The 47,546-nt window shown below is 51.2% G+C and carries 35 protein-coding genes (1 of these 35 only partly in view); 11 read left to right on the forward strand and 24 right to left on the reverse strand.

The window, feature by feature from the left end:
* From JJQ72_RS08925 to JJQ72_RS08975, 11 genes are all read right to left on the reverse strand, one after another.
* On the reverse strand, positions 1–2,578 hold the 5' portion of the coding sequence (locus JJQ72_RS08925; protein ID WP_208203425.1) for a GH36-type glycosyl hydrolase domain-containing protein. 818 nt of this gene lie to the left of the window's left edge; 2,578 of the gene's 3,396 nt are visible here — the first part of the coding sequence; it begins with the start codon at positions 2,576–2,578; the stop codon falls past the left edge of the window.
* A 53-nt stretch (positions 2,579–2,631) separates the two neighbouring features.
* The gene (locus JJQ72_RS08930) at positions 2,632–4,818 is read right to left on the reverse strand and encodes a glycoside hydrolase family 3 N-terminal domain-containing protein (RefSeq protein WP_208203452.1); all 2,187 of its coding nucleotides are present in this window, start codon (positions 4,816–4,818) and stop codon (positions 2,632–2,634) included.
* 62 nt (positions 4,819–4,880) lie between these two features.
* Positions 4,881–6,287 carry a sulfatase family protein gene (locus tag JJQ72_RS08935; protein WP_208203426.1) on the reverse strand — a complete coding sequence of 469 codons (1,407 nt, stop codon included), beginning with the start codon at positions 6,285–6,287 and terminating at the stop codon, positions 4,881–4,883.
* 29 nt (positions 6,288–6,316) lie between these two features.
* Complete coding sequence (locus JJQ72_RS08940; protein ID WP_138224867.1) at positions 6,317–7,177, reverse strand: carbohydrate ABC transporter permease; 861 nt, start codon at positions 7,175–7,177, stop codon at positions 6,317–6,319.
* A gap of 18 nt (positions 7,178–7,195) precedes the next feature.
* Positions 7,196–8,086 carry a carbohydrate ABC transporter permease gene (locus JJQ72_RS08945; protein WP_138224866.1) on the reverse strand — a complete coding sequence of 297 codons (891 nt, stop codon included), beginning with the start codon at positions 8,084–8,086 and terminating at the stop codon, positions 7,196–7,198.
* A 160-nt stretch (positions 8,087–8,246) separates the two neighbouring features.
* Positions 8,247–9,497, reverse strand: a complete 1,251-nt coding sequence (locus tag JJQ72_RS08950) for a sugar ABC transporter substrate-binding protein (RefSeq protein WP_208203427.1) — start codon at positions 9,495–9,497, stop codon at positions 8,247–8,249.
* Between the two features lie 1,480 nt (positions 9,498–10,977).
* Positions 10,978–11,760, reverse strand: a complete 783-nt coding sequence (locus tag JJQ72_RS08955; RefSeq protein WP_208203428.1) for a class I SAM-dependent methyltransferase — start codon at positions 11,758–11,760, stop codon at positions 10,978–10,980.
* Between the two features lie 33 nt (positions 11,761–11,793).
* Entirely contained in the window at positions 11,794–14,469 is a 2,676-nt protein-coding gene (locus JJQ72_RS08960; protein WP_208203429.1) for an Ig-like domain-containing protein, read from the reverse strand.
* A gap of 424 nt (positions 14,470–14,893) precedes the next feature.
* Positions 14,894–15,061 carry an N-acetyltransferase gene (locus JJQ72_RS20470; RefSeq protein WP_243895968.1) on the reverse strand — a complete coding sequence of 56 codons (168 nt, stop codon included), beginning with the start codon at positions 15,059–15,061 and terminating at the stop codon, positions 14,894–14,896.
* Between the two features lie 563 nt (positions 15,062–15,624).
* Positions 15,625–16,029, reverse strand: coding sequence for a PIN domain-containing protein (locus JJQ72_RS08970; RefSeq protein ID WP_208203430.1), 405 nt, complete (start codon positions 16,027–16,029; stop codon positions 15,625–15,627).
* Positions 16,026–16,259, reverse strand: coding sequence for a hypothetical protein (locus tag JJQ72_RS08975; protein ID WP_208203431.1), 234 nt, complete (start codon positions 16,257–16,259; stop codon positions 16,026–16,028). Before JJQ72_RS08975 ends, JJQ72_RS08970 begins: the two co-directional genes overlap by 4 nt.
* Before the next feature lie 714 nt (positions 16,260–16,973).
* Here JJQ72_RS08975 and JJQ72_RS08980 point away from each other — a divergent pair.
* The 3 genes from JJQ72_RS08980 (at position 16,974) to JJQ72_RS08990 (ending at position 18,953) form a co-directional block, all read left to right on the forward strand.
* Positions 16,974–17,717 carry a GNAT family N-acetyltransferase gene (locus JJQ72_RS08980; RefSeq protein ID WP_208203432.1) on the forward strand — a complete coding sequence of 248 codons (744 nt, stop codon included), beginning with the start codon at positions 16,974–16,976 and terminating at the stop codon, positions 17,715–17,717.
* 262 nt (positions 17,718–17,979) lie between these two features.
* Entirely contained in the window at positions 17,980–18,537 is a 558-nt protein-coding gene (locus JJQ72_RS08985; RefSeq protein WP_208203433.1) for a GrpB family protein, read from the forward strand.
* Complete coding sequence (locus JJQ72_RS08990) at positions 18,522–18,953, forward strand: NUDIX domain-containing protein (protein WP_208203434.1); 432 nt, start codon at positions 18,522–18,524, stop codon at positions 18,951–18,953. Before JJQ72_RS08985 ends, JJQ72_RS08990 begins: the two co-directional genes overlap by 16 nt.
* A gap of 461 nt (positions 18,954–19,414) precedes the next feature.
* On the opposite strand, the gene JJQ72_RS08995 is transcribed toward JJQ72_RS08990, so the two are convergent.
* On the reverse strand, positions 19,415–19,972 hold the full coding sequence (locus JJQ72_RS08995; protein WP_208203453.1) for a histidine phosphatase family protein: 558 nt from the start codon (positions 19,970–19,972) through the stop codon (positions 19,415–19,417).
* A 297-nt stretch (positions 19,973–20,269) separates the two neighbouring features.
* Here JJQ72_RS08995 and JJQ72_RS20480 point away from each other — a divergent pair, with 297 nt between their 5' ends.
* Together JJQ72_RS20480 and JJQ72_RS20485 are read left to right on the forward strand one after the other, a co-directional pair.
* Complete coding sequence (locus JJQ72_RS20480) at positions 20,270–20,938, forward strand: recombinase family protein (RefSeq protein ID WP_481856828.1); 669 nt, start codon at positions 20,270–20,272, stop codon at positions 20,936–20,938.
* Positions 20,923–21,813, forward strand: a complete 891-nt coding sequence (locus JJQ72_RS20485; protein WP_481856829.1) for a recombinase zinc beta ribbon domain-containing protein — start codon at positions 20,923–20,925, stop codon at positions 21,811–21,813. Before JJQ72_RS20480 ends, JJQ72_RS20485 begins: the two co-directional genes overlap by 16 nt.
* Positions 21,814–21,815: 2 nt before the next feature.
* Here the strand turns inward: JJQ72_RS20485 and rlmD are convergent, their stop codons facing one another.
* The gene (gene rlmD, locus JJQ72_RS09005) at positions 21,816–23,249 is read right to left on the reverse strand and encodes a 23S rRNA (uracil(1939)-C(5))-methyltransferase RlmD (RefSeq protein WP_208203454.1); all 1,434 of its coding nucleotides are present in this window, start codon (positions 23,247–23,249) and stop codon (positions 21,816–21,818) included.
* 643 nt (positions 23,250–23,892) lie between these two features.
* On the opposite strand from rlmD, the gene JJQ72_RS09010 reads away from it, so the two are divergent.
* The gene (locus JJQ72_RS09010; protein WP_208203435.1) at positions 23,893–26,994 is read left to right on the forward strand and encodes a copper amine oxidase N-terminal domain-containing protein; all 3,102 of its coding nucleotides are present in this window, start codon (positions 23,893–23,895) and stop codon (positions 26,992–26,994) included.
* A gap of 206 nt (positions 26,995–27,200) precedes the next feature.
* Here the strand turns inward: JJQ72_RS09010 and JJQ72_RS09015 are convergent, their stop codons facing one another.
* Positions 27,201–33,329, reverse strand: a complete 6,129-nt coding sequence (locus JJQ72_RS09015) for a phosphodiester glycosidase family protein (protein ID WP_208203436.1) — start codon at positions 33,327–33,329, stop codon at positions 27,201–27,203.
* 250 nt (positions 33,330–33,579) lie between these two features.
* Here JJQ72_RS09015 and JJQ72_RS09020 point away from each other — a divergent pair, with 250 nt between their 5' ends.
* The 5 genes from JJQ72_RS09020 (at position 33,580) to chrA (ending at position 37,802) form a co-directional block, all read left to right on the forward strand.
* Positions 33,580–34,488 (forward strand): TIGR01777 family oxidoreductase, encoded by a 909-nt coding sequence (locus tag JJQ72_RS09020; protein WP_208203437.1) that lies wholly within the window; start codon positions 33,580–33,582, stop codon positions 34,486–34,488.
* 178 nt (positions 34,489–34,666) lie between these two features.
* Complete coding sequence (locus tag JJQ72_RS09025; RefSeq protein ID WP_208203438.1) at positions 34,667–35,152, forward strand: PH domain-containing protein; 486 nt, start codon at positions 34,667–34,669, stop codon at positions 35,150–35,152.
* Positions 35,145–36,686 (forward strand): PH domain-containing protein, encoded by a 1,542-nt coding sequence (locus tag JJQ72_RS09030; RefSeq protein WP_208203439.1) that lies wholly within the window; start codon positions 35,145–35,147, stop codon positions 36,684–36,686. The genes JJQ72_RS09025 and JJQ72_RS09030 overlap by 8 nt, the downstream gene beginning before the upstream one ends.
* Entirely contained in the window at positions 36,670–37,260 is a 591-nt protein-coding gene (chrB, locus tag JJQ72_RS09035) for a chromate efflux transporter ChrB (protein WP_347880732.1), read from the forward strand. Before JJQ72_RS09030 ends, chrB begins: the two co-directional genes overlap by 17 nt.
* Positions 37,257–37,802, forward strand: coding sequence for a chromate efflux transporter ChrA (gene chrA, locus JJQ72_RS09040; protein WP_481856831.1), 546 nt, complete (start codon positions 37,257–37,259; stop codon positions 37,800–37,802). The genes chrB and chrA overlap by 4 nt, the downstream gene beginning before the upstream one ends.
* A gap of 99 nt (positions 37,803–37,901) precedes the next feature.
* Here the strand turns inward: chrA and JJQ72_RS09045 are convergent, their stop codons facing one another.
* From JJQ72_RS09045 to JJQ72_RS09090, 10 genes are all read right to left on the reverse strand, one after another.
* Positions 37,902–38,501, reverse strand: coding sequence for a response regulator transcription factor (locus JJQ72_RS09045; RefSeq protein WP_138224851.1), 600 nt, complete (start codon positions 38,499–38,501; stop codon positions 37,902–37,904).
* Complete coding sequence (locus tag JJQ72_RS09050) at positions 38,498–39,634, reverse strand: sensor histidine kinase (protein ID WP_208203440.1); 1,137 nt, start codon at positions 39,632–39,634, stop codon at positions 38,498–38,500. Before JJQ72_RS09050 ends, JJQ72_RS09045 begins: the two co-directional genes overlap by 4 nt.
* An 86-nt stretch (positions 39,635–39,720) precedes the next feature.
* Positions 39,721–40,776, reverse strand: coding sequence for a Delta(5) desaturase DesA (gene desA / locus JJQ72_RS09055; protein ID WP_138224849.1), 1,056 nt, complete (start codon positions 40,774–40,776; stop codon positions 39,721–39,723).
* A 248-nt stretch (positions 40,777–41,024) separates the two neighbouring features.
* Positions 41,025–42,023: a Gfo/Idh/MocA family protein gene (locus tag JJQ72_RS09060; RefSeq protein WP_208203456.1), complete on the reverse strand. Its 999-nt coding sequence runs from the start codon at positions 42,021–42,023 to the stop codon at positions 41,025–41,027.
* Between the two features lie 51 nt (positions 42,024–42,074).
* A complete protein-coding gene (locus JJQ72_RS09065; protein WP_138224848.1) occupies positions 42,075–42,536 on the reverse strand; it encodes an acyl-CoA thioesterase in 462 nt (153 codons plus the stop codon).
* Between the two features lie 161 nt (positions 42,537–42,697).
* Positions 42,698–43,690 carry an ABC transporter permease gene (locus tag JJQ72_RS09070; RefSeq protein WP_138224847.1) on the reverse strand — a complete coding sequence of 331 codons (993 nt, stop codon included), beginning with the start codon at positions 43,688–43,690 and terminating at the stop codon, positions 42,698–42,700.
* Positions 43,687–45,243 carry a sugar ABC transporter ATP-binding protein gene (locus JJQ72_RS09075; RefSeq protein ID WP_233281153.1) on the reverse strand — a complete coding sequence of 519 codons (1,557 nt, stop codon included), beginning with the start codon at positions 45,241–45,243 and terminating at the stop codon, positions 43,687–43,689. Before JJQ72_RS09075 ends, JJQ72_RS09070 begins: the two co-directional genes overlap by 4 nt.
* A 70-nt stretch (positions 45,244–45,313) precedes the next feature.
* The gene (locus JJQ72_RS09080; RefSeq protein ID WP_208203441.1) at positions 45,314–46,426 is read right to left on the reverse strand and encodes a sugar ABC transporter substrate-binding protein; all 1,113 of its coding nucleotides are present in this window, start codon (positions 46,424–46,426) and stop codon (positions 45,314–45,316) included.
* Between the two features lie 147 nt (positions 46,427–46,573).
* Complete coding sequence (locus JJQ72_RS09085; protein WP_208203442.1) at positions 46,574–47,236, reverse strand: SGNH/GDSL hydrolase family protein; 663 nt, start codon at positions 47,234–47,236, stop codon at positions 46,574–46,576.
* Between the two features lie 27 nt (positions 47,237–47,263).
* Positions 47,264–47,546, reverse strand: a 283-nt coding sequence (locus JJQ72_RS09090) for a hypothetical protein (RefSeq protein WP_208203443.1), incomplete at its 5' end; no start/stop codon positions are given.

The raw sequence follows: 47,546 nt of genomic DNA on the forward strand, positions 1-47,546 counted from the left end.
TCAGTTGAACCTCGCCCGGCTCCTCCATATAAGCAAAGCCAGAGGTCACACCATCCTTCACGAGATAACGGTTAAAATCTTCCTTCATGCCTTCCGCAAGTTCACTAAGCTCACTCGCCAAGGCTTCCAGTTCACCGCCCTTATCCGCCAGCACTCCGGAGAGCTGAGTAAATGTCTGGAATGTTAGCGACACAGTCCAGCTGCTAATTGTAAATTGCTTCAGCTTCGCATTCGCCGGCTGGAGCGTGTCATCCCAATCCCCATCGCCGTAGGATGACAACCTGGTTCCATGGAGAAAATGGTCCTTTATATACTGAATTTCTTTGCGCGCATGATCAAGTAACGTATAGGTGACCTGCGTAAGCTCTCCCCCGTGCGTGGTGTAAGGGATTTTTTCGTTCAGCAATGCGTAATCGCCTGTAATCCGCAAGTAATCGCCAAGCACCTTAAGCGGCCATACGATGACATCGCCGTGGCTCTCTTCCTGCTGGATCCGGTAATATCGGTCAAACATGAACCATTGCGGCCAGTTTCCTTCTTCTATATATTGATGACTATACACGGTTTTCAGAATTTCTTTCACTTGACCGAACTTGCCGGTCGCAAGAAAATATTCCGTCGGTCCCTGGCAGACGTCTCGCGTGCCCCAGGCAGCACCGCTGTATTGCTCCAGGCCATGCGGTACGGAGTAGTGCACAAGCATATTGTGTGTGTACCACCAAGCGAGTGTGTTATATTTATCCAGCTCTTCCTGCTGCTCCGCCGAATCGTGAGATAAGTCGAAGCCGTTCATGACGTCACCGAGAAATTGACGATAGGCCGAAATATCAGCCTCGACGGGACGCTCCATCAAGCGGTTATGCTCCGGTACCGCTGAGACGGCTTTTTCCAGACGCCCTTGAATGCTCAGCCGCCACATGGCAGTCGGCTCAAGCTCTAGCACAACCAGGGAGGCGGAGCCTTCCGGTGCTCCCGCAACCAACGCGCGCTCGTCCAACACCTGCATAGCAGTGCCGCTAAGGCGCATACGAAAATGGAGATGCGGGTAAACGCCAGCGCTTAACGATTCCCGATGAGCTCGGAAGATCAGCTCACCGCCATCGCGTTCCATCAGGAACGGAACCTCGTATTCCTTGTCGTTCATCGTGATCTGGTTAGTCACGAGGAAGCGATAGGCCTCACCTTGACGAGAGACGGCCTCGAGAAACAGCTCCGGGACGTCCGGGGACGACCATGCGGTAATCGTAAGAACATCTTTCTCTATTTTGTAATGCCAGCGTGCGTAGTTAAAGCCGAGTTCGTACAGAGATGGGAGAGTCAGCAACCGAAATTGTCCGTCAATCTCCACATAAATCCGCTGTCCCGACGTCTTTAACACATTTAATGCGTTACGTGCATTACTCATCAGCTTGTTGAACGACGTATTGCCTAACGTAATTTGCGAGTGGAAAAGCCCGTACATATAGTTTGTCGATGACGCTACATTGTCGTTCACCCGGGCGTTGTCGCCACTCATCAGAATATGACCATGAGGCCGCTCCATGCGCCGCTCTTTTTGTTTTAGCACGACATGCTCGTACGTATCTGTGAAAAAGGAGAGCAGCTCATCGTTCACACGCTCTTCCTGCTGCCTTGACGGGAACAGCGCCTGAATCTCGCCTTCCGTCATGTCGTCTGCTTGCAGCGGAGATCCGACGCTCACGTTCCAGGCAAGGGGTTCACCGATGGGGGAAAGCTCTTCACCTTTCAGTGATTGTGCTCCTTGCCAAGCTTGCTTGATCTCTTCCACATATTCCAGCTCGCATATTGCCGCTTCATGATTCGGGTTCAGGAGGCCGTAGAAGACCACCGTTTTCTCTTCAATTCCGACTTCCAGCAGCTCCGACTGCAGTGCCGTGTAGGCAAATTCGTACTGATAAACCTTATTCGCCAGTTGCTTGTGACGAAGCGCTTCCGGAACGTCCGTCTCCTTGTAGGAGAGACCGAAGAATTGGAAGCCATCGGTCGAAAAGCCCGCCGCACCAGTCAACGATCCTTGCTGCAGATAAGGAAAGCCGGTGGTCATCGGTTGATTCTGCCGCGAGCATACCGTATAGCCTCTCTCGTCGGTCTCAAAAACCGTATGGCCAATATATTGCGACATATATGCTTCGTTAGTGCGCACGGCTCCTTGATCGGCAAGCCCCAGATCCTGACCATAGACAACGTCCACCACAACGCCAGGTGTTCCCGCTGCGGACAGGCTGACCTCCCAGAACCAGATTAGCCCGGGCATTAACGTAAAGGTTACGCGATAGGCAACGCCCAGTGCTTCTCCTGTCCACAAAATACGCCGATCAGAAGCGCTGACGATGCTTCCTGAAGAAACGCCAAGGAGCGGTGCGTATTCAAGCCGGCCCTCTTTGTGCAAGCGTAAAAAAAGATTGTTCATCGATCCGTCAAGCGGATTCGACATCACCTGATTGATCATCAGATCCTTGTAGCGAATTTCGCGAAGGTCTCCGCTCTTCATAAACGTGAAGGCCAGTCCGTCTGTTTGCACGGAAAACTCGCTATTTGCTAATTGCCCAGTATTCATTGCCTTGCTCCTTTCCCCTACCTCTAACTGCTGTCTTGTCTGTATTCTCTGTTTTATGTTGTAGTTGTTGTCGTGCCGTAAACACCCGAGATCAGCTGGAATGGCAGCTCTTGCACCTCCCGGCTGTTTGGACCCACCATCGCTATGAAGGCTCCTGAATCGCTGTGGTAAGACAAATCACTATGGTGATATCGAAGCATGTCTTCCGTCAACAAGAACTCGATTTCCTTGGTCTCGCCCGCATTAAGCGTAATCTTGCGGAACGCCTTCAGCTCGCGCAGCGGCCGCACAGTCTCACCCGATATGTCTCGCACATATAGTTGAACGGTCTCCTCACCGGCGCGCGATCCGGCGTTCGTCACACTGACACTTACGCTCAGGCTATCGCCAGCGTGAAGCTCATCGGAAGATAATACGGCTTGCCCGTACTCAAACTCGGTATAGCCAAGACCGTAACCAAACGGTAGAAGCGGTTCATTAGGGATGTCCAGATATTGTGATTCATAACGAACCGGAGCGCTTGGATCGCTTTGCGGACGCCCGGTATTGAAGGCGTTATAGTAGACAGGCACCTGTCCAACGGAATACGGGAAGCTCATTGTCAAACGTCCTGAGGGATTAGCTTCGCCATAGAGCAGCTCTGCTACCGCCTCAGCACCTTTCGTGCCAGGGTACCATGCCTCCAGTACGGAATCAGCTTCATCCAGTACACCGTGAAGATCCAGCGGTCGGCCGTTAAACAAAACTGCAACCGTCGGCTTTCCCAGCTCGCGCACCCTTTGGACCAGCTCCAGCTGACAGCCCGGCAGGCGTATGTCCGCGCGGCAGCCCGCCTCGCCGCTCATCTCCGAAGCTTCGCCAAGCGCCAGTACGACCACATCAGCCGAACGCGCCGCAGTCAGCATATCTGTGAGCTCCTTTTCCGTGATCGATTCGACACCGCAGCCAACGGCGGTTAAGGCGGATGAAGCCGCAAGCAGGCTCATGCTTTCGGCCAGTGTAGCTGTTTCTTCCCGCTTGCCCATGCATGACCATGGCCCCAGCAAATCATCGCTGACCGCGAACGGACCGATGAGCGCTGTCTTCATGTCCTTGTTCAAGGGAAGAGTATTCTGTTCGTTCTTTAACAGTACGCAGGACCTAAGCGCGGCTTCATGCGCTGCATCCAAATGCTCTGCACAGAGCAGTATGTCCTGCTCCGCCGCCGGGTCCGCGTATCGATGCGGTTTTTGAAATAACCCGAGCTTACGCTTCAGCCTTAGAATGCGCATCACTGCCTCGTCCACGAGCTTGACGTCCACTTCGCCGCTCTCCACCAGCTCTTGCAGATGATGCGGATAGCAAGGTGACATCATCTCGATATCGACCCCGGCTTCAATGGCTTTGCGCGCACACTCCCTCTCATTTTCAGCGACACCATGCGGAATCATTTCCTTCACGGCGCCCCAGTCCGAAATGAGCACACCGTTAAAGCCCCATTCCTCTCGCAGCAGGTCACGCATGAGCTTGCGATTGCCCGTAGCAGGAATACCATCCACTGTATTGAATGCCGTCATCACCATTTCGCAGCCCTCATCAAGAGCCGCGCGATAGGAAGGCATATAATACTCGCGGCGCATCCATTCTGACATATCCACGGTGTTGTAATCCCGCCCGCCTTCAGCTGCTCCATATGCGGCAAAGTGCTTGATGCACGCCGCAATCTTATAAGGCTCTTTGGCCACATCCTTGCCCTGATAGCCGCGCACAAACGCTCGCGCATACTCGCCGTTCAGCCATGGATCCTCCCCTGTCGATTCCATGACCCGACCCCACCGGGGATCTCGCGTCAAATCCGCCATGGGTGAGAAGGTAACATGGATGCCCGCTGCCGCTGCTTCCTTGGCCGCGATCGCTGCCGTTCGGCCAGCCAACTCCATGTCCCACGAGTTGCCGATTGCGAGCGGCACTGGAAAGATGGTGCGGTAGCCGTGGATGACGTCGGCCATGATCAGAAGCGGAATATTAAGCCGGTTATGGCGCAAGTGCGCGTCTTGGATGGCAATGGCCTCCTCGGCACCGCCGAGTCCGAGCGCTGATCCCGCACGGCGTACCGTTGCCTCGGTGATCCCAAGCCCTTCAAGCGGACCGGTAATCTGGCCGGCACTGTTCGCCCCTTCAAAAAAAGCCGGAGCCAGCTGCAAGAGCTGATCCACCTTCTCCTCCAGCGTCATCATGCTCAATAATCGTTGCAATTCCATGTCGTTCACCGCGTCATTCCTCCAAGCTTTCATGAATAGCTCCCTTAAAGAGCTCTATAGATTTAATGGATATATTCATCCTCTATCTCGTCCATCAACTGCTCCAATTGCTTCGTCAATGTAATCCTCCGAGCGGCATAAGCCGGATCAGCGTATACATTGTTCAGCTCATACGGATCTGCCTCCAGATCAAAAAGCTCCCACTCCGGCGGGCGGTCCTCATCACGGGAATCCGTCGTACCTAACGCCTGGGCGTAATAATAAATGAGTTTATACCTCTCCGTGCGGAGCCCGTAGTGGGAATACACTTCATGGCAGCCGTCCAGGTGCATCCAGTACCGATACACCATTGCTTTCCGCCAGTCTTGGGGCAGAACACCATTCATCAAAGGACGAATGCTGACGCCCTGCATCCTTTCATGAACCGGCAAGCCTGCGTAATCCAGAAAGGTTGGAGCAAAATCCGTGTTCAAAATCATGTCCTTCGCCACACTGCCCGGCTTGACTTCCTTCGGATAACGGAGAAGGAACGGCATGCGAAGCGACTCCTCATACATAAACCGTTTATCAAACCACCCATGATCTCCGAGGAAAAAGCCTTGATCAGACGTATAAATCACAATAGTATCCTCGGTCAGTCCCTGCTCATCCAGATAATCCAGCATGCGGCCTACATTGTCATCAATTGAAGCAATGCAGCGCAAGTAATCCTTGATATAACGCTGATACTTCCACTTGCGGGTCTCTTCCGGCGTTAGTCCTTCCGGTGGCGGGTTCTTCGTATCAAGCTCGTTCAGATCATCGATGCGCATCTTCGCCTGGACAGCAGCTTGCGAACGGGTCGCGTAATCGTCATTGAAGGTAGCCGGCTCGGGAATGTCCATATTTTCGTATAAGTGCATATGCTTCTCGTCCGGTTCCCAATGACGATGCGGAGCCTTATGATGGCACATGAGCAGGAACGGACGCTTGGGATCGCGCTTGTCGATCCATTGAAGCGACTTGTCCGTAATAATGTCGGTCACATACCCTTTGAACTTCTTTTTGGTGCCCATTTCCAAAAAATCCGGGTCGTGATAATCCCCTTGATCTGGCAGCACACTCCAATAATCAAAGCCTGTCGGGTCATGGTGACCACCGTGTCCGAGATGCCACTTCCCGATCATGGCAGTCTGGTATCCCCCTGCCTGCAATAGCTTCGGGAACGTGACCTGCCGTCCATCCAGATCATCACCTAATGTCTTCACTCCATTGATATGATTGTACGTGCCCGTCAGAATGGCCGCCCGGCTCGGTGCGCAAATCGAATTCGTACAGAAGCAGTTGTCAAAGGTCATGCCTTCATTCGCGATCCGATCGAGATTCGGCGTCTCATTAATCCGGCTCCCATAAGCGCTGATGGCGTGGGAAGCATGATCATCCGACATGATGAACAAAATGTTGGGCCGTTTAGGCTTACTAGCTGACATCTTTTTCACCCTCCTTCCGAGCTTGCTTGTTATTTCATACCGGAGATGCTGAAGTTCTCAATGATGTGCTTCTGAAAATAGGTAAACAACAGGATCACCGGCGCGACCATGAAGGTAGCCCCCGCCATCTGGAGGCCGAAGTTTGCCGCATATTGCCCCTTAAGCAGCGACAAGCCGACCGATAGAGTGTAGAGCCCTTCATCATTCGCAATAATGAGCGGCCAGAGAAAGCTATTCCAGCCGGCGATGAACGTCAAAATGGCTTGCACAGCGAGAATCGGCTTTGAAATGGGAAGCACGATTTGCAGAAAAATACGATACTCACTTGCACCGTCGAGACGTGTGGCTTCCAGCAGCTCCGTCGGAACCGTAGACATGAACTGGCGGAATAGGAAGATCCCGAAGGCCCCCACCAGACCCGGCAGCACAATGCCTGTCATCGTATTCGTAAGTCCAAGTGTATTCAGGATCAAATAAACCGGAATCATCGTCACCTGACTTGGGATCATCATCGTTGCCAGCACGAGCACGAACAGTGCGTTCCGGCCTTTAAAATCGTATTTGGCGAAGCCAAAACCTGCAGCGGCGTTTAGCAGTAATCCTACGAACGAGAACGCCACGATAATCAGCGTATTTCGAAGATAGATACCGAAGTTCATGTTCTCGAACAGATACTGAAAATTGTACAGCGTGAAGGTTTCCGGCCATAGCGTCGGCGGAATTTGGACAATTTCGTTCTCCGGCTTGAAGGAGGACATCATCATCCAGAAGAACGGCAACAGGAAAAACAGGCCGCCAATCGTCAGGATGATGCCGGAAATCCACTGAAACGTACGGCCGCTTTTTCCTTCCTGCGAGCCCTTCCTTTTGCCAGCGGTTATTGAACTCATAATGATCTCTCCCTTGCCTTAAGTCATATCTGTCTCGTTCTTCTGCAGCCTGAGCTGAACGAGCGTGACGGCGATAATGCAAATGAACAGGACGAACGACCCTGCCGCTGCGTATCCGAAGTTGTTGAATTGGAAGCCGTTCTGGTAAATGAACAGGGATACGGACAACGTTCCATCTAACGGACCGCCATCTGTCATTACAAATGGCTCCTCGAAGAACTGCAGCCAGCCGATCATCGTTGTAATAGAAACGAAGAAGATCGCAAAGCGAAGCATCGGAACCGTAATCAGCGTCACTTGCTGCCACGTGTTTGCCCCGTCAAGCTGGGCGGCCTCGTAATAGGATCTCGGGATGCCTTGCAGTGCCGCAATGAAAATAATCATGTTCAGTCCAATCGCCTTCCACAGCGCAAGTAAAATCAAGGATAGCTTGGCGACCGTCGGTTCCGTGAGCCAGGGCACGTCCGGGAGACCGACCGAATTCAGCATATAGTTGAACAGACCGAGCGCCGGATTATACAGATAGCTCCAGACCACCGCAACAGCGACGATATTGGTCACGGAAGGGAGATAGTACACGACCCGGAACACTTTAAAGATGCGGGACGTGCCCAGATTAATGAGCAGAGCGATCCCGAGAGAAAACAGAATGACGAGCGGAACGCCGATCACGACGTAGAATAACGTATTGTATATCGCCTTATGGAAGACGGGATCCTGAATGACCTCCGCATAATTGTCGAAGCCGATGAATCCAACCCGGTCCATATTGGCGAGACCTCCAAGATCCATGTCGGTGAAGCTGATCACGAGCGCGACCGCAATCGGGACAATAGAGAACAAAATCAGCAGGAGCAGGGTTGGCGCAATGAAAATATAAGGCGCTCTTTTATTCAGAAAGCTTTTCATCAGGAATAGTCACTTCCTTCTTTCATGCCGTAGCATATATGGGAGCGGGCCGGCCTCATAGCCGGCCCGCTTGTTTTGCTGAAGTCACCCTCGTCGCTTATAGCGTCTGCTAGGTGCCTTCATGGTGCGAAGGGGTTGATTCAATATTCAATATTCAAAGTTATTTCATGAATTTCACAGCTTCAGCATTGAGCGCTTCAAGCTCTTTTTTCACGTCTACGTTGTTGCGATAGATAACTTCAAAGTGCTTCACATAGCTCTGGCTGATCTGTGACCAAGCCGTAATAACCGGCATTGGAACCGCAGCATTTAGCTGTTCCCCTATGACTTTGTAGAACTCATTGTTCTTCAGGGACTCATCTTCCCATGCCGCTGTCGCAGCTGGCAGAGAGCTCGTAAATTCCATCCATTTCAGCTGTGTCTCCGCTTTGCTCATGTACGCCACGAATTTCGCAGCAGCGTCCTTGTTCTTCGAATATTCAAAGATCGACAGGTTAGAACCGCCGAGCAGGGAGGTGTTGTTCTCTTTCTTAGGAAGAACAGCCATAGACCATTTGCCGTCGATGTCGGCCGCCTGATCCTGAATCAGCTTGATCATCCAAGGGCCGCTGATGAACATGGGCAGGATGCCTTCCTTAAAGGCCGGAATAATGTCGAGTCCAAGGTCCTTCGGTGCAGAGCCATTTTGGTAAAAGCTATTGATATACTCCACCGCTTCTACGAATTTATCGTTTGCAAAGTCAGGCTGACCGTCAGGCGTAAACCACTCCGCGCCATTTTGGCGTGCGAACATAAAGCCTAGGGACTGTTCCTTCGGATCAATACTCATGCCGTACTTGCCATCGCCGCGTGCCGCAAGCTTCTGCGCTGCGTCAGACAGCTCTTCCCAATTCTGCGGTGCCTGATCGTAGCCGGCTTCCTTCAGCAGATCCGTGCGGTAATAGAGAACACGAGTCTCTACGTACCACGGCACGCTGACGTATTTGTCTTCATATGTTCCTGCTTCCACAGCTCCATCATAAAAGTGCTTTTGCTTCAGCTCCGGATACTGCTCGACGTAAGGAGCAAGATCGGCAAGTGCGCCGGCATCCGCGAATTCAGGAATCCAGGAGGTGCCCATCTGGACAACATCGGGACCTTTTTTGGAGGCAATTGCGGTCAGCAGCTTCTCATGTCCTTGATCCCACGGCAGCGCCTGAACCTTAATCTCAATGTTCGGATTCTCGGCTGTGAATTGCTCCGCGATTTTCGGCAGTGTCTTCGCTTCTTCACCCATTCCCCACACGCTGAGCGTTACTTTCTCGTTTGACGCATCGCCGCTGCTGCCTTCTGTGTTGTCATTGGTTCCGCAGCCCGCAAGCAAACTTGCACTCAGAGCGAGTGTTGTAATCATTGCCAGAACTTTTTTCATATCTAATACCCCTCTCATTAATTTGTTCATGTTCAAAATTTCAGACCCTATTTATTGCATTCTGTTGCATTAAACCATCCGAGAAAACAGCCGACCTAATGCCCCGCTTATAAAGTGTGCTCTTCTACCTCCACTTCATTCAAAATTGTTCAGACCCACATCTGCAAGACATTGTTGAAGACATTGTTGAAGATCTGCAACGATGGCGGTGAAACGTTTCGATTGTGCATAAAAAAATAAAATAAAGGTGGTTTTGCTACATGAATTATTAAGAGAAACGTTTCGATTACGATTGTATCTCATTTTGTAATCGTATTCAAGTGGTAATTTAAAATTTATCGAAACGTTTATATTGAATTTGTAAGCGCACACATTATGGGATAGGGATAACGTACTGTCAGCAAGATCCTCGTCTCGCACATTCCGACTCTCTGCCCCTCCGCATCCCTATCGGACAGCAACATTTAAACGGGCACGCTTAGCACAACATATCCTCTCAAGGTTGCCATAGGCGCTAATCAGTAACATCATAGGCAGGCTGCTAATGGCGATTCGTTGCCCACATCGACCGGTTAGCTGCTCTAGCGGTTGCCACAGGCGCTTGGTAGCCCGCTTCCGCCGGCTAGTAACTCTAACGGTTGCCACAGGTGCTATTTAGCCTAGATTCGCACTTTGGTAACTCTAACGGTTACCAGCGTGGCTATTTGAACCCTAGTTAGTTAAAAGCTCGCTTTTTGGCACTAATAAGCGCTGTGGCAACCGTTAGACTGGGAATTCGCTAGTGTGAAGCTCTAACCTTTAGCCCGAGCGTCCGCTTGCGAGGATCTATTGCGAGGTTCCAGCGGTCGCCACAGGCGGTTGGTGACCCACTTCCGCCGGCTCATTACTCTAACGGTTGCCACAGGCGCTATTTAGCCTAAATTGACACTTTGGTAACCCTAACGGTTGTCAGCGTGGCTATTTGGACCCTAGTTAGTTAAAAGCTCGCATTTTCACACATTTAGCCATCGTAGCAACCGTTAGGCTGGGGAGTGTGACTGTTTGGCACTAATAAGCGCTGTGGCAACCGTTTGCCTGGGAATTCGCTAGTGTGAAGCTCTAACCTTTAGCCCGAGTGTCCGCTTGCGAGGAACTATTGCCAAGCTCCAGCGGTTGCCACAGGCGCTTGGTAGCCCGCTTCCGCCGGCTAGTAACTCTAACGGTTGCCACAGGTGCTATTTAGCCTAGATTCGCACTTTGGTAACTCTAACGGTTACCAGCGTGGCTATTTGAACCCTAGTTAGTTAAAAGCTCGCAGGCTGGGGAATGTGACTTTTTAGCACTAATAAGCGCTGTGGCAACCGTTAGCCTAGAGCCCCGCGCCCAGCAAGCACGATCGACTCCCCCACCATGAAGAAGGCACCTGCCTCAATCAGGCAGGTGCCTTCTTCATCTTGTGCTGCTCCAAGCTAAGCTAAACTAATCGAAACTTGCTTAGGCTTTAGATACCTGTCGATTTACGGCAGACAAAGATAAACTCACGGCCGTCCTGTACCGAAGTGCCGTCATACCAGCCGTATTCCTCATCAATGGTAAACCCGGAGGAGGTAATCAGACGCCGAATGTCATCTCCGTAAAAATACCGGAGCCGGATGCTGTCGTGAAACTCCTGCACAAGCTCGCCATCCTGATCTAAGCGATATATGAAATCCGTGAACAGTAATCGTCGCTCTGTATCAACACGTTTTCGTATCGAATGTCGGGTGACATGTTCGCCGCTCTCCAGAACAGATTCATAATCCAGGTTTTCCGCCGGATCCACCCACCATGCCCCGAGCTTTTTTATCGGTTTGAACACGTTAATGATAAACTGTCCATCCTCCTCCAAATGATTATGGACTGCGGATAAACATTGCAGCGCCTGTTCGTCCGTTTCTAAGCTTTGAAAGCTGCGGAAGGGGATGAAGATCAGCTTAAATTTTTCCGAAAGCGAAAAATCAGTCATGTCTCCATATACCGTATGCAGATGCTGCCTGGATTCGGTGGACAGCTTTTGAAGCTTTTTTTCCAGCACCTCCAGCATACTCTTGGAGTAATCTAATCCCCAGATCTCAACCCCTTCCCTGGCAAGAGGAATGGTGATCCTGCCCGTTCCACAGGCTAACTCCAGAACGCGTCCCCCCAAACGCTTCGCCCGGTCCAGATAAAACGGAATATCTGCCGAAAACACCTCGCGAGGGTCAGCATCGTACAGCTGCGCTGTATGGATGTACAAATTCTCCATGGCTGTAAGCTCCTTTCATGGGTCCTCCCCCAATCACTTGATTGAGAGTTGATTCAGCACGTTGATCAGCACCGTTACTGCCTCCGCTCTCGTGGCTTCACGAGTCGGGCTGAATGTATTGCCGCTTGTCCCTTTGAGGACAGCTAGGTTTTTCAATGCCGTTACAGCAGGGACAGCCCACGCAGGAATGGAATCATGATCTGCAAAAAGAGCTGCAGCATTCTCAGCACCAGACAGATCCAAGCCCCTGGCTACCATCACCGCCATCTCAGCCCGGGTGATATTGGCATTGGGACGGAAGGAGCCATCTGCGTAACCGGTAACGATGCCTGCATGCAGCGCATCAGCTACTGCTTGTTTAGCCCACTCACCAATCTCTGCCGTATCTGAAAAGCTACGGTCCATGACTGCGGCTTTCACATTCACAATGTTCATCAGCATGAGCAGAAATTCTGCACGCGTTACCGAAGCATTAGGCTTGAAGTTTCCGTCTGGATAGCCCGAAACTATTCCTGTACGGATTGCCTGCCTCACGTTTTCTTCCGCCCAATGGTTAGAAATATCATGAAGGATGAGCTCTTTTGAAGGGTCCTCTATAATGTCACCTGGGCTTTTGTCCAACGCGAGTACGGCGTACTTCCCAAATTGATCGATGCTGACACTGATTTTGTTACCTTGAATGGTCCCGCCTTCAACTTCGCTCCAGGCTTTGTTTACTTCGTCGTAGTAAAATACAGCAGGAGTCTGATCTTCCTTCAAGCTGCCGCGATCAAACGTCAGGGTCAGACTTACCGGCTTGCTTGGTTTCTTGGAAACGCTGTTCACGATAGCAAAGATCGGACTTGCTAATACCTGTTTGCTTGAGAGCATGTTTGGTGTTTCCGGAATTTTTTGAATCGATAATCTGATGTCCTCTGTAAAAGCTCCTGCCGGAACCGAAATGAAGATTTCCCCATCCAAGCCTACAACGCCGGACATGCCGGTTGGAATGCTCAGAATTCCGTTGGTTGAGGTAACTGAGATTTGAACCGGTGTAGAGGGAGTCCATGAAGATTCTGCAGAGCTGTTGTCAGGCAAGGGAACCGTCGAAATAGAATATGTATTCGAAAGAGTTACGCCTTCTCCCGGGTTACCCGCAATATCAGCTATGCCATCATTGTGAAGCGTAATCGAATGGTCCTGAACATTCACATTGGCCTGAGGTGTCAGCGTGGCCGTCCACGTTATTCCTCCATCTGAGGAAGCCAGTCCACTCAATGTACCGTTCGGGACCGTCAGATCGGCTTCTGTAAAGCCTATTACCGCTTCGGAAAAAGTAATGGTGACCAAAGTGGTTTCTCCAATGGTTAGCGCAGTGTCCTCGATCACGATCACGGCGGATGGCCTTACGGTATCGATCACATAGTTATCTGAATCCGTTGAGCCACTGCCCGCATTGCCCGCAAAATCAGCAACACCAGTGTTATAAAGGGTGATAACATTGGTCGTGTCCTCGACATTTGCGCTTGGTGTCAGCGTGGCCGTCCACATTATTCCTCCATCTGAGGAAGCCAGTCCACTCAATGTACCGTTCGGAACCGTTAGATCAGCTTCTGTAAAGCCTATTAGCGCTTCGGAAAATGTAATGGTGACCAAAGTGGTTTCTCCAATGGTTAGCGCAGTGTCCTCGATCGCGATCTCGGCGGATGGCCTTACGGTATCGATCACATAGTTATCTGAATCCGTTGAGCCACTGCCCGCATTGCCCGCAAAATCAGCAACACCAGTGTTATCAAGGGTGATAACATTGGTCGTGTCCTTAATATTTGCGCTTGGCGTCAGCGTGGCCGTCCACGTTATTCCTCCATCTGAGGAAGACAGTCCGCTTAATGTACCGTTCGGGACCGTCAGATCGGCTTCTGTAAAGCCTATTACCGCTTCGGAAAAAGTAATGGTGACCAAAGTGGTTTCTCCAATGGTTAGCGCAGTGTCCTCGATCACGATCTCGGCGGATGGCCTCAAGGTATCGATTGCATAGTTATTAGAATCCGTTGAGCCACTGCCCGAATTGCCCGCCTCATCAACAACACCAGTGTTATAAAGGGTGATAATATTGGTCATGTCCTCAATATTTGCGTTTGGTGTCAGCGTGGCCGTCCACGTTATTCCTCCATCTGAGGAAGTCAGTCCGCTCAATGTACCGTTCGGGACCGTTAGATCTGCACTAGTTAGGCCTGTTACCGCCTCGGAAAATGTAATGGTGACCAAAGAGGTTTTTCCAACGGTTAGCGCAGTGTCCTCGATCACGATCACGGCGGATGGCCTTAAGGTATCCATTGCATAGTTATTAGAATCCGTTGAACCAGTGCCTGTATTGCCCGCCGCGTCAGCAATACCAGTGTTATCAAGGGTAATAACATTGGTCGCGTCCTCGATACCTGCGCTTGGTGTCAGCGTGGCCGTCCACATTATTCCTCCATCTGAGGAAGCCAGTCCGCTCAATGTACCGTTCGGGACCGTTAGATCAGCTTCTGTAAAGCCTATTACCTTTTCCGAGAACGTGATCGTTACGGTTGTTGTTTCTCCGATACTTAAGGTAGTATCTGTAATGACTATCGTTGATGACAGAGATGAATCTGCATAGGCTCGATGAACTGTCTTTGAACCCATCAGACCCGAAAGCACGGAGATACATAATAATAGCTTGGCGACCTTTTTTACAATAACCAAATCATAACCCCCTCTAATAATCACATGAGATCACTACTTCAAACCCGCAAATCCTATGAACAAAAAAAGTCTGCAAGACACCATCCATGATTCGATTTATTGTACCATATGTTGGTAGCAAATCGGCGTAAATCTCGAATCGCTCTACGTCTATGCCTGACGGTCATTCACATACAACTCGTATGAGGAGGTATACACGGTAATATGTGAGCAGGGGCATAGGTTTTTTAGCCGATTTCAATAGAACGAAGTCGTTCACTTACCCGGAATTTTCCAATTTGAGATATTCAACGTCACAGAATCAGAAAAAGGAGCGCAGCCTATATAGGCTCGCCCCTAAAGAATTGCTTCCTGATATTTTTTCCAATTTTTCCCGTGGAACAGCCAGGGATCCAATCTTTCTTCATCAGGATTGCAGTTCATGCTAAGGAAGCTGAAGTAAACGTACAATTTCACCGTCTATGACTTCTTCACTTACCTTTTTAAATGAAAATGATTCATATAACTCTCCAGCAATCCGGTTATCTGGTCTGTGTCCAAGCATGATTCCCTTACAGTTCATGAAGCTCATAATCTCAATAAGCTTATTCAAGGCTGACCTTCCTTAGCCTTTGCCTTGATGCTTTGCATCGATCATGAATGCCGGTATCCAATAGTTCCCATCCTCATCGGGGTTTTTACAGTATACAATAAAACCCACTACATCAGCTTCCATATATACTGCACGTAGTTCGAAATCATCTACAAATTTGGACTCAGCCATCCAATAGACAATTGGTGCTGGAAAAACCTTTTGTTGTTCCGGTTTAACTTTTAGTTTCGTTCACTCATACCAATTTTCAACAGACACTGGCTTAAGATGAATTCCCATTGAACATTCCTCCTGAAGTTGGCTTCACAGAGGAATCATTCCCTCTGTGTTTAATAACGAGCTTCCTTTAAAACAAATGTAAAAGCATGAATTTTTCTCATACCGCACCACTCCTCATTCGTTCTTGTTCATTTGCACGATACCCTGAATAATTGTTGCTCTAGGTCGTTACTCATACTTTCTCCTGAAATTATAGGTTTTGGGCTTGTCCCTATTCTATCAAAAGGGACTAAATAGATATGAAAAAACCGACTCTCCAACTTATAGTAGAAGAGACGGTTAAGCTAATTCGCATCAATATTTAATAGTGGAATATCCAATTCGTTCTGGACGAAGTTTATATCAGAATCTCTAGAAATTAATGTAAGTTCATAAACTGACGCTGTCGCAATAATGAGGGCATCCGGAGTCTTTAACTTACGTCCTTTACCTTTAAGATCTCTACGAAGCGTTCCAGCCAATTTTGCAATTTCTGACGTAACGTCTATACATCTTTTTAATGTAAACAGCTTTTCTGCACGAAGTTGTTCCTCGTGTTTTAACCCTGCAAACACTTCAGAAACCGTAATTGCAGAAAAATAAAGCGGCATTTTATCACGAGAAGCCTGTTGAACAAAATCGATAACATGACTCTCGTTAGTAAGAATCGCAATCGCAATATTTGTGTCCAGAAGACACCCTTTACTCATGTATTCCATTCCTCACGCGATTTTCCCACTTCTTCCAGAAGTTCTTTTCCTCGTTCAGCCGTTAGAGTACCAGCCGCTTCCAAAAGATCATCAACGGAATAGTCGTCTTCTTGAGCTTCCACAGTTTGCTTTTCAAGGTCAATCAATACACGAGGATTATTTATATTAAGATTTTGAAGGATTGATTTTATCGCATTCGCGGCTTGTTGATCCATTTTTTTGTGGAGCATAGTTATCCCTCCATTGTCAAACTTGATAACTTATTGTAACACAGATGAAGCCCATTCAATAAAATTCCCACATTAGCGTGGAAATTCAATTCCGGGTATGTATTAAGTCGAATCACTAGCTATCAGAAGCAAGCATGAACCTTTGAATTAGAAGTCAGATCTACACGGATATTACCCTGAGAAAAGTTGGTAACAATAAATCTGATAGGCATCGATTCAGTTAGACAAGAGCTCCATACGTTTTCTTTCTGAGTTCATAACTTATTTGCCATGGCTTTCGGTTCGTTTCCAATACAAACGAGTATACTGGTCTTCGATGCTTGCTCAAGAGTGTGACCAATGGAAAACGTGATCGGAGAAACCTAAAGCGGAAAGATAAACAGGTAATTACAGCGGCGATCAAGGAAAGAACTGTTGACATGCTAGACTTGTTCCTAGAGTATATCGAGGGGATATAGATGGCTGGCTGAACCGCTTCAAGCTGTGTAATGTGAGACTAATATAATACCTGCCCTATGACGTTCGTATTTCTCCTCTGAGCAATCGAGTTGTAAGAGGTACCCAGTAGCTAGCAATTTTGGACGAGTGGTCTTAGGGACAGTTTATGGTCATCTGACGCGCCAGAAATTTTTTTTGAATATCGGTTAACCGCAATTGATTGTATTTTTATTCATATTATAATATTATTATTCATTAATAATATGGAGGATAAGTATGGATAATAAGTTTATTGAGGAGTTATCTTTGAATCACTGGCAACCCTTATCAACTCTGCTATACGATGGATGGGTATTGCGATTCGCGGATGGATATACGAAACGAGCAAATTCCATCAACCCTATTCATTATTCAACCTGTGATTTGAATAATAAAATCAAAGAATGCGAGAAAATTTATTCAGCTAATCGCCTTCCAACAATATACAAAATTACTCCTTTTGTTCAACCCATACATCTAGATAAGACTTTAGAGGAATTGGGCTATACATTGATTGATACTACAAGTGTTCAAACCCTGAACTTAGATAACACAAGCGAACCCAAACTAACGTCAGTAATAATAAATGAAGATATCACTTCTTTATGGTTGGAAGATTTTTGTAGGCTTAATAACGTTAAAGACAAAGATAAGAGCGTTATGGAACGGATGCTATCCAATATCAAAACTAAAAAAGCATTTATATCGTTTTATTACCAAGAACGAGTTGTTGCTTGCGGACTTGGAGTTATTGAAAGAGAATACATAGGGTTATACAATATCGTGACAGAAAAAAATTATAGAAACCGAGGTTTTGGAGAACAGATGATATTAAATCTGCTAAAGTGGGGTAAAGAAAATGGGGCAAGGTACAGTTATTTAGCCGTGGTATCGAACAATGAACCTGCATTAAAACTTTATTCAAAAATCGGTTACTCGGAAATTTATAAGTACTGGTATAGAGCTAAAGACAGCATTTAACAACATAATGCAGTTTAAAAAAGAGGGGTCAGCGCTCCTCTCCCCTCTCTACCTGTATCCGCCAATACATCCCAACTGTTAGTCTTTCCTGACCAACAGTGAGCAACACTCCACATGTGTGGGTTGCGCAAAATAGTCAAATCTGATGTGGCAGTATTCGCTAAACATATTACATGCTTAATTCAATTAAAGAGGAATTGGAGAGGTCACATAGAATAATACTACGCCATCTTCCAATTACTGGTCAAAATGGGGTGTTCATTTGAGAAGAACTGAAATTGCTCCTTGGACGGAAAACTGGTTTGATGTATACCATATAGAAGAAGTCTTATTACAATCCATTTTCTCGAACGAGTTACTTGAAATCCATCATATTGGAAGCACTTCCGTTCCTCAGATTGGGTTTGCAAAGCCAATTATTGATATTCTAATTGTCGTCAAGGATATTATCAAGGTAGATGAGTATAACGAACAAATGATTCATAAGGGCTATAAACCACGTGGGGAACAAGGAATCGTTGGTCGTCGATATTTTCCAAAGGGTGGAGATCATAGAACTCATCACGTACATATTTACGAGGTCGGAAATATCAACATCGAGTATCATCTGAACTTCAAAGAATACCTAATGAATCATCCTGATGAAGCTAAAACATACGGGGAATTGAAATTACACTTAGCCAAACAATCACCGGATGATGTTCGTGTATATCAAGATGGAAAAGAAGCCTTTTGCACTGAAATTGTAAAGAAGGCAATGAAATGGGCGTCTGAAAGAAGGAACAATAAGGAGGAGAACCGAGAATGGAGGTTAGCGTAGGTGTACAAGCTGTAATTATTGAAAACAATAAAATTCTTACTATCAAGAAACGGGATGATGATTCAGGTGATGCGACTTACATCCTCCCCGGTGGGAAACAAGAGTTTGGTGAAACATTAGAGCAAGCGGTTTGCCGCGAAGTATTCGAAGAAGTTGGTATAGCCGTAAACGTAGACGACTTTTTATTCCTTAGAGAATTTATTGGAGCCAACCACGAAAATGCCGAAGCGAATAAAAATCTTCACATAGTCAGTCCTATTTTTTTATGTAGTATAAAGTCCAGTAATGACATACCTTTAACTCCCCCGAATCCAGACCCTGACCAAATCGGGGTAGAATGGATTCCATTAAATGAGTTAGTCAAGCTTCGTTTTTATCCGAAGGAATTAATTCCCCAATTAATTAGGGCTTGCTGAACGCTCATAAAATCGCTAAAAACCTCATAACAACAAGGGCTTTTGGTGCTTTGTGTCGAATTCATATGCAAAGGAATGCATCGAAAGTACAGCAAAAACTTTGCAGATGGAGTGATGGAAGTGTTCAAACCGACCGCGTATCTCGAAAATCAATTGATCATGCCAGGAGATTTCTTTCTCCCTTTCGGAGGGAAACTGAACGAAGAAAATCGCTGGGTTCAGTTGGCGCGGTTGGTGCCGGTCTGCAAGAACAACCTGAGTTATGGAACGAGTTGGGACGCAAAGTCAAAGAGCGGTTACGAGACTTGCAACATCAGGCTTCTAAAAGTTTAGACCCACATCCTGCCGATGTATTTGAACTATACAAGGAAGAAATGCGGACACAGTTACAGGAACTGTTTATGCCCGCATATCGGAACTCTATATTATTCAAAGCCCTATGAACAGGGCTTTTTACATAATTAACTCCTGTTCCATATACGTTTTACTTCAAAAAGTCTCCGATTGTCGAAACTTAACTTATAAATGTCAGGCATATCCAACTGTTTCCAAAATGTAAAATCGAACCTTTTATCTAAGTAATTCATAATTAATACCATGATATTACCATGTGTCCCGATTGCAATATTTTTACCTTCATATCGTTCTAATACTTTTTCGAGCGCTCGAACTCCCCTATTCTGGGCAACAACATTGGATTCACCCCCCTCCCAAGAAAAAGAATAGTCCTCCCATACTTTAGCTATTGCACTGTCAAAGTCATTTAGCGGCTTTTCAGATAATAACCTTTCTTTAAAGTCCTCTTCTATGACTATATCAATACCATAGATTCCAGTTAGCCCTTCAATAGTTTGTATCGCTCTTTTATATGGACTTGAAATGAGGACATTTATACTTTCGTTTTTCAGTATTTCAGTAACTTTCCTAGCATCCTCTTTTCCACGTTCTGATAAGGGTCTATTTAATTCATCGGGAGAATAAGTAGAATGAGCATGTCGAACAAAATAAAGATTTGTAATCAACTAAGTCACCGACCAATCAATTTAGTATATATCCATATTTTAACATGTCAATAAAGGTCTTGTCTGTATATCTGGAGTTACTGTCGCACCTTTCCCTCTACATGGAGCGACCACTGATAGTAAGGGAGATGATGACGATGAACATCCAAAGAAATTTACAGGTACATCAGAACTTGAAAACGTCCTGCTATCAATAATGAGTGGTCAAATTAACAAAATACTCGCGTTTCCATACGATAAGACTAGAGCAGATGCTATTCCTTCTGAAACGGAAACAGAAGGGATGATAATTTAATGAGAGTTGCAATATATGCCCGTGTTAGTACAAAAAAGGATGCGCAGAAGAACAGCCTTGAGAACCAAGTTTCATACGCTACAAGCCTAGCCACCCAAAATGGCTGGACTATCTCAAATCAATATATTGATGATGGTGTCAGTGGGGCGACTAGAGATAACCGAGAAGCGATTCAGCGATTGCTAGAAGACTCAAAAAAGAAAAAATTTGACATTTTGATTGCAAAATCAGTATCTAGGATAGGCAGGAACACTGTAGAAAATTTACAGACCGCCCATGCAATTGAGTCTATGGAAATACGCTTGATTTTGCCTGAGGATAATTACGATACTGAAACAAGCACGAGCAAACTCTTGTTCAACTTGAAAGCTGTGCTAGCTGAAGAGGAGAGCGCAAAGTTATCAGAACGTATAAAGTTTGGATTGAGGGCGAGTGCTAAGGAAAGAGTCTATAAGGCTTCTTTGCCTGCATTTGGTTACAAGCGTGACGGAAAAAAGTTGGTACTTGATGAGGACAATGCCCCTATCGTTCGAGAAATTTTCGACCTTTATCTGTATCAAGATTGGGGCATGTACAGAATCAGCAATTACTTCATTAGCAGAGGAATTGCAACTCCTAGAACTGTCTCAGGTGGCGGGAATTCAGGAACATTATGGAATCAAAGTTAAGTGTCATTCTCAAGAACATTGTCTACACAGGCACTCTTGTTCATCATCGTGAAGAGACAAGAGACTTCATCTCAAAGAAGCGTAGACGTGTAGACCCTAGCGAGCAAATAGTCCATGAAAATGCACATCCTGCCATTATCGCAATGGATGAGCACTTAGCGGTATTGGAGAAGATGAAGAAAAAGGGCAGGAACAATAGTAACGGGAGTGAAAGTTTATTTGCTCACATTGCCGTATGCGCTGATTGCGGTAAGGGTATGACCTTCCGTAAAGACAGAAGAAAAAAAAGCGACGGGGCTTATGTGTGTGTTGGCTATGTGAAGCACTCAACGTCTTACTGTTCCTCTCATATCATTGGATACGACAATTTATTGCAAGCTGTCAAAGATGACCTAAAGGAACTGATAACTGACAACATCAAGCTAGAAAGGCTCTACGGGGCGGCAAACACAAAAGCTAATGAACAGCATACCAAATACTTAAAAGAACTAACTAACGTCACAAAACGCCTGAAAAAGCTTAACAGTGAGTTTCAGAGCCTGTTGCAATTGTATACAGAAAAGATTATCGACATCGTACAGTTCAAAGTACAGAATGAGCATATCCAAGTAGAACAAGGTAGGCTTTCCCGGAAGAAGGCAGAGATTGAATGCCTACTGGAAACAGAAAAAAACACAGAAGAACAACTCCGTGCCTTTAGAAAGCAAATTTCCCGCTTCACCAAACTTGATATTGACGATGAGCAAGTCTTGAAGCAGGTAATTCAAAGACTTATACACAAAATCGAAGTTAGTGAAGACGGTTCAATCAAAGCCATAAATTACAATATTTCCCGCCCTCAATCCGTAAGGACGCTGGAACAACAAGGGGCGTAGGACTAATCCTGCCCCTTCCATTTTAGTAACACTGTACACTCCACATGACTCGTCTGCGGAAACATATCCACCGGCTGCACCCACTCTAAAGAGTAGCCTCCGTCTAGCAGGACCTTGCAGTCTTTGGCCAGGGTTGCGGGATTGCAGGATACGTAGATGAATTTCTTCGGCCTTGTACGCAGTACGGTGTCCAGGAAGCGTGGGTCAAGTCCTGTGCGCGGGGGATCCGCTACGATGACGTCCGGGGACAGGCCGACCTTGACCCAGCGTGGCAGCAGCACTTCGGCTTCGCCGGTGTGGAAGGAGACGTTGTCGCGCTGGTTGCGCGCCGCGTTCTGCTTCGCATCCTCAATCGCCTCCGGAATGACCTCGATGCCGCGGACCTCCTTGGCATATGGCGCCAGCCACAGCCCGATCGTCCCAGTCCCGCAATAGGCATCAATAACGGTTTCTTTCCCTGTCAATCCAGCCGCGGCCCGCACCGATTCATACAGCTTCACCGTCTGCTGTGGATTCAGCTGAAAAAAAGCCCGCGGCGACAAAGAAAACTCCAGATCTCCCAGAGACTCCTGCAGCGTGTCTGCCCCCCACAGCTTGATTGTCCGGTCTCCAAAAATCAGCGAGGTCTTCTTCGGGTTTATGTTCATCGCAACTCCGCTAATTCCGGGGATCGACAGGCGAAGCATGCTGACCAGCTCCTCCTGACGCGGCAGCCTGCTGCCTGCGGTGACCAGCGTCACCTGAACCTCTCCGGACTGAAAGCCATGCCGCACCACAATGGTGCGCACCCCGTCCTTACTGCCATTGTCCTTATAAAAAGGAATGTTCAGCTCTTGCAGTACAGCTTTCACCTTCTCGACGGCTTCATTAACCTTGCTGTTCTGGATGGGGCAGCCGGTTATATCGACGATCTCATGGCTTTCCGCCTGATATAAGCCTGCAATGACCTCGTTTCCGCGCCGCTTCACCTGAAGCTGTGCCTTGTTGCGATAATCCCAAGGATGCTCCATGCCGAGGATCGGCTTCAGCTTCACATCCTGCAGTCCGGCATAGCGGTGGAAAGCCTCACGCACAATATCTGTTTTGGCCTGAAGCTGGCCTTCATAGGACATATGCTGTATCTGACAGCCGCCGCAAATGCCAAATACGGGGCACGGAGGCTCGATCCGGTAAGGTGAACGCTTCTCGACCTCCAGCAGCTGTGCCTTGATGAATTTAGGCTGCTGTCCGGTTACTTCTGCTTTGACCACTTCATCCGTCAAGGCGCCGTCTATAAATACAGCCTTCCGGCGGTAATAGCCCACGCCTTCGCCGTTAATTCCCAGCCGCTTGATCGTAACCACGATCACGTCACCGGGGACAAGCTCCTCGGCACTTTCACTGACAGAAGGGCGCAGAGTGTGAGCCGCAGGACGTTTCTTGACCGATTGCGGCAAAGAGGCCGCCTTGGCGGCCTTGCCACCGCGCTGCCCTGCATTACGCCCGCTGCCGGCGCTCGCTGGCCTGCCCCCTCCTGCCTTCCCGCGGAGCCCGGCCTGCTCCTGACGTTTGCTCCCAGGCTGCTGGCCCGCCTGATGCGGCTCGCCTCGCACTTCATCCTGCTGCTTGCCTCCTGCCTGCTTGCCCGCCTGGCGCGAATCGCCTCCGGCCGGCCGCTTGCCGTCCGCTTTACGCTGCTGAAGCTTGCGCTCCTGCGCCAGAGCATCCAGGCTGCTGGCTTGAGGGCGCTGCGAATCTCCGGATTTACTGCGGCGGTTATCCTGCGGTTTTTGTACATGGTTTGGCTGTATATGGGATTGCTTCATATTTTCACGATTCGACTTCTTCGAAGAGCGCATTGAATCCTTCACGTTTAGGCAGCTCCATCCTCTTTGGTTTCGTGTCCACTATACCATGTCCATAGCCGTAAAACCACGCCTCTCCCGGCTTTGAAAACTCTGAGCCTCTCATAAATAACCCTGCCCTCCAAAATATTTTTACGGGACCGCTTGTCGAATTGCAACTTTACTCCTATTCAATGTGTCATATAATAGAGGTAATCTTACCCAACTGATTTATTATTTTAAGGAGGTCACGCACGTGAAGAAGCTTTGGGCTGCCTTTCTGGCGGTCGTCTGCATCCTCCCCCTGCTCTTTCAAGGTCAGGTACAGGCTGCAACTCACATCAATGTCATCGTGGACGGGATGAGAATCAATCCTTCCCAGCCACCGATTATGGTACAGAATCGGGTTATGCTCCCGATGCGCGTCATTTTCCAGCTCCTTGGCGCCAAGGTTACCTGGGACCAGAAGACCCAAACGGTCACCGCGGTTAGAGACAATTCTACCATTATTCTCAAAATCAACGCCAAAACAGCAACCATCGACGGTAAATCGACAACGCTCGATGTTCCCGCCAAGAATTTGAGCGGTACTACTATGGTACCGGTTCGCTTTGTCAGTGAAGCGCTGGGCGAGAAGATCGGCTGGAATTCAACAACCAAAACCGTGACCGTCACCACCTCCAACAACAGTGCCGGTGAAGGCAGCCTCGGTCCGGTCAACTACATTACACTCAGAGACATCGGTAATATCGGAGACGGACGCGACCTCCAGGTCAGCTTCTCCAAATCTGCCAACGAGCAGCATGCTTCTTATTACCGGGTTTTTCTGGTGAAGGCGTCGAAGGCTTCTTATTTCAATGAAAGTGCAGCTGCAAATGTACCTTCCGCCAACTATTCTGTCATTTTCCCGACGGGTAGTGATCCTTCCCTGACCTTCTCGAGCAATACACGGGACAGCGATGGAGAGCTGATTCGAGAGAACCAGGCCTACACCGCCTTTGTCCTCGCCGTAGGCAAGTACAGCGGCAGCTCGCAAATGTCGAAGGCCTCTCCCGCCGTCACTCTGATCAACAACAGAGCCGTAGATGCGCCAACAGGCGTTACGGTTTCGGATGTAAACAATTACGGCGATGGCCGGGATCTGTCGGTTTCTTTTGTCCGGGCGGCATCGGAGAGTCAAATTTCCGGTTACCGGTTGTTTGTGGTCAAAACTCAAAGCCTGTCCAGCTTTAATCTTACTGCGGCTCAAGCCGTTCCGGGAACCTCGTATACGAGCGTAGCCAAGCCAAGCTCCAGCACTTCACAGATGACGCTCAGCCTCGGCTCCTCCTCCAGAGATACCTCCGGAGAATTGATCCGCAGCGGAGTATCCTACTCTGTCGTCGTTATGGCGCTCAGCAGCAATGAATCCACGGCCCTGAGCAGACTGTCTACACCCTCGTCATCGGTCACACTGAACCAAAGTGCTTCTGTACCGATGATTACCCAGGTGTCGGATGTGAGCGATTACGGGGATGGAAGAGATTTGCGGGTCGCTTTTAACAAAGTATCGGATGAATCGAATATCGGTTCTTATCGCATCTATGTTGTCAAATCCGGCACGGCCGGCCTGTTTGATGTTAATCGGGCCAATAATCTGACAAGCTACTATTATACAACCGTGAGCAAGAACGGATATAATCTCGTTCACACGTTACCTGCTACGGCGCGGGATACCGATGGACAGCTGATCCGCAGCGGCGTTTACTACCGGGTCTTTGTATCGGCCGTGGGAACAGGCAGCCAGAACGGAGTTCAGCTGCTCTCGACGGCATCCAATGAGATTATTCTGAGCACCGGCAACCAGGTTGAAGCCGTAACAGGCGTAGCAGCCACAGACAGCAGCGACTATAACGATGGCCGGGACCTGCGAATAACTTTCAACCGGGCGAATAACGAGAGCAACATCCTGAATTACCGTGTCTTTGTCGTAAAATACAACAAGTCCTCCAGCTTCAGCGTGGACAGTGCCAATGCATTAAGCATTTATAATTACACCCAGGTCAATAAGACAGGATACAACCTCAGTCAGAGCCTGTCTTCGAGCACACGCGATACCGACGGAGATCTTCTTCGCAACGGCAACAGCTATGCGATCTTCGTTATGTCCGTCAGCAGCAATGCATACACAGGTAATGTCCTTTCCGCTTCATCCCCGTATGTGTACATGTCCGCGAACCAGGTAGTCGCGGCAGTAACCGGTTTAGCGGTCAGTGACGTTAGCGATAACAATGACGGACGCGATCTGCGCGTGGCCTTCAACCGTGTTTCCAATGAGGGCACGATCGGTCACTACAAAATTTATGTCGTCAAAAATGAAAATGCTGCTTCCTTCGACCTGAATTGGGCGAACAGCCTGGACAGCAGCCGGTATACGTATGTCAGCAAGACCAACAACAATCAGATCGTAAACCTCGCCGCAGGGGCACGGGATATCAATGGTGATGTCATCCGTAACGGCGTTGCGTACCGGATTTTCGTACTGACTGCCGGCAGCGGCAGCTACGCGGGCTATAGCGCCATGTCTTCTCCTTCGTCCGTAATCACGCTAAGCGGCAATACATCTGTGCCTGCGGCAAGCAATGTAGCAGCCACAGACGGAGGCAACAACAATGACGGACGGGACCTGTTCGTATCCTTCAGCCCTGCTGCCGAAGAATCCAGAATCAGCGGGTACCGGATTTATGTTGTGCCATCGCAAAAGGCAGACGCCTTCAACCTGGCCGCAGCCAATAATGTCAACACAGCGAATTACACGCCCGTGAACAAAACAGGCAGCACCCTCAGTGTCAGCCTGTCGGCAACGTCAACAGATACTGATGGCCTGCCGATTCGCAATATGACCGCATACCGGGTATTCGTAGTTTCCGTGAGCTCAGACGGCGTCGCGGGCAACAACGCCCTGTCGGCACCTTCATCTGCAATTACGATGGAGAGCGGGGCCGTTACGGCGCCGACCAGTGTCACCGCCAGCGTCTACTGGGACAATGCTGCTGCGCAGCGGATTGATCTCAGCTTCACGCCGGCTACCAGCGGGAATGTTTCGGAATACCGTGTGATGCTTGTGCCAACGTCATTGCCGTTTGGAATCGATGATGCTAAGCGGGTCGCGGCGAACAATTATACTGTAATTCCACATCAGGAAGGGACGATTACTCGGGAGTTGGGAATCAACACCAGAGATGTGGAGGGTAACAGCTTTAACGCCTCCAGCCAAAGCTACCATGTCATTATTCTGGCTGTCGGGAATCCGGCGCAGACGAACACTGTGGCGATTACAGAGAATGTGCCGCTGCAGAACTGGCCGCCGCCAAGATAAATTTCATTCTCACGTATGACAAAGAGCCAGCCCCGCGAATTGAGCGGGGCTGGCTCTTTGCTTTGTGCTCTTCATGTCTGAAGCAGCAGCCCGGACCACCGGACGCCGCTACCTCCTGCCGACACACCCGTTGATGGGTTCAGGTACAGCAGTTAATACTCACCACATGCCGATTCTTGATTACCTGGAATCGCTGCTCGGCAGCTTTACTTCGCCAGCTTGCCTAACAGATTGTGAATGACCTGTGCGCTTTCGGCCCGGGTTGCTGGCACCTGCGGCTTAAAGGTATTCATGCTGCTGCCCTTCATCAGGTTCAGATCATATGCTTCTCTGATGGCTTCACGAGCCCAGATCGGCAGCTGCTGCGTATCCTGGAACGGGATTGCCTTGCGTTCTGCTGCAGAGCGTGCCGCGGTATACGCGTAAGCTCGAACCAGCATGGCCGCCATTTCCTGCCGCTGGATGTGCTGATCCGGACGGAACTGCGATTGGCCTGTTCCCTCTACAATCCCCGCTTGCTTGGCAGCAGATACTGCGGCTGCATACCACTGCTCCGGCGCAACATCGCGGAACGAAGCCGCTTGTGCTGGCTCCAGCTTCAATGCACGCACCAGCATGGCCGTAAACTCGGCGCGGGTAACCTCCTGGGACGGCTTGAACATACCGCCGCCGGTTCCTTCAATCAGCTGTCTGGATGACAGCTCGCGAATTACGTCATAGGACCAGTGGGATGCCGGTACATCTCCGTAATTTTTGGTGTAGGTCAGAACGGCATAGGTGCTGAAGTGCATCACCTGCGCAGTAATCTGATCACCGCTTATCGTTCCTCCTATATATTGGAGCATGCCGTCTTCCCCGACATGGTACACATGAGTGAGGGACGGATGGGACGCCGCCATCACGGGTAAAGTCAGACTCAGCGGCTCACTGAAGGAGGTCAGCTTGGTGACTGTACCCTCTTCGCTCACATGCTCCAGCGTAAAGCTGAACATGCCACCCGCACTTTGCAGAACGGCTCCCGACCTTCCACTTGCCTGACTCAGGAGTCGTTCAGAGGCGGCCGATGATGGACTTTCCACGTTCAGCTGAATGAAGCCCGATCCAGGATGATTACGGCTCCCCAGGTCACTCACTTCTTGAAGCACCTTCCCTGGTAGGCTGATCTTCATATTGTCTGCCACAATGGTAAAGGCTTCATCCTTCAGTAGCTTACCCGCATTGGATGGCAGACGCAGCTGTTTCAGCTCCTCCTTCAGGTTCACAAGAAGCGGCTCTCCGTCGGAGATCATAGCATTAAGCTCGGCTTCAGTAAGTACAAGCTGACCTGTCACGGACGGAGGCTGAGGAGTGATCGGCGGCTGGGGCGGCACAGGATCCACAGAGCCGTCTCCGTTGCCCGGATTGCTGCCTCCTCCATTGCCGGGACTGCCACCGTTGCCCGGGTCCGGATTTACAGCCTGCGTTACGTTCAATGCATAGTGATCCGAGAAGCCTTCATACGTTGCGGAGATCACAGTTGTGCCCTCACGAAGACCCTGAACCTCTCCGCTCTCGCTGATTGCAGCCACAGACGGCTCGCTGCTGGCATAGATGACACCCTCCATAAGATCATATCGGGCGCCGTCCGTGTATACGGCTTCGATGACCGTCTGGTCTCGTTCCCCTACCTTTAAGGCAGCCGCACCGCGCAGTGATATGGCTTCCATGACGCCTTCCGGCTGACGGTCAACTGTCACCACAATGTCATCATAGACCTGCGGTGCCGCATTACTGGCTGCTCGGATCACGGCCGTGCCTAGCCCTGTTGCAGTCAATCGTCCATCCTGGTTGATCGTGACTGGCGAATCTTGCGGCTCCGGGCTGTAAACCGACCAGGTTACGCTCTTGTCCGCTGCCCCCTCGGGCTTGACCTCTACACTCAGCTGACGGTGTTCTCCGACAGCCAGGCTGATATCCCCTTCTGCAATCAGCACACGCTCTGGCAGAAGCTCTTTTCTTTTGAGGAGCGTAAATTCATCAACCACCCGTCCGCCAACGGTCTTGGTGACCATGTTCAGCTGGTCTCCCACAATTTCCACAGCGGAATACATCTGAGTCTTTTCTGCATCGGTTACCATTTGCCAGGCCTGTGCTGTCAGAGCATAAAATTTGGAGCCCGTAGAGCCTGAAATGACGTAGGTGGTTCCGAGTCCATCGGAAGCCTTCTGTTTATCCTTCATCGGGAACGTTCTCAGATAAATATGCTCGTGCCCGTTCAGCACCAGATCTACGCCATGCTTCTCCAGTATAGGTGCCCATGAATCCCGAATGACGGCCGTATCATAGATACTGCCATAAGGCCCGCGATGGAATATGGCAATATTCCATTCCTTCGTGCTGGCTGCAAGATCCTGCTCCAGCCATTGCGCCTGCTTCTCATAATCATATTCACTATTTAGCATGATAAAATGGATATTCTTATAATCGAAGGAAAAGCTTGTGCCCTCAAGACCCGGCAGCCCGTTATCCGGCTGATTGAAATGAGCCTGAAAATGTCCATTCCATTCTGTGTCTGTAACCTCATGATTACCGACCGCCGTCACTAAAGTCGTGTTAAGGAACGCCTCCTGAGCCTCTTTAAACCAGTGATTCCACTCTTGGCCCAAGTAGCCCTTATCGACCATATCTCCAACCTGAATCATGAACTCGGAATCGGGATGCTCAGCCGCTGCAATGCTGACGGTATTTCCCCACAGCTTATAGTCCGCTGCAGTGCTTCCCTGGGAATCGGCGAATACCAGGAACTTCGTTGCATCCCCTTCCGCTGCAGCCGTTCTAAAGGATCCCTGCGGACCATAATGCCCCGTGCCGTCTCCAACGCGGTACACATATTCGGTACCCGGCACAAGCTCCTCCACCAGTGCCTTGTGAACCCGAACCGCGCCAACGTCCTGCGTCTGATACAGCTCATGGCTTCCGCTTACTCTCTTCACCTCCGGCTGGTCAAAGCCGCTGAAGCCGTCCTTTGGAGCGAGCTCCACAACCGTCGTCTGGACACCCGGATGGGTATGCCATGTAAAGCCACGCGAAGAGGTCGGATCTGTCCCCATGCTCACATTTATATTGTAAGGGGTTGGGCTGCCGGCAAGCCGTGACACAGAAAATGCCGTCAGCGGGCTGTACCATACATCCTTGCTTGCCTGAAGAGTATGCTTCTTGACCTGAGCCGTCAGGGTGTTCGTGCGCACTTCACCCGCGGCATCACTGGTCCCGATCACGGCGCCATCTGCGGTAACGACAGCTCCTTCAACGAGGCTCCCGTTCTCATCCTCAACCTGCAGGACGGTTTCGTAGCCCTCCACTTGTCCGTTTACATCCCAGGACAGTTTTAAATGATGGTTAATGCTTGAAATCACGGGTAGACCAAAGATTGAAAATACAGCCTCCCCGGCACTCAGGAAAGAAATGCTTCCCGACATGAAGTCAAACGAATGTTTATCGGCCTCCGTATTGGCCTTCACCCTGTACTGAAGCTGTGCAATCAGGTCGTCATCCTGGATGCCTGAGGCAAGCAGATCCTGCATGTCCAGCCTCACATGGCCGGTTACCGGATCCATCTGTGCCTGAAGCTGCGATTCCTGCAGCTTGGCCCCCCGAATGAGAGATACGTCCTCCAGCACGTTCGGATTATAAGAGAACTCCATGGAGGCCCTTGTAATATTGGAAGCATGTATGCCTTGAATATCCAAGGTATAGGTATTTCCGGCATACACCTTTTCCGGCGCCGTATACTGAAGCCTTGAGCCTCCGGTATTCACCATAAAGGTCCAGGTTTCATCCGTCTGGTTGCCGGACAAATCACGTACAACTGCCCGCACCTGGTGGATGCCATCCGCAAGCGGAGTCGGTGGCGTGTAGTGTATTTCCCCTGTTGGCGGATACAAGGCAGGCTCTACCGGATGCCCGTCTACGTACAACCGGATTTTGTTTGGATCAATGAGCGTGGTGGCAGGATGTTTTGCCGGATCATAGCCTGCATCCTCCCCGACAAAAGAAATCCGGGGCTGGTTGTTGTTCACCACACTATGCTCTGCAGGCGCCATATTCTTGATGACCGGGGGCTCGATGTCATCCTGGTTGGGGCCATATAAGGCACGGATCTGGTCCACGTAAATAACACCCGCATCTTTCTTGGCCGTACTCGTTTCCATGTACCGTACAGGCATGTCCATGACGAGCGGCAAGGTGCGGTTTGGCGGCACCTCCGCCTCCAGGTATTTCCACCCAGTGAATGTCAATCCAGGCTCCTGCTCGACAAAATTCAAAGGAATGGCACCATTGGCGTCCCGGATCTGGGCACGTAGCCAGTGTTTTTTTCCGTCACCGTACACCCACATGCTGATTTTTTTCGGATATCCCGGGATTGAAATGCGGTCTGCCACAGTTTTGACGTCAAGATAAGCCCCGGACGTTCCTGTTCTGCCGGTGAAATCATACTCCAGCTTCAAGGAGCTGCTGCCGAAACGGACCAGGTCCTCATCTTGCTCAATGCTGACCTTCGACAGATTGGCTGCCGCGCCGGAGCTTTCCTTATACCGGTCCAGACCATTCTCGAAATCCTCCAGAATAACCGGAGGTAGACCAATATTGACGTCCATGAAAGCCTCGACCCCTTGGTAGGAAACGATAATGGTGCCGGTTACCTCCGTCTCATGCACGGCTGTAAAAACTCCGTCCCCGCTCACCGTGCCTACATTTCCTTCCACACGCCACTCCAGCTGACTGTAGTCCGCCTTTACGGACTTGCCGTCGAGCAGCGCGTTCACATTCAGCCTCTGCACGGCCCCCGGCTCAAAGCTCATTACGGCATCGCTGAAACGCAGCTCACTGAGCCGGTCCACCACCTCAATGTGGGCTGAGCCGCCAAGTCCGTCCGAGGCCGCCGTTACGGATCCAGCCCCTGGCTGGGTCCCGGCTGTAAATACGCCCTGATCATTTATAGACCCAAGTCCGGGCTCTACACTCCAGGAAACTGCGCCAGGAAGGCTTGCCGGATGAAGCTGGCTGTCTACAGCCAGCGCCTTGAAGCTTGCCGTGGAGCCAATCAGGACACGCTCCAGATTCGGCTCTACCACCAGCTGATTCGCTTGTCCTTCTTCCCCCGTATTCACCAGCAGCAGGCCGTTCGCTGTTTTGCGCTCACCGCCGTCCGACGGAGAATTCATAACCTTTCTAGCGGCTTCACCTGGGAGACGGGCAACCATCGTTGCCGATCCGCCGCCGTCCAGATTAAGAGCCTGTACCGCTCCCGCATCCTTCATAAGCTGTCCCATCTCTGCCAATGTGACGCCTTCACTAAAGCCCGGCTGACGTCCGTCCACGACCAGCATAATAACCGTGCCGTCAGCCTTCGTGCCGATTGCCGAGCGCGGGTGTACCGCCGGATCCGTGAGCGGCTGTACCACGCCGTCCTTCACCAGCATGGCGTTACCTCCGATCGCTGTCGTAACATCCTGCCATGCAGGGTCCAGCTGCAAACGCACCGTCACCTGATCTCCCTGACTTAAGGAAGAAAGCTTGCTGCGCTGGGAGCCGGAAACAGACAGTACAGCTTGTCCCTCGCGGATCGGTGAGCTGCCTTTCTCTTTAAACAGTGTGGAGACTCTGAGTGTAATGTCTTCTCCGCTCTTGAAATCTCCGGAGACAACATCCAGCACATATTCATCTCCAAGATCATTGGTCAGGGTCGAGCTATGAAAAGAATCCGTATATAAAACGAGTGCGTCCGTGCCCCGGCTGCGGTTCACTGCAGTCAGTGTATGCTCCTGTCCGCCAATCTCTACAGTGCGGATGAGCGATGGACTGGGACCATAAAGGGTAGACCCGTCACTTTTCATCCCAAATGCATTCCAGCCTGAAGGCGGACTGTTCAGCAGTTCTCCCTCACTCATAAACAGCCCCGTCGGCACGCCGCTGGACATATCATAGAAATCGCCATTGATCCCTGCAATAACGCGGCTGCCTTGGGCATCCACCTCCTGCGCCATAGCGCTGAGCTGCTGCATGCCATACAGCTTGCCATTCGTTTTGGCGGCTTTCAGGCTCAGCGATGACTGTGCAGGATCAAACTGTATCATGTGCAGCCGCTCCGGACCGCGCTCCACCTCCAGCTGCTTCCAGGTGTATGACGCTCCCGGTCCAATCATCCAGGTCCGTTCATCCATCAGCGTTCCGAGTCGCTGCTCTTCCTCATTGGCTGCTGCAGGTGCAGCCGGCGCTATTACGGATACCAGCATGATCACACTCAGCATGCAGGCCAGCCAGTTCGGCCGCTTTTCTAACTTTCTGCTGATCATCGTACGTTCGACCTCCGCTCACTCTCCCTATGTACAAGGGGTTATGGTTGTACAGGTGCAAGTATAAAGCGGTTTTGTTAACTCCTCCCCTGCCCCGTGTTAAGTCTTGGTCAAGTTTGATCTCTCTCACAAAAAACCTGTATTTTGAGTCATCCGCACCCTGCTTGTCAAAAGCCCCCTTTTGCGTGTATATATTAATGAACGCTACTTGATAAACTACACATGAATATAGAGAGCAGGTGGAAGGCAGATGAAGGTCGCAATATGCGGCGGGACCGGATTTATAGGTCAAGCCATGAGTGAGAAGTGGATTGCAGAAGGCCACGAGGTGCTGGTGGTGACGAGATCCAGGCCCGCTTCGGAGGAGCAGACTGAGCTAGAGCGCAGCATCACCTATGTGACTTGGGATGAGATGGAGCAGCAGCCAGAGCCGCTGGAAGGCCTGGACGCCTTGATCAATCTCGCCGGCTCCTCGCTGAGTCAGCGATGGACGGAAGCGGCAAAAAAGAGCATCCTGTCATCCCGGCTTCAAACCGTTGAGGCCGTTGCCCGGCTGATGGCCCGGCTCTCCAGTCCTCCCCCGGTTGTAATCCAGGCATCGGCGATGGCGATTTACGGCACCTCCGACACCGAGACCTTCGACGAGAGCAGTCCGGCGAGAGTCATGGACTTTCCGTCCCGTGTCGTCCAGGCGTGGGAAGAGGCGGCAGATGGCATTGAGGCAGAGCGCCTGGTGAAGCTGCGGATCAGCGTCGTGCTCGGTCAGGACGGCGGTGCATTTCCGAAGATGATTCTTCCCTATAAGCTGGGCATTGGCGGAAAGATCGGCAGCGGCAGACAGTGGATGTCCTGGATTCACCTTCAGGATATGGTCTCTCTCATCGAGTTCTGCATCACCCGGTCCGACATCTCAGGTCCTGTCAACGCCGCCTCGCCCCATCCCGTCACCAATGACGAATTCGGACGGACCGCTGGTAGTGTATATCATCGGCCGCACTGGCTGCCAGTGCCAGGCTTTGCCCTGAAGGCTCTGCTCGGAGAATTGTCCATGATTCTGCTGGATGGCCAGCGGGTCATCCCGATGAAGGCGGAGCGTCATGGCTTTCATTTCCGGTACCCCGAGCTGAAGGAAGCTCTGCAGGAACTGAAGCAGCAATAACAAAGCAGGCCGCGAAGCACCATTCGCGGCCTGCTTTGTTATTGCTTCGGTGCCCCCGCGAAGCGCTTCGTCTCAACAGAAGCGGGAAGAGGATGTCGTATGCTACAATGAGACAATCCGGCCTGCTCCGAAGCGACAGGTCCGTTGTTAATCATTGGGTTTCAGGAGGATGATGAACATGTCAGAACACGTAGAGGCGCTGCAGCGCTGCCATCCCGATACCGTCAAAGTATATCGAATCTACAGCATTGGCGGTAGCGCCTTATTCCAGCTCCTTGCAGCCGCCTATCTCTATCTTGCCGGCCGTCAGGACTGGCCGCTGTTCCCCGGATGGGCCGCCCTTGCAGGGACGCTCCCGGCTGCGCTGTGGCTGGTGCTTACTGCACCCCGCTTATGGCATGAGACCTTCGGGTTCCGGGTATCGGCAGAGCAGCTGGAAATATCGTCGGGGATCTTTTTTATGCGGGATACGATCATTCCCATGACCCGGGTGCAGCATGTAGAGCTGGAAAGCGGTCCCCTGCTTCGCCGCTATGGACTGGCAGAGCTCAAGGTGGTCACGGCCGCCAAATCCCATGTCATCCGGGCACTATCCAGCGAAGAGGCAGAGCGGCTGAAGGCCGTCATTGGAAAGCTGGCTCAGGTGGTGGATGAGGATGTCTGAGCTGGATTCCCGGCAGCGGCTGCACCGATGGTATATCCTTTTCCCCTTGGCTTCCGTGATCCGCACACTGCTGCCGGCTTTGGCGCTGCTGCTGGTTCGAGTGATGGGGGACAATCCGTTTCCGCCCGTCTTTTGGCTGTGGAGCTCGCTAAGCCTTGTTGTTACGCTCATCCTGCTGCTGCTTTACGGCTGGAGAAGATGGAGGCGGTTTACCTACGAATTAAAGCCTGACAAGCTATTGCTTCAAAAAGGAGTCTGGTTCCGGGAAGAGCAGTCCATTTATATCGCCCGGATTCACTCTGTGCATGTAGAGCAGCCGCTGCTTCAAAGGCTGCTCGGGCTGGCCCAGATCAAAATCGAAACCTCCGGCAAGAATGAAGACGGCGGCAAGCTTCCCGCCATCTCCAAGCCCGAAGCCCGAAAGCTGCAGTTATGGCTGCAGGAGCCCCGGCATGTGCAGGCTGAAGAGGAGTCATCCGGGACACTTTTCCCGGGAAATGAGCAGCCTGAACCACAACCTCCAGAGAATCAGGCTGGTCAGCAGGCTTCTTCTCCTGGAGAGGTGAAGGCACGTACCGTCCTGCTGCGAGTGACGCCGGGGAGGCTGCTGCTCGCCGCGCTGACCTCCTCCAACTTCTCGCTGGCCCTGGCGTTTCTGGCAGCCATCGGCTCTTTGGCCGACGATTTACTGCCGGACCCTTTGTACAACCGATTGTTCCGGGAAGCCGGTCAGCTCTTGTCCGGAAGCTGGATCACCGCCGCCGCAGCTGCATTCATCCTGGCCTGGCTGCTGTCGGCCATTCTCTACACAGTGCAGTACGCCGGGTTTACGGTAGAACGCGCTGGACGTCAAATCGTCGTCACCCGTGGGCTGCTGGAGAGAAAGGAGCTGATTTTCTCTCCAGAGCGCGTACAAGCCGTCACCGTCAAGGAGGGACTGCTGCGCCAGCCCTTCCGTTACAGTGAAGTAAGGCTTCACGTCCTGACCTCAGGTGACGACAAGCAGCTTGTCCTCCATCCGATGCTTCGGCTCAGCGAGGTTAACAGCCTGATGAACAGCATCGTGCCCCAGTTTCAAGCCCAGACTATAGATACTACGCCTCCCCGCCGGGCACTGTGGCTTTATATAAGATCTGATGCGATGCTTGCAGCAGCACTGAGTGCCGGATGCATCTGGATCTTTGAGGATCTCGGCCTGTGGTCACTGCTGCTGCTGCCCTTGTCCCTGCTTCACGCGATCTGGGCGTTCCGCGATGCTGGTATGTCGCTGCACGAAAAACAACTCACGCTCCGTACACGTCGGCTCGCCCGCCATACTCGTTATGTCCGGCGGCCGCAGGTCGTCAGCTTCACCGTGAGAAGCACCCGTGCTCAGCGTAAGCGCAGGCTGCGCTCGTTCCATGTCAGCCTGCTGTCGAGCCAATATGACGGAAAGATCTTGGGCATGGAGCAGGATGAGGTAGAGCGTGTGCGGCAATGGTTCATGAAATTAGAGGATACAGAAAGGAATTTTTGCGGTGAAATCAAACTCTAACGTATATATACAGCTAAGTCTGGCCATGCTTCGAACCGGGATTCTGGGCTACGGGGGTGGGCCCTCGGTCATTCCGCTGATCCGCCATGAGGCTGTCGTCCGTTACGGATGGCTGAGCCTCGATGAGTTCGGAGAAACCTTGGCACTCGCGAACGCTCTTCCGGGACCCATCGCTACTAAGATGGCCGCCTACCTTGGCTACCAGCAAAAAAAGACCCCGGGTGCAATCATCGCTGTACTGTCACATATTTTGCCGACCTGCTTCGCCATGATTGCCCTGTTCTCGGCCGTCCAGGTGCTCAGCAGCTCCAGCATCATTGCCGGCATGATTGCGGGCGTGACCCCGGTCATCGCCGTTATGCTCGGCACCATGGCCTATGAATTCGGGGAAAAGGCCGTCAAGGGACTTGGCCTTGCTGCCGGCAGTCTCTCTTTTATCATTGCCTTTCTGCTGCTGCAGCAGATCCAGCTTCACCCCGCCGTCGTCATTATGCTGTTTCTGGCTTACGGGGCTATGCACTACAAGCTCCTCGCCCGCTGGAAGCGGCAGCGAGCAGCACGGAAGGAGGAATAGCCTTGGAATGGCTTCAGGTATTTATAAGCTTTCTGGTGTCCAACGTCCTCGGCTATGGCGGCGGCCCGGCATCCATCCCGCTTATGTATGAGTATATTGTGGCGCAGCGGGGCTGGCTGAGTGATTACGAGTTCTCCAATATGCTCGCGCTCGGCAATTCACTGCCTGGTCCGATTGCCACCAAGATCGCGGCCTACGTGGGATATGGGGTGACCGGCTGGGTTGGCTTTGCCGCTGCACTTACGGCCACCGTGGTTCCATCTGCGGCAGCGCTCATCATCCTCTTGAAGGTGCTGCAGAAGCACCGGACCTCACCGGTCGTCAAGGGCATGACCCTGCTCGTTCAGCCAGTGATCGCCATCATGATGGCCGTGCTGACCTGGCAGATGGCCCAAAGCTCTGCGGCCTCCATCGGCCTGCTGCAGAGCCTTGGCATTGCTGCTGCAGCCTTCTGGGCGATGAACATTCGCAAGCTCCATCCGGCCCTCGTCATCCTGGCTGCTTTTGCATACGGTGCGCTTGTGCTCTCCAGGAGCATGTAGCTCACTTTCTCAACCCACATTAAAAAGAGCAGCGTCCGCCCGGTTTATCCTGCAGACCTGCTCTTATATAGGATGCCGCTCACTTCTTCAGGGGAGGCTTCACTTGAACCAGCCTTTTTCCTTAAAGCGTGTAATGGCTTCAATCCGGTTGCTGACACCCAGCTTATCCAGAATGACCGAGATATAATTACGGACTGTGCCGGTCGTCAGAAACAGCTCGCTGGCGATCTCCTTCGTGTTCTTGCCGTCAGCGATCAGCCCCAGCACTTCCTTCTCCCGCGGGGTCAGCGGATTCTCTTCCCCGTACGCTTCATCCACCAGCTCCGGCGCATAGATCCGGCGACCCTGCATAATGCTTCGGATCGACGTAGCCAGCTCTTCACTGGGACTGTCTTTCAGCAGATAGCCATGGGCTCCTGCCTTCAGGGCACGCTCGAAATACCCCGGTCTCGCGAAGGTTGTCAGAATCATAATCTTGCAGCCTTGCCCCCGCAGCTCCTCGGCGGCTTCCAGTCCGCTCTTCAGAGGCATTTCAATGTCCATAATACAGATGTCCGGCTGACGAAGATGCACCAGCTTGACCGCATCCTCTCCGTTACCAGCCGTTCCCACTACCTGCATATCCTCCTCCAGATCCAGAAGCGAAGCCAGTGCTCCCAGCAGCATCCTCTGATCTTCTGCAATGACGACCGTAATCATATCCCTGCCTCCTTCCCGGGCTGTTTCAACACCTGAGGCACCCTCAGTGTAAGCAGGGTCCCATGGTCCGACTTGATGTCCATACTTCCATTTACGAACTCCAGCCGCTCCCACATGCCGCGCAGGCCATTTCCCCGGGTGTAAGCTCTCTCGCCTGAGAACCCGACACCGTTGTCCCGCACGGACACAACCAGCTCGGTTGCATTCGGCTTGACGCTGATCCAGCATTCCCGGGCAGTGCTATGCTTGACAATATTCGTCACTGCTTCCTTCAGGCACATACTCAGTACATTTTCGTTCATCAATGACAGATTGATGTCTTCCGCATCTCCATCCAGATGAAGCTCAATCTGCGCCGCCTTGAGAATCTGCCGAATCCGGAACATCTCATCCACCAGCCGCGTCCCCCTCATCTGGGTGACCAGCTCCCGGACCTCCTTCAAGGCCAGTCTCGCGGTCTGGCGCACATCCTGAATCTCCTCTTGAGCCCTGCCGGGATCCTTCATGACCAGCTTGCCGGCGAGATCACTCTTCAATCCGATCAAGGACAGCTTCTGTCCCAGCGTATCATGAAGGTCTCTTGCAATCCGCTGCCGCTCCTCCAGCTTGACGAGCTCGGAAATTTTCTTGTTAGCATCCTCCAGCTGAACCTGCAGGCGGTCATTGTTGTTGCGGTTAAACGTCGTGATCGGCAGCAGCACCACAGCTACGACACTGACCAGCACGAACGGCAGCTGCGTGATAAAGAACGGGTTTTTGGAGACAAAGCCGTAGTTGACCGTCAGAATCGTAGCAATGAGATGGATGGTGTACAGCGTGAAGAAGCCGGCCCGGTTCCGGATATTCCCGATGAAAAAGGCCAGAAATAAAGAGAAATACACATAGCCAAAGAGCAAAGACATCGTAACCGAAATTAAAATCTGCACGCTCGTCCAGAAATAAATCAACCAGCCCTTGGCCTGAAACGACAGCACGTAGCAGCAGAAGAACGCCAAAATCATGACAATACCGATAACAATCTGATAGGTCGAGGTCGAACGGAAAATAAAATAAAACGGCAGAATATAAAAGACGACCCACACGTAAGGATTTAGCCCCGTGTTTTTCTGGAAAATCTGGTACCACTTTTGCATTGGGCGCCCACCTTTTCGCATCTTGATCATCTTATATAGTAACATATTCCACCGTTTGTTATGAATGATATTCAAGGTTTACCGTCTTAATTCGTGCCTGTCTTCAGCTTCGTAACCGCACGCTCGGAATCCAGCTGCTTCTGCCGCCGGCGCTGCCGCAGCTCCTTGAAGCTGATGAACAGCTTTGCTTCCTCATCCCATAGACGGAAGCTGAGCGCTTTGAAGCTGGTGCGCATCGTGATGGTCGTTGCTTTTTGCAGGGGAGGTGTGGCATTATGCGCCTTCTCCAGATTGTAATTCGGCACTCTCGGGCTCAGATGATGCACATGGTGGAAGCCGATATTACCGGTAATCCATTGCAGCACCTTCGGCAGCTTGTAGTAAGAGCTTCCTTCCACCGCTGCGTTCACATAGCTCCATTCCTCATCATGCTCATAGTACGTATCTTCAAACTGGTGCTGTACGTAGAACAGCCAGATGCCCATCATCCCGGAGAACAGGAAGACCGGACCCTGCACCAGCAGGAACGCTTCCCAGCCGATTGCCCAGCACAGCAATGCATACAATCCAACCAGAGAAAGATTCGTAATGTACGTGCTGATCCGTTCCTTGCGCTTCGCTTCCTTGCGGTTAAAGCGGTAGTCAATCACGAAGATAAAGATCGGTCCCAAGATAAACATAACCAGCGGATTCCGGTAAATACGGTAACGAACCTTCGTCCAGAACGAGGCCTGCTCATATTCACTTACGGTCAGCACCCAAATGTCACCGATGCCTCTCTTATCGAGATTGCTGCTCGTTGCATGGTGGATGGAATGTGTTGTTTTCCATTGCTGGTAAGGACAGAGCGTGATGACACCGGTAATCGTGCCTAGTATTTCATTGGCCCGGCGGCTTTTGAAGAAGGATTGGTGGCAGCAGTCATGAAAAATGATAAAGGTACGAACCACGAAGCCGGCCGCTACCATAGCAATCGGCAGTGTCAGCCAGTACGATACCGACAGGCTTAGATAGGCCAAATACCATAGGACGACCAATGGAAGCAGCGTATTGATGAGCTGCCGAATGCTGGCCTTCGTATCAATATTTTCGTAGGGAGCGACATTTTTCTTTAGATGGGACAGTGAATTAGCCTGAGCCATGATGAATTCCTCCTCAAAATATAGCGCAGCCGGGATCCAAGGTTCCACAGCATACTTTTCTACTTTACATTATAGTGAAGACCTGTCATGCTCCACAGTCATAAACGTCAAGAACAAGGGATGACATTTGTCATATATCCATACAAAATTTGAGTGCATAGAGAATAGATTGTCATTATCGTCCATTTTTTACACACAAAAAAGCCGCTTGACGCAGGTAAGCGCCATCAGCGGCTTTACTTCATAATTTACTTGTCTGCGGCCTGCTGATCGGCAGGATACACCAGACCGATCTGGCGCCTTGCTTCCTCCGCGATTTCCGCGGTAATGATGGAGGCCTCATGCGAGTTGATCTCACTCTCCCGCTTGCCGGCTTCCAGCACGTCGATAAATTCATCCAGCTCATAGTACATGGACTCATGCGTCTGGGTTTGTGTGATCTCTTCAATCGTGCCGTCGCGGTAATGAATCTTGACGTTGTACGGCTGATTGATTTTGTCGATGACCATCGTCCCGTTCTCGCCTTGGATTTCGGCCGGCAAATAGGAGTCGCTGATCTTGGAATGCATGATCACGGCATCCATCTCCGGATAGCGCAGCAGCAGGCTTCCCTCACCGTCCACACCGGAGGAGAGCAGAATCCCTTCCGACTTGATGGACTCCGGTCTGCCGAAGAGCACAGCCGCCGGGTAGATGCAGTACACGCCCAAATCCATCAGCGAGCCGTTGGAGAACTGCGGGTTGAACGCATTGAGCACCGTGCCTGCAAGGAAAGCATCATAGCGCGAAGAATATTGGCCATATGAAGCCACATAACGCCGAATACGCCCCAGCTTGTACAAATGATCGCGAACCGCTTTGAAATTCGGCATCTGTGTGGACTTCATGCCCTCCATGAGCAGCACGTTGCTGTTCCGGGCAGCATCCACCATCGCCTGAACCTCGGCAGTATTAGAAGCCAGCGGCTTCTCACACAGCACATGCTTGCCTGCCTTCATGCACAGAATGGCCTGCTCTGCGTGAAACGAATTGGGACTCGCGATATACACCGCATCCACATCGGGGCTCGCAGCCATTTCCGAGATGTCTGTATATACCGCCGGACGAGGATCATATTTCGAAGCGAACTCTGAACCCTTCTCCGCTGTCCGGGAGTACACGGCAGTCAAGGTAAACCGGTCATTCTCCATCGCGGCCTGAATAAAACGTTCTGTAATCCAGTTGGTTCCAATAATTCCGAATCGCACTTGTAACAATCACAACGCATCCTTTCCATGATCAATTTCCGGGAGGTCTCTTTAAGCCGGGGCTCGTCCTTCAAAGTGTTCAATGATCTTCCGGGCATGCTCCGAAACCGGCTTGCTCTTGCCGCTTTCGGTGTCGATCAGCACGATGGTTCCACGTCCGGCCGCCTTCAGCTGATCCTCAACCACCACCGCATACTGCACGTCCATGGAGGAGCGGCCAATCTCCGCTACCTTCACATGCAGCATCAGCGGATCCTTCAGATAGAGCTGTGCCAGATACTGACACTCCAGGTCTGCAACCACAGAAACCGCCTTTTGGCTAAACAGCTCCTCCGTCAGTCCCAAATGCTCAAAATATTCAATCCGCCCTTGTTCGAAGTACATGAAATAGCTCACGTTATTCACATGTCCGAGCATGTCGGTCTCACAGTAACGGATTCTGATAGGAAATGCAAAATGGAAGGTCTGCAGCCAGCTCTGAGGGTCCGGCTGTACAAAGGTCGTCTTTCTCACGGTGATCCCCTTTCAACAAAATGCTGTGCATTCATGTCAGCTTCTCCTAGCATAATGAATACCGCTCCCAGCCGTCAATGACCGGCAGCTAAATCTCTTACCGCAGAGATGTGTAAAAAGACGGCAAAAAGACCGTCTCTGGAAAAGACGGCCTGATCTCTTTAATGCTTCTTCTTGTAATACGTCACCGCAAGCGCCAGCGCCAGCACGGAGCCCTTCACGATATCCATAGCGTAGTAAGGAACCGACATCATAATGAGGCCGTTCTGCAGAATCCCGATCAGCACAGCGCCGACAAAGGTTCCCAGCGCATTCGGTTTGCCGGACCCAAGCACGGAATAGCCGATAAAGGCGGCCGCTACAGCATCCATTAAATACGGACCGCCTGCATTGACCTCCGCGTTCATAACGCGGGCACCCAGGATGATTCCGCCGATGGCAGCAAATAGTGCCGAAAGCAGGTACGCCGTCAGCCGGTACCGGCTGACCGCGATGCCGGACAGCTCGGCAGCCTCACGATTGCCGCCGATCATGTACATGTAGCGGCCGTGCTTGGTGTAGGTCAGGAACAGGTGCACGATGACCACGACGAGCAGCATGATAACGATGATCCATGGCACTTGGCCGATTTTTTCGAATAATCCGGGAATTCGGCCCTCAGCGTACTCACCGCTTGGCATAATCATGTTCTGCGATACGGTAGCACCCCGTGTATAGGTTAAGGCGACGCCCTGAAACACGAACATCGTGGCCAGCGTCATCAGCATATCCTGAATTTTGAAATTAATGACGAGAAACGCATTAATCACGCCGACCACCAGACAGAAGATCAGTGTCAGCACGATGCCGACGCCTATATTTTGCCCGTGCCAGACGAAGAAGGAAATGACCAGCGCATTGGCCAGCGAGGCTGTAGAGCCGACGGAGAGATCAAAGCCCCCAACCGCGAGAGATACCGTCAATCCCACGGCAATAATGGTCACAATGGAGATTGAGCGCAGAATGTTAATGACGTTTCCCGAGCTGAGGAAGTTCTCGTTCAAAAGGCCGAATACCGCAATCAGCACGACGACCGTGATCAAGGTTCCATATTTGTACAAAAAATCAAATGCGCTCTGTGCCGGCTTGTTCCGGGCACCCGCTGATGTATTCATGTCGTTAATCCCCCTCCAGTGCAATACAGAAGCAGCTCTTCCTCGCTGCTGTTCGATGTTTCCAGCTCCTTGACAATCCGGCCGTCATACATGACGTAGACCCGGTCGGAAATGCCCATGATTTCGGACAGCTCACTGGAAGCGTACAGCACGCATTTGCCGCGTGCCGCCAGCTCCGCCACCAGCTCGAAAATGTCCCGCTTCGCGCCGACATCCACTCCCTTGGTCGGCTCATCGAACATGTAAACATCGGCATCTACCAGCAGCCACTTGCCGATGGCTACCTTCTGCTGATTGCCGCCGGACAAGCTCCCCGTCTTCGTATGGCCGCCCGGGGTCTTGATCCCCAGGCTGTCGATAATCATCTCGGAGGACTGCGCCTCCTTCTTGAAGCTGATCCAGGAGCCCCACCGGCAGAACCTCGACAGCATCGCTGCCGTCAGATTCACGGATACCGATTCCTCGACAAAAATGCCTTCGCGCCGCCGTTCCTCCGGCACCAGCGCCAGCCCCTGGCGCACTGCATCGTGCGGGGTTGAAATCCGCAGCCTGCGGCCATTCAGCACCACCTCGCCGGAATGCTTGGCAGCCCCGAACAAGGCCCGGCACAGCTCGGTCTTCCCAGCACCAACGAGTCCGGCCAGGCCGATAATTTCTCCCTGGTGCATCGTGAAGCTTACATCACTGACCTTGCCTTCGCGGTCGGACAAATGACTGACGGTCAAGGCAGCCTCCCCCTTCACCTTCTTGCGAAGCGGAAACTGCTGCTCCATCCGGGCATTCAGCATATGCTCGACGATCTCCTCCTGGGTCAGGTTGTGGATGACATCAGAGGTTACCCGCTGACCGTCTCGGAGAATCGTAATATCGTCACAGATTTCATACAACTCCGGGAGACGATGGGAGATGAAGATGACACTGACGCCTTCTCCCTTCAGCTTGCGCACCAGCTTGAAGAGCTGATCTGTTTCGCTGCGGCTCAGCGGTGCTGTCGGCTCGTCCAGCACCAGAATGCGGCATTGCTTGATCACCGAACGGGCAATCAGCACCATTTGCTTCTCCGCCAGGGTCAATTCCTGTACGAGCTTTCGTGTGGAGATATAGACATTCATCCGCGCAAGTGCGGCCTGCGCCTGCTCGTGCAGTGCCTGCCAGCGGATGACATGGCTTCCCTTCATGCTATGTACCATAGACTCCAGCATAATGTTCTCGGCAACAGTCAGATTCGGGATCAGAGCCGTATCGACCTCCTGATACACAACCTGAATGCCGAGATCCTTAGCATCTCGCGGTGAAGCAATGACAGCCTTGCTGCCCTCCACCACAATCTCACCCTTATAGTGGCTGTACGCACCTGCCAGAATCTTCATCAGGGTGGATTTGCCGGCTCCATTCGCGCCGATCAGCGCATGGGCTCTTCCGGCCTGCAGTTCAAAATTCACATCCGATAACGCCTTTACTCCCGGAAATGAAATCGAGATGCCCTTCATCTCCAGCAACGGGGCTGCCGTATCCTTCCTTTGCGGTTCGGCAGACAGACGGGTGCCTGACATGATGATTCACCTTCTCCCCTCATTAAAATGGGCGCTCCTATCCTATTGGATAAGAGCGCCGGGCGGCATATTAATTACCGTAAACTTCTTTCAAGGCTTTCATCCAGTCCTCTTCAAAATCCGTGCTGGTTCCCCAGCCAGGAATCAAATTCGCAAGACTGCTCATATTCACAGGCTCCTCAGACTTTGCCAGGCTCGCCTGGTCAATCAGTGTGGCGGGAAGGCTGTACGTGGAAGGCGTCTCTTCACCGGCCAGCTTCTTCGCCAGCAAACGTACATTCACCGCGCCGATGGTCTTGGGATCCACCGCAGCCGTAGCTGTCCATGGGCTGTCCGGCTTCTGCATAATTTCAAGATCCGCGTTAGATACGTCGATGCCGTAGATCTTGATCTCATTGCGTCCGGCTTCATTGATCGCTCTTGCAGCGCCAATCGCGAAGGCGTCCCAAGTCGCGAAGATTGCGTCAATCTCGCCTTTCGGATGCTTCGTCAGCATAGCCGCTACAGCATTCTGTGTTTCTATAGAAGTATCGCTGCTCGCTACGCCAAAGCGTTCAATCTCTTTGATGCCCGGATTGCTCTTCAGGGTTTCTTGATATACCGCATTCCGGCGAACCATTGGCGGGAATCCATCTACCCACAGATAGACGATATTAGCGTCAGGGCCCTGCTCTTCTACCAGGCGATCCAGCGACAGCTTGGCCAGTGTCTCATCATCCTGGGAAGTCACAGTTACACCCTCGATTTCTGCAAGCTCCGGTACCGAGTCAAACGCTACAACCGGAATCCCTTTAGCAGCAAGAGCCTTGACATCCTCCACGGTAGCAGGGTCGTCACCATGAGACAATACGATACCATCATAGCCGTTACCAGCCGCTTGAGCAACCGCATCATGGAATTTAGCTGCATCATTATTCGCTGTAAAGGTATCTACCTTAAAGCCAAGTGCTTCACCTTCCTGCTTCGCACCCGCCAAAAACTGTGCTGTGTGATCATCTCCGCCGATCTTGCGGATGATCATAAGCTTCATATCATCTTTCTCTGCAATGGCTGCTGGCAGATTCTCAATGTCTGCTCTGGAGCCTCTGCTTTCGCCGGCGGAATCTTGTCCGCAGCCCGTTGTGAGAATCACTGCCGACAATAGCAAGCCGGACAGCTTCACCCATGGTTTCTTAACATTCATGCTGGTTCTCCCCCTCAATATGACTGATCTCTTTTTATTACAAGTAATCCTATCGGATTTAGAAGGGGGAGTCAATACTTTTTTTTGCGTCACTTTAACGCATTCCAGCATAAGCTCAAAAAAACACAAAAATCAAGTCATTGACCTCTAGAGAATGCCCATGGTCTCCATCCAGGACTTCGCGATCAGCCCGTGGCCAGCCGGTGATGGATGAACGCCGTCCGGCGCCCAGTATGCCGGCTCCCGGCGTGCAGCTGCCGCGTTGAATAGACCGTCCAGCGGAACGAGCAGCGCTTGGAATTCGGCGGCCAGCTCCCGCACAGCATGGATCTTGGGATCCAGATCTTCGCGCCAAGCGCGGCGATCCTCCGGCACAGGCAGCACAAACGGCTCCATCAAAATCAGCTTGGCTCCCAGTGATTCCTGCGTCCGCTCCAGCAGCTCCCTGTAGCCCGCTTTGAAAGCCGCCGCCGGCGTTTCATCCTGTCTGCTGTATCGGCGCCAGCAATCATTAATCCCGATATATACCGACACCCAGGTCGGCTTCAGCTCCAGGCAATCTCCCTGCCATCTCTCCTGCAGGTTCACGACGCGGTCCCCGCTAATGCCCCGATTCAGGAACTGCAGGTTCAGCTCCGGATGCTTCAGACCTGTCAGCGCCGAGATAAGCAGTGGATAGCCTGTCCCCAAGCTACTGGACTCACTGCGGTTTCTGCCTGCATCTGTAATGCTGTCACCTTGAAAAAGAATAATATCATTGTGCTGCAGCTGCACTGTGTTCTTCCCCCTTATTAGACCAAAGATAGACATTCCTCGACCGTTTTTGACGTTTATCTATTAAATTTGCCACACGCAGCCCATCTTCCTGCTTGCCGACAGGAATTTAGAAGGAATTTTATTTCCATGAACATCTACTGCTGCAAAAAAACCCTCACGCTCAGCGGAGGCCACTGAAAACGCAAAAGATGGTGCATCCGCCAACGAAGGCGTGGTCGCTGCAGGAAGAGGGGGCTTCCGATCGCTGTTGTCCCCAGATTTCTTGTTCATACCGCTTGGCGGATGAAATCCGGGGACAAAGGCGAGCGCTCCGCTTCTCCAGCCTCCCTCTTCCCTCCGCTCC

Source organism: Paenibacillus sp. F411 (assembly GCF_017582705.1).
Classification (GTDB): Bacteria; Bacillota; Bacilli; order Paenibacillales; family Paenibacillaceae; genus Paenibacillus_AQ; species Paenibacillus_AQ algicola.

Coding starts and splice junctions, on each gene's coding strand:
- JJQ72_RS08930 (WP_208203452.1), bottom strand. CDS start 4,818: ATGGAATTGCAACGATTATTGAGCATGATGACGCTGGAGGAGAAGGTG.
- JJQ72_RS08935 (WP_208203426.1), bottom strand. CDS start 6,287: ATGTCAGCTAGTAAGCCTAAACGGCCCAACATTTTGTTCATCATGTCG.
- JJQ72_RS08940 (WP_138224867.1), bottom strand. CDS start 7,177: ATGAGTTCAATAACCGCTGGCAAAAGGAAGGGCTCGCAGGAAGGAAAA.
- JJQ72_RS08945 (WP_138224866.1), bottom strand. CDS start 8,086: ATGAAAAGCTTTCTGAATAAAAGAGCGCCTTATATTTTCATTGCGCCA.
- JJQ72_RS08950 (WP_208203427.1), bottom strand. CDS start 9,497: ATGAAAAAAGTTCTGGCAATGATTACAACACTCGCTCTGAGTGCAAGT.
- JJQ72_RS08955 (WP_208203428.1), bottom strand. CDS start 11,760: ATGGAGAATTTGTACATCCATACAGCGCAGCTGTACGATGCTGACCCT.
- JJQ72_RS08970 (WP_208203430.1), bottom strand. CDS start 16,029: ATGAGTAAAGGGTGTCTTCTGGACACAAATATTGCGATTGCGATTCTT.
- JJQ72_RS08975 (WP_208203431.1), bottom strand. CDS start 16,259: ATGCTCCACAAAAAAATGGATCAACAAGCCGCGAATGCGATAAAATCA.
- JJQ72_RS08980 (WP_208203432.1), top strand. CDS start 16,974: ATGGATAATAAGTTTATTGAGGAGTTATCTTTGAATCACTGGCAACCC.
- JJQ72_RS08990 (WP_208203434.1), top strand. CDS start 18,522: ATGGAGGTTAGCGTAGGTGTACAAGCTGTAATTATTGAAAACAATAAA.
- JJQ72_RS20480 (WP_481856828.1), top strand. CDS start 20,270: ATGAGAGTTGCAATATATGCCCGTGTTAGTACAAAAAAGGATGCGCAG.
- JJQ72_RS20485 (WP_481856829.1), top strand. CDS start 20,923: ATGGAATCAAAGTTAAGTGTCATTCTCAAGAACATTGTCTACACAGGC.
- JJQ72_RS09015 (WP_208203436.1), bottom strand. CDS start 33,329: ATGATCAGCAGAAAGTTAGAAAAGCGGCCGAACTGGCTGGCCTGCATG.
- JJQ72_RS09020 (WP_208203437.1), top strand. CDS start 33,580: ATGAAGGTCGCAATATGCGGCGGGACCGGATTTATAGGTCAAGCCATG.
- JJQ72_RS09025 (WP_208203438.1), top strand. CDS start 34,667: ATGTCAGAACACGTAGAGGCGCTGCAGCGCTGCCATCCCGATACCGTC.
- JJQ72_RS09030 (WP_208203439.1), top strand. CDS start 35,145: ATGTCTGAGCTGGATTCCCGGCAGCGGCTGCACCGATGGTATATCCTT.
- JJQ72_RS09045 (WP_138224851.1), bottom strand. CDS start 38,501: ATGATTACGGTCGTCATTGCAGAAGATCAGAGGATGCTGCTGGGAGCA.
- JJQ72_RS09050 (WP_208203440.1), bottom strand. CDS start 39,634: ATGCAAAAGTGGTACCAGATTTTCCAGAAAAACACGGGGCTAAATCCT.
- desA (WP_138224849.1), bottom strand. CDS start 40,776: ATGGCTCAGGCTAATTCACTGTCCCATCTAAAGAAAAATGTCGCTCCC.
- JJQ72_RS09070 (WP_138224847.1), bottom strand. CDS start 43,690: ATGAATACATCAGCGGGTGCCCGGAACAAGCCGGCACAGAGCGCATTT.
- JJQ72_RS09075 (WP_233281153.1), bottom strand. CDS start 45,243: ATGTCAGGCACCCGTCTGTCTGCCGAACCGCAAAGGAAGGATACGGCA.
- JJQ72_RS09080 (WP_208203441.1), bottom strand. CDS start 46,426: ATGAATGTTAAGAAACCATGGGTGAAGCTGTCCGGCTTGCTATTGTCG.
- JJQ72_RS09085 (WP_208203442.1), bottom strand. CDS start 47,236: ATGTCTATCTTTGGTCTAATAAGGGGGAAGAACACAGTGCAGCTGCAG.